Here is a 50,503-nt window from a genome sequence, read left to right as displayed (position 1 = left end):
ACCGTTTTCGGGTCTGTGAAGGGACCCTTCACAGACTCAGAGTCCGTGAAGGGTCCCTTCACAGACCTCTACACCGACTTTGCCGGAACCCTGGCCCCAGAGTCCGTGAAGGGACCCTTCACAGCCTTAAGAACCCCGCGTAAGGGAGAGCCCTGCTGCCCGGCCAGGGGTGGCGGGGGAGCAGGGCTCTCGGGTACGTCTGCGGTCAGGCGAGGCCGCCGGGGTGGTGCATCGCCCCGGCGGCCTGGATCACCTGGCTACCGGCGCGCCACCGGCGACGTTCGCCGGGGGTGCCTCGGGGGCGCGCAGCTTCTCGCCCTCGACGTCGATGTTCGGCAGGATCCGGTCCAGCCAGCGCGGGATCCACCAGGCCCGCTTGCCGAGCAGGGCCATGGTCGTCGGCATGATGATCATGCGCACCAGGAAGGCGTCGAACACGATCGCCGCGGCCATCGAGAAGCCCAGCAGTTTCAGGAACGTCTCCGAGGACAGCGTGAAGCCGGCGAACACCGAGACCATGATCAACGCGGCGGCGGTGATCACACGCGCCCCGGCGCCGTAGCCGGTCCGGATCGCGTCGATCGGGGAGGCTCCGTGGTGGTATTCCTCCCGCATCCGGCTCACCAGGAACACCTGGTAGTCCATGGCCAGCCCGAACACGATACCGATCAGGAAGATCGGCGCGAACACCATGATCGGGCCCTGGTCCTCCGGTTTGATCCAGCCCAGCCAGCCCTTCTGGAAGACCCCGACGGTGGCGCCGAAGGTCGCCGCGACCGAGAGCAGGAAGCCGAGCGAGGCGACCAGCGGGATGATCACCGACCGGAAGACGATCATCAGCAGGATGAACGCCAGGCCGACGACCACCAGCAGATAGATCGGCAGCTTGTTGGTGAGTGCGCTGGAGAAGTCCGCGTTGATCGCCGCCGAGCCGCCGACACCGACGTAGGCACCGGTCGCCTTGGTCACATCGGAGGCGGCCGACCGGATCTCGCCGAGCAGATCCCTGGTCTCCGGGGTGGAGGGGCCGTTCTGCGGGATGACCAGGAACTGCGCGGCGTCCTGCGCGGTGTTCGGGATCGGGCCCACCACGCCGTGCTCGGCGATGTGGCCGAGACCGCCGATCCGCTCCTGCACCTGCTTGGCCGCCGTGGCCATGCCGGTCGGGTCCTGCGCGCTCACCACGACGATCAGCGGTGAGGACTTCCCGGCGCCGAAGGCTTCCCGCTCGATCAGGTGCGCGGGCTTGTCCTGACTGGACGTGCCGTCCAGCCCGAGCTGGATCTGGGTCACCGGGATCGCCGCCACGATCAGCGCCGCCGCGGTGATGATCAGGTACGGCAGCGGGTGCTTGGTCAGCGCGACGCCCACCTTGTGCCCGATGGTCGGGCCCTTCGACCGCTCCGGCGTCCACAGCAGCGGGATCCGGGGCTTGAACACGATGCCCTTGAACAGGCCGAGCAGCGCCGGCAGCACGGTCAGCGAGACCAGCACGGCCATCACCACCGTGACGGAGGCGCCGAGACCCATCTGTCCCAGGAAGGTCAGTCCGGTCAGGTTGAGCGCGACGAGCGCGATCACCACGGTCGCGCCGGCGAACACCACGGCGGAGCCGGCGGTGCCGACCGCGACGCCCGCCGCATGGGCCCGGTCCTTGGTCCTGGTCACCTCCTGCCGATATCGGGAGATGACGAAGAGCGAGTAGTCGATGCCGACTGCGAGCCCGATCATCGTCGCCAGGCCGGTGGTCGAGGTGCCCAGGGTCAGGAATGCGGTGCCGATCGAGATGACCGAGGTGGACACGACGATGCCCATGATCGCCGCGCCGAGCGGCATCGCGGCGGCGAGCAGCCCGGCGAAGGTGATGATCATCACCAGGATCGCGACCGCGATACCGATCAGCTCGGAGGGCGGCTCGACGACCTTCGGGCTCACCGGACCGGCGCTCTCGACGGTCAGCCCGGCGTCGCGGCCGATCTTCTTGGCCTCGGTGACGGCGTTCACCGTCGCGTCGGTGACGCCGCTCTCGGCGCCGTGCATCTTGGCGTCCAGCGTGAACTTGATGATCGCCACGGTGCCGTTGTCGGTCATCGACTGGGCGGCGGCCGGCCCGGTGGTCGGGTCGATGATCTTGGCGCGCTCGGCCGGGACGAGCTGAGGGATCTCCTGCAGCTTCGCGACCATCTTCTCGACCGCGTCGTGGTGGGCGCCGGTGTCCAGGCGCTGACCGTCGTCAGCCTTCAGGATGATCTTCGCGGGCTGCCCCTCCGCGGCCTTGCCTTCGGGGAACTTTTCCGTGAGGGTGTTCTGCGCGGTGACCGACGGGCTGTCCGGCAGCTTGAAATCGTCCTTGAAGGGCTTCTCGATCTTGTCCCCGAGTGCGCCGAGCGCGATGATCGCGAGTATCCAGAGGGCCAGTACCGCCCACCATCGGCGATAGGAGAACTTTCCTATCTTATATAAGAATGACGCCATAGGTGTCCTCCGTGTTTCCCGGGCGCGCTCGTGGAGAGAGAATCGCCTTGTGCCTGTGAGATCCTGGTGGCACGATACCCCGAGGCGAGCTGCGGCTACGCCGGGCATACCCTTATCCAGTTTGTGGTGAGCTATGCCCTCACGGCACACCTCAATGGTTGACCGTGCCGCTGGGGCAGGCCATAGCTTAGCCACATGAATTCCCCGCTACCGCCGATTTCCGGAGAGTGTCACCCGGTCGTGGCACCCACTCCCGTTCGAGGAGGGCGCAGTACCGCCCCCGACCTGGCGCGCGGCCTGATGCTGGCGCTCATCGCGGTCGCGAACGTGCCGTATTTCATCCTGGGCCGGCCGCATGTGGCCGGAGCGCACGCCCAGAGCGACAACCCGGCCGATCTGGTCGCGCAGACGTTGACCATCGCCGGTGTGGACAGCCGTGTTTACCCGATGTTCGCCTTCCTGTTCGGCTACGGCATCGTCCAGCTCTACCGGCGCCAGCTCGCCTCCGGGGCCGAGCCCGCCACCGCGCGCAGGCTGCTGCGCCGGCGGCACTGGACCATGCTCCTCTTTGGACTCCTGCATGCGGCACTGCTGTGGCACGGCGACATCCTCGCCACCTATGCCCTCGCCGGGCTCGTGCTGGTATGGCTCTTCCTGAAGCGGAGCGATCGTTCTCTCAAGATCTGGGCCGGGGCGTTCCTCTCCGTGCCGGCGCTGCTGCTGGTGGCGTCCTTTGTGGGCGTCTCGATGGGCGACGGGTCCACTGTGGGCGGTTTCGGTTCGAGTGGACCGGTGGACACCAATGAGGCCGAGGGCTTCTTCAACGCCATGGGTGTCCGGCTCGAAGCCTGGGGCGTCTACACCATTCCGATCGCGCTGTTCACCATGATCATCCCGACCGCGATTCTGCTGGGCATGGTCGCCGCTCGTCGCCGGCTGCTCGACGAACCCGCCGATCATGTTCCGCTGTTGAAACGGATCGCGGTGATCGGACTCTCGATCGGCTGGGGAACCGGGCTGCTGATGGCTCTGCAGAATCTCGACATACTGGGTCTCGATCGTAAATTCGACCCGGTATTGGTGTCGCTGCACATGCTCGGCGGGGTTTTCGGCGGAATGGGTTACATCGCGGTTTTCGGGCTGATTTCCGTTCGCCTCGAGCGTCTCCGCGAATCGCCGCGGCCCGGTTCGTTCACCTGGGCGGTCCAGGCGCTCGGAAAACGATCACTGACCGGCTATCTGTGCCAATCGCTGATCTTTTCGCCGATTTTCGCCGCCTGGGGCCTCGGGCTGGGTGAACACCTGTCCAGCTGGTCCGCCGTACTGCTGGCAGTCTTCGCCTGGCTGGTCGGCCTGCTCATCGCCGCGAAGCTCGAAGGAGCCGGGCAACGCGGCCCGGCCGAATGGGCTCTGCGACGAGTCGCCTACCCGAAGTAGCCTGTCCCGGTGCCGGCGGGGCCGCACGGCCCCGCCGGCACCGGCCGAGAGAGAGGTTCCGTTCATGGCCCTGCCCAGGTACATCCCCGTAGAGGAAATGCTGGCCCTGCCCGCATTCAGCAGCCCGCAGGTCTCCCGTGACGGGACCCGCCTGGCCTATCTCGCCCCCGCCAACGGGTGTCTCAACCTCTGGATCCGCGGGATCGAGGAGGAGCACGCGGACGCCGTGTGCGTGACGCGGGAAAAGCGTAGTATCTCGACCTTCTCCTGGTGCTCGGACTCGCGTACGCTGCTCTATCGTCAGGACACCGACGGCAATGAGGACTGGCACTATTTCCGGGCCGGTCTCGACGACCCGGATGCCGAGCCGTTCGATCTCACGCCGCTGGCGCCGGGCTGCCGGGTGATCGCCGCCTCCGAGGACGGGGGAACGGTGCGCGCGGTGATGAACCCGCGCTATCTGTTCTTCGACGCCTTCGACATCGATCTGGCGACCGGGGAAACCACGCTGGTGCGGGAATCTTCGGACATTATGCGCAATTACACCGATATGGACGGCACGCGCGGGTTTCTCAGCGGGCAGGCCGCGGACGGCACGCTGGAGTACTACGCGGTCGACGACCAGGAGACCGGCGCGATGCGCCTGGTGCACACCGAGGACGGTCCGTCCTTCCCCACCGGCCAGTATCCGTTCCACGTCTCGGCCGACCAGCAGACGCTGATCCTGGCCTCGCACTGGGGCGATTCGGACGCGCTGCGGCTGATCAGCATCGACCACGCCACCGGCGAGAAGACGGTGCTCGCCGAGAAGCCGGGGCGCAGCGTGTGCTGCCTCGGCGTCTACGCGGACGACTTCGGCAAGCCGCCGTCGCTTTTCATCAGTCCGCGCACCTCGGAGATCATGGCGGTGCGCTTCGCCGGGGACCGGCCCGAGATGGTCCCGCTGACGCCGCACTTCGCCGAGGTCCACGCCGAGCTGATGAAGCTCGCCGACGGCGGTGAGCTGGGCTGGGTCACCTGTGACGACGACGAGCAGGTCTGGACGGCGACCTTCATCCACGACGACCGGTCCGGCCTGTCCTACCGCTACGACCACCGCACGCGGACCAGCGTGCTGCTGCACGATCCGGGCAGCGGCGAGGAGTTCGGGAAGACCCGGGCGATCAGCTTCACCGCTCGCGACGGTCTGCCGCTGCACGCCTTCCTCACCCTCCCGCCCGGAGTCGAACCGAAGGGCCTGCCGCTGATCGTCAAGGTCCACGGCGGCCCTTGGCTGCACGACTACTGGGGGTTCAACGGCGAGGTGCAGCTGCTGGCCAACCGCGGCTACGCGGTGCTGCAGGTGAACTACCGTGGTTCGACCGGCTATGGCAGCCGCCACATCAAGGCGGGTATCAAGGAGTACGGCCGCGGGATGAACGACGATCTCGTCGACGGGTGCGAATGGGCGGTCGGTGAGGGGATCGCCGATCCGGCGCGCCTGGGTATCTTCGGTACCTCACAAGGCGGGTACCTGACGCTGACCGCCCTGTGCAACACGCCGGACTACTTCGCGGCGGCGGTCGACGACGTGGGCTTCTCCAGCATCCCCGCCCTCCTGGGTGACCAGCCCGAGTGGGTCAAGCCGACCCAGATCAACAACTTCCTCGCCTACTGCGGCGACCCGGCCGACCCCGACGATCTCGCCGACATGCTGAGCCGCTCGCCGGCCACCATGATCGACCGGATAGAGACCCCGCTGCTGGTCATCGCCGGTGCGCAGGACCCGCGCGTGCAGCTCACCGAGCCTCAGGCGATCGTCGACGGGCTACGCGAGCGCGGCGTCGAAGTGGGCTACTTCGTCGCGGAGGACGAAGGGCACGGCTTCAAGAACCCCGTGAACATCAACCGGATGTGGCACCTCACCGAGGAGCACTTCGCGCAGCATCTCGGGGGGCGCCGAGGCTAGGCGAGCAGTTTCCGCAGTCCGGCGATGCCGCCGGCGTACACGTCCTCGGCGAACGTGCGATCGAGTTTCGCCACCTGGTCGGCGTCGGCGTCGTACTCGGCCCACCATTCGACGAAGGCTTCGCCGGTGTCGGTGATGGGGCAGACCCGGACTGTGGAAACGTATCGGCGGACTCCGAACGGGTTCGCCCCGTCGAACGCGTAGGTGAGGCTGCGGCCGGGGTCGTCCAGCGCGAGCAGCCGTTCGTCGAATGGGTCCCCGCCGGCGGCGAACGTCAGCCGCCGGACGGCCCCGACCTGCCCGTCGACACCTTCGACCAGTTCGGCGTGCCCGATCGCCGGGGCGAAGGCGGGCAGGTCGCCGAAGGCGCGGATCCGGGCCCAGACCTCGTCGGCGGAGGCGGCGACGATTCCACTGGCGTAGGGGCGAGGCATGGGCACTCCCAGCTGTCGGTCCGGTGATCGGTTGTGCAGCACAAGTGTTCTCGGCACAGGCGGGTCGCAACAGCGGCTCAACGGGGGATCAGCGAGACGGCTCGTCAGGCCAGTACTGCGTGCAGGAGCCGCGCCAGCTCGGCCGCGTCGGGTGGGCTGCCGTCGGCGATGTGCTGCACGAAGTAGCCGTCCACGGCCGCTGCCCAGGCGGCTGCGCGGGCGGGATCGGCGGTGTGGGTGCGGGCCGTGGCGGCGAGCAGGTCGAGCCAGAGGCGAGCGGACTCGCGAGTCTCCGGCTGTCGGCCGGCGCGCAGGTAAAGCTCGTAGCGGGCCTTGACGGCGGAGCTTTCTTCCTCGAACAGGCGTACCAGTTGCCGGGCGAAACCGGGGACGGTCGCGGTGCCGGGGGATTCCATCGTGGTGATGAGTTCGTCGGTGCCGCTGCGCAGGGTGGCGGCGAGCAGGTCGCCGGTGGAGGCGAAGTGGTGGGAGACCGCGCTGCCCGGCAGCCCGGCCTCGGTGGCGATGGACCGGTGGGTCACGCCGGTGACGCCGTCGCGGGCGATCACCCGCACGGTGGCGGCGATGAGCAGCGCGCGCCGGCGTGCTCCGCGTTGTGCCCGGCCGTCTTCAGGATTCATGCTGCACCATAAACGGTGACGACCCCGGCCACGATCAGCCCGAGCCCGATCAGGTGGGTGCGGCTGAGCCGGTCGCCGAAGAACACCACGCCGCCGAGCGCGGCGCAGGTGATCCCGGCGCCGCTCCAGATCCCGTAGCCCACCGCCAGCGGCAGGCCCGCCTGCAACGCGCGGGACATCAGCGCCACCGACACCCCGATCCCGGCGAGCGCGGCGACCACCCAGCCCCGGCGGCGCAGCCCGTCCGCCGCGCGGATGGCGGTGATCCCGGCGACCTGCGCCGCGACCGACGCGCTCAGCAGCAGCACCGTCACGACGCGGTCTCCGGCCGCTGCAGGGCGGCGACCCCGGCGGCGATCAGCAGGATCCCGCCGGCCTGGGCGAGCGACACCGGCTCCCCGAACACGAGCAGGCTCAGCAGGGTCGCCGCCGCCAGTCCGCAGCCGGTCAGGATCCCGTAGGCGACCCCGAGCGGCAGGCCCGTCCCGGCGATCCGGGAGAACAGCAGGATCGACACCACGTAGCCGGTCAGCACGCCCAGTGACGGCCAGGGCCGGGTGAACCCGTCGGAGAGCCGGAGGCACAGCGTGCCGCCCACCTCGGTGACCACCGCGCCGCCGAGGAACACCAGAGCGGTCATTCTTTCGGGGCGCATGTCCCCATAGTAGTGAAAGGACGGTGCCGGGCAAGGGGTCCGCGTCCGGCCGGCCGCTGTGCCGCTGTGCTCGGGACGCCTGCGCGCCGACGTCGTCACGCATCTCGAACTCTCGGATGTGACACTGATGCCCTCGACGGCGCGCGCCGGGAAGCTGCCGGGCTCGGCAGGGCCGCCTGGGGCAACCTCTCGCGGGGTGACCTTAAGTAATGATCGGACTCTTTTCGGTAACTTGACCACAGGATTGAATCCTCCTAGGATCGTAGAGGCGTCGGCGTACCCCGTCCAGCCGACCTCGAATCCGAGCCAGGGGAGTCCTATGAACACGCCACTGACGACCGATCTCGGCATCCTGCGCGCGGTCGGCAACACGCCGCTGGTCAGGCTGCGCGACAACGGATCCGGTGCGGGTGTCCTCGTGAAACTGGAGTACCTCAATCCGTCCGGGTCGGTGAAGGACCGGATGGCACTGGCGATCATCGAGGACGCGGAACAGCGCGGTGAGCTGAAGCCGGGGATGACCGTGGTCGAGTACACCGGGGGCAGCACCGGTCCCGCGCTCGCGCTCGCCTGCCGGGCGAAGGGTTACGCGCTGAAGCTGGTGACTTCGAGCTGTTTCACTCCGGAGCGGCTCGCGATGATGTCGGCCTTCGGGGCCGACCTCGAAGTGCTGCCGCGCAAGTCCCCGGACGGGATGATCCAGGAGGACGTCGCCGGCATGACCGCCCGGGTGGCCGAACTCGCCGCGCTGCCCGAGTACTTCTCCACCGACCAGTTCCACAACCAGGCCATGGTCGAAGGCTATCGCCGGACACTCGGCCAGGAGATCCTGGAGCAGACGGACGGTCGCCTGGCGGCGTTCTGCACCGGGGTCGGCACCGGGGGCACGCTGATGGGCGTGGCGCTGGCGATCAAGGAGAAGGTGCCCAGCTGCCAGGTGGTGGCGATGGAGCCCGCGAGTTCGCCCGCGCTCTCCCAGGGTGTGGTGGGACCGCACCAGCTGCAGGGTCTCTCCGGGGGCAAGTCTCCGCTGGTGGACCTGAGCGTGATCGACTCCGTGGAGACGGCCGGCGACGAGGAGGCCATAGCGACGGCCGCGTCGCTGGTCAAGACCGACGGCATTCTCGCCGGGATCACGACGGGGGCGAACGTCGTGGTGGCGCGGCGGCTCGCGGAGCGTCTGGGGCCTGACGACGTGGTCGTGACCATCGCGGTGGACAGCGGCATGAAGTACATGTCCACAGGCATCTTCGGGTAGCCGGCCGGATAGGGCACGCGCACGCGCGGCCGGCCTCCTCATGGGACTCCTCCGATGGGGACGCTCCAGAACTCTGTGCGGAACTCTGCCGCGACCCTGTCCGGTTGCCGGGCGGACCCGTACTGTCTCCTATTATCCTATGATATGAGGTATCGTAGGCTCATCCGGTCTCCAGGAGGACGCCGATGTCATCCCCGACGATCCCCGGCCATCAGGACTCCCGCAGGCCCGGCGCGGGGGCACTGCGCGGGACGCGCGTGCTGGACCTGAGCCGGGTGCTGGCCGGCCCGTTCGCCGGGCAGATGCTGGCCGACCACGGCGCCGCCGTCGTCAAGGTCGAATCGCCCGCCGGGGACCAGACCCGGAACTGGGGCCCGCCCTTTCTCCCGGACGGGGGCAGCGCCTACTTCGAGGGCCTCAACCGCAGCAAGTCGAACATCTGCCTCGACCTCAAGAACGAGCAGGCGCGCGCGGTGCTGCTGAAGCTCATCGCGGAGTCCGACGTGGTGATCGAGAACTTCCGGCACGGCACCATGGACGCCTGGGGCCTGGGTTACGAATCCGTGCTGGCCGAACGGTTTCCCCGGCTCGTGTACTGCCGGATCTCGGGGTTCGGCTCGACCGGCCCGATGGCGGGGCTGCCGGGTTACGACGCGGTGCTGCAGGCCTTCGGCGGCCTCATGAGCGTCAACGGCGAGCCCGAGCGTGACGCGCTGCGTGTCGGAGTGCCCATTGTGGACATCGTCGCGGCGAATCAGGCGTTCAGCGGGATTCTCCTGGCGCTGCACGAGGTCTCGGCTTCGGGGCGCGGGCAGTTGGTCGACGTCTCCTTGCTGGACGCGGTCGTCTCCCTGCTCCATCCGCACTCGGCCACCTGGCTGGCCAGCGGGGTGACGCCGGTGCGGATGGGCGCCGCCCACCCGGTCATCGCGCCGTACCAGCTGTTCGCCACCTCGAACGGCCCGCTGTTCATCGCGGCGACGGACAACCGGCAGTTCGCCCGGGTCGCCGAGGTGCTCGGCCGCCCCGAGCTGGCGGCCGACCCGCGGTTCGCCGCCAACAGCGACCGGGTCGCGAATCTGAAGGCTCTGCAAGAGGAAATGGGGCGGCTGCTCGCGGACCGGGACCGCGACGAGCTGGCCCGCGCGCTGCTGGCCGCGGGCATCCCCGCGAGTCCGCTCAACGACGTGGGCGCGGCGTTGCGGTCGGAGCAGGTTCGCGCTCGCGAGATGGTGGTCCGCAGCGGCGACTACACCGGGATCGGGGTGCCGATCAAGCTCGGGGTGAGCGGCTCGCTCGCGCCGCGCCCGCCGGCCGGGATCGGCGCGCACACCGAAGAGGTGCTCGGGGGCGCGGGCTACACCGGAGACCAGATTTCCCGCCTGCGTGAGGCCGGCGCCTTCGGAAAGGCGGACGCGCGATGACCCCGGCGGCCGACCTGGCGCAGGTGCGGGCGCGCGTCCGGGCGTTCACCGGCGAATGCCTGGCGGCGGGGGATTTCGTGCCCCGGTGTGACGCCTGGGTGAGTGGCTTCGACCTGGCCTTCAGCAAGGCATTGGGGGAGCAGGGATTGGTCGGCGTCACCTGGCCCGCCGAGTTCGGCGGTGCGGGGATGTCCAGCACGGCACGCCTGGTGATCACCGAAGAGCTGCTGCGGGTGGGGGCCCCGGTCGCCGCCCACTGGATCGGGGAACGGCAGATCGGTCCCAGCATTCTCCGGTTCGGTTCGCGCGAGCTGCAGGCGGAGTTCCTGCCCGCCATCATGGCCTCGGACGTCTCCTTCTGCCTCGGGATGAGCGAGACCGAGGCGGGTTCGGACCTCGCCGCCGTCCGGACCACGGCGCGACGGGACGGTTCCGGCTGGCGGATCACCGGCGCGAAGGTCTGGACCACCAACGCGCACCATGCCACGCACGCGTACGTGCTCGCCCGGACCAGCCGTGGCGAACTCAAGCACGAGGGATTGACGGAGTTCATCGTCGACCTGAAAGCGCCGGGCGTGACCGTGCGCCCGATCCTCGATCTGGCGGGGGAGCACCATTTCAACGAGATGCTCTTCGACGAGGTCGCGGTACCGGACCGGTGGGTGATCGGCGAGGTCGGCGAGGGCTGGGCGCAAGTGACCGGGCAGCTCTCGTTCGAGCGGGGCGGCAGTGAGCGGTTCCTCAGCACGTATCCGCTCCTCGCCGAGACCCTCGGGCACGCGCACCGCTGCGGCGACCGGGCGACCATCGAGCAGGTGGGCGCGCTCGCCGCTCGCGTGACCGCGTTGCGCAGCCTCGCGTGGGACATCGCCGTGTCCATCGACAACGGGGTCGCGCCCGTCGCCGACGCCGCGAAGCTGAAGTACCTCGGCCCGGCGTTCGAACGCGACGTCTTGACCACGGCGCGTTATGCCCTCGACGTGGGCGGGCCGAGTGACGACGGAACCCTGGAACGGCTGATCGCCGAAGCGCAGGTGGCCGTCCCCGGCATGTCGATCCGGGGTGGCGTGTCGGAAGTGCTGCTCACCCTCGTCGCACGTTCGGAGACCCGCTCGTGAAATGGAATGATGACGTCTACGACGTCGCCGACCAGGTTTTCGCCGAGCGGCGGGGCGCCACCGCCGAGACGCGGCGAGGCGACACCGCGCTGTGGCAAGTGCTGCTCGACCTCGGCTGGCCCTACGTCGCGATCGACGAGAACGCCGGTGGCGTCGGGGGGGACCTGACCGACCTGGCGGAGATCGTGCGTGCCGCGGGACGGCACAACGCACTCGTCCCGTTGGCCGAGACCTCGGTGGCGGCCTGGATCTTCGCGCACAGCGGCGGTTCCGCGGCCGATCTCGGTGCGGCGGCCGCGATCCTTGCTGGGGACAGCCTCACGTGGACCACCTCGGGCCGCGGGGTGGTGGTGAACGGCTCGGTCCAGCGCGTGGCGTGGGCGGGAGCCGTGCCCACGCTCTTGCTCGTCCGGGAGGATTCGGGCACCACCACCGTCGGCGTCGTCAGGCCTGCGGAGGCCGAAGGGTTGTCGACCGTCCTCGGGCGCACTCCGGCGGATGAACCGTGTGCGGATCTGCGGTTCGACTCGGTGCGCGTCGCGCAGGACGAACTGTTCGAAGTACCGCTGACCGCAGGCCGTATTTCCGACCGGGACGGCGTGCTGCGCGCGGCCGCGATTTTCGGCGCGGTGGAGCGGGCCGTCGAGCACTCCGCGCAGCATGTGGCCACGCGGCACCAGTTCGGCCGGCCTTTGGTGAAGCTGCAGGCCGTTCAGCATCTGCTGGCCTCGATCATCTGCGAGCGGGATCTGCTCGGCTCCGTGGTGCGGCTGGCCCTCGCGACGGGCGGTGCGCCAGGAGCCACGGCTTCGGCCGCTGCGACCGCGGGACGAGTCGCGCACCGGGTCGCGGCCGTGGCCCACCAGCTGCACGGGGCGATCGGAATCACCCGGGAACACGATCTGCACCTGTCGACCTCGCGCCTGACGACCTGGGCCGAGAGCCCGAGATCCCAGCGTTCCTGGGAATTGCGGCTCGGTGCACTCGCCGTCGCGCCGGACGACGAGGCCCTCTGGGAATTGACCACGAGCGGAAGCGAGCTGAGCACACCGTGAACGCCGGAGCGCACCTCACCTCGCTCGAAGACGGAACCCGGATTCTGACGTTGTCGAATCCTGCCAAGCGAAATGCGCTCGACCCGGCGATGTGCGCGGCCCTGGCCACCTCGATCGCCGCGGTCGCGAACGACCGGGAGGCACGCTCGCTGATCGTCACCGGGGAAGGCGACGCGTTCTGTGCCGGGGCCGACCTGCCGGCCATGTTCGGCGACCTCGATCGTCCGGTGCCCGAGATCAGAGCGAGCCTGCGTGAGGCCTACGCGAGCTTTCTGGGCATTCGGGCACTGTCCATTCCGGTCATCGCCGCGGTGACCGGTCCGGCGATCGGTGCCGGTCTCAACATCGCGCTCAGCTGCGACCTCGTCGTCGCGAGTCCTACCGCGACCTTCGGCGCCACCTTCGCCAGGATCGGGCTGCACCCCGGCGGAGGAGCGACCGCCTTCCTGGTGGAATCGCTGGGCAGGCAGCGGGCCACCCGGCTCCTCCTCGAAGGCGGCACGCTGAGCGCTCAGGACGCCTTGTCCTGGGGCCTCGTCGAATCCGTGACGGAAGACCCGCTGCGCGAGGCGCGGGCACTTGCCGCGAAGGTCGCCCTGCTCGAACCCGAGCTGGCGCGCAACATCAAGGAGGCCGTCCGGCTGGCCGCCCAGGGACCGCTCGAACCGGTGGTCTCGTTCGAATCCTGGGCACAGGCGGCCAGCGCCAAGGGGGAGCGGGTCGCGGCCGCGGTGGCGAAGTTTCGCAAGCGTGGAGCAGTATCGACCGACGGAAGGGAACGGACATGAGCAGGCTCGCGGGAAAAGTGGCCGTGATTTTCGGCTGTGCCACCGGAATCGGGCGCGCGACGGCGGAGGAGTTCGTCCGCCAGGGCGCCACCGTGTACGGCTCCGACATCGTGGCGGAGCCGGGTGAAATCGGCGAGGCCTACCATCACTCGGTTGTCGACGCGACGGACGAGTCGAGCGTGGCCGGGTTCGTCGAGAGTGTCATCGCCGCACAGGGGCGAGTCGACATCTGCTTCAACAATGTCGGTGCCGGCCTGCAGAAGAAGGTCAGCGAGACCTCGTTGGCGGAGTTCGACCATCTCGTACGCATGAACCTGCGCTCGGTGTTCCTCGGTACCCGGGCGGTCCTGCCGCATATGCTCGCCCAGCAGCGCGGAAGCATCGTCTCCACCTCGTCCAACGGCGGGCTGATGGGCCGTCCCAATGACCCGGTGTACAACGCGACCAAGCACGGTGTCGTGGGGCTGATGAAGTCCGTGGCGGTCGCACACGCGGCCCAGGGTGTACGGGCGAACGCGGTGAACCCCGGCCCGATCGACACCCCGATGCTGCGCGGGGTTCTGCCCGAGGGAGCGGAGCTGGAGGACCCCGAGATGATGCGCCGGATCGTGGCGAGCACGCCGGCCGCGCGCGTTGCCTCGGCCATGGAAGTGGCGAACGCGGTGCTCTTCCTCGCCAGCGACGAGTCGTCGTTCGTCAACGGGGTCGCGCTCGCGGTTGACGGCGCGAAGGCCGCGGGGGCGCTGCTGGCCGACCGGTATCGCCTGGACTTCGACCTCGGAGTGTCCTGAAACCGGCCGGCCGGAGCACGGTGACCATGCGGGCGACAGCGGGGAAACCGCGCTCGGCGCGGCGGGCCGGTCAGCTCGCGCGCCCTGGCTGTCGTTTCGGGTCTGTGAAGGGACCCTTCACGGACCCAGAGTCTGTGAAGGGACCCTTCACGGAACTCCGCAGTCTGCGCAGGGCCTCCACGCCGACTTTGCCGGCACCCGAGCGGCGGGCCGGTCAGCTCGCGCTGTCGTTGAGCTGGCGGTGCCACTCGATCATCGCGCGCTCGCCCTTGTCCAGGTACTCGGCCAGCAGTTCCGCCGCCGCGGCGAAATGACCCTGCTCCACGCGGGCGAGGATGGCGCGCCGGTCCTCCTGGAACTCCGAACGCATCTGCAGGGCCTCGCGCACCGACGAGATGGTCAGCCGCAGCTCGGCCATGAGCTGTTTCATGGTCACCGTGGCCCGCTCGCTGTGGCCGATCGAGATCAAGGCGCTGTGGAAGTCGGTGGTGGCCCGGCTCGACGCCGACCAGTCCCGATCCGCGATCGCATCGTCGCCGAGCTTGATGGCGTCGCGCAGGGCGCGGAGTGCCTCGGGGGGCACGGTCCGCGCGGTGCGCACCGTCCCCAGCTCCAGCAGCCGACGCATCGCGTAGAGATCCCGGATGTCGGCCTCGGTGATGCGCGCGACGAAGATGCCGCGATTGAGCTCCTGGTTTACCAGGCGTTCGTGCTCCAGCAGCTGAAGGGCTTCGCGGAGGGTGTTGGCCGAGACCCCGATCGACTGGCTCAGCTTCTCGACCCCGATCCGCGCGCCGGGCTGCAGTTCGCCGGCGGTGATCTGCTCGCGCAGCAGGTCGGCCGTGTGCTCCGGGGCGCTCTTGCGCCGGAGCACGGCGGGTGACTGCGAGGTGTTCCTGGGCGGCATCGCGGCAATCCTTTGCGTCCGGAAGATCCTTCAATTCTAGGCTAACTCAGCGCGCAGCGGTACGACCACGGGGTGGGATCACAGGCGGATACGGGAGTGGTTGACCGAGACTGTTGAATCATCCTAGAATCTGGAGATCGCAGAATGGGAGTCATGGCCGGAGGCCCTGACGTCACTCTTAGGAGCCGCATGATGGAGCAGGGTCCGGCAGGCGAACGGTGGATGCCCGAGGCTCTGCGGCCAGGTGGTGCCGCCGCGGCGCGGGGGGCCGCGCGATGAGCGGCCGGCTCGGGATCGGGGTCGACATCGGCGGCACGTTCACCGACATGGTCGTCCTGGACGACAGCGGCATCATCCACGTCGGCAAGGTGCTGACCACGCCGGACGAACCGGCGCGGGCGGTGGAGGAGGTGATCCGGCAGACGCTGGGCCGGGCGGGCATCGATCCCGGCGACGTGTCCGGCTTCGTGCACGGCACCACCCTCGTCACGAACGCGTTGATCGAACGCCGCGGCTCGCGGACGGCGCTGCTGTGCACCGCCGGTTTCCGCGACATCCTGGAGATGGCCCGCGAACACCGGTACGACCTTTACGACCTGATGCTCGAAATGCCCGACCCGCTGGTGCCGAGATGGCTCAGATTCGATGTGCCGGAACGGATCCTGGCCGACGGGTCGGTGCTGCGGGAGCTGGACACGGCCTACGTCGAGCAGCTGGTGACCGAGCTTCTCGACCACGGCGTCGAGGCGGTCGCGATCGCTTTCCTGCACAGCTACCGGAATCCGCGGCACGAACAGCAAGCGCGCCGGATCATCGAACGGATCGCGCCGCACCTGCGCGTCTCCCTCTCCAGCGAGGTCGTCCCGGAGATCCGGGAGTATGAGCGCACTTCGACCACCGTGGCCAACGCCTACGTCCAACGGCTGGTCAAGCGCTACCTCGACGACCTGAAGGAGCGTTCCGCGGCGATCGGGCTCCCTCGTCCGCCGCACATCATGCTCTCCAACGGGGGGGTGGCCACGCTCGACACCGCCGGCGAGTTCCCGGTCCGCATGCTGGAGTCCGGGCCGGCCGGGGGCGCGCTGGCCGCGGCGGCGTTCGGGAAGGCCAGCGGTACGCCGGACCTGATGGCCTTCGACATGGGCGGGACGACCGCGAAGCTGTGCATGATCGAGAACGGCGCGCCGATGGTCGCGCACGACTTCGAGGTCGACCGGATCTACCGGATGAAGCCCGGTTCCGGGATCCCGGTGCGGATCCCGGTGATCGACATGATCGAGATCGGGGTGGGCGGGGGTTCCATCGCGAGGATCGACGCGCTGGGACTGCTCACGGTCGGTCCCGATTCCGCCGGATCCGTGCCGGGGCCGGTGTCGTACGGGCGAGGCGGCACCGAGCCGACGGTGACCGACGCCGACCTGTTGCTCGGCTACCTGGATCCCGCGTATTTCCTGGGCGGCGAAATGGAACTGGACCTCGAAGGCGCTCGTTCGGCCATCCGGAAGCGCATCGCCGACCCGCTGGGCGTGTCGGCCGAGGAGGCCGCGTACGGCATCCACGACAGTGTGAACACCAGCATGGCCAACGCTGCCCGCGTGCACGCCATCGAACAGGGCAAGGACCCGGTGGGGCAACCACTGTTCACGTCGGGCGGTGCCGGTCCGGTCCACGGCGCGGGCGTGGCCCGGGCACTGGGTGCGACCACCGTGATCTGTCCCGCCGGTGCTGGGGTCATCAGCGCTGCCGGGTTCCACACCGCGCCCTTGGCCTTCGATTTCGTGCGCTCCACGCACGCCGCGCTGGACACCATCGACGGGCAGGCGATGCGGCGGGAGTTCGCGGCGATGGAAGCGGACGGCGAGCGGATTCTGCGCGATTCCGGTCTGCGCGGTGACGAGATCTTCCATCGGCATGCGGCCGAGGTCCGTTATGTGGGGCAGGGCTTCGAAATCCTGGTGCCGATCTCCCCGGACTCGGCGGACTGGCGCGTGGAGCTGAAGGAGAACTACCTGCGGCAGTACGAGCTGCTCTACCGGCGCCAAGGTCCGGACGTCCCGCTCGAAGTCCTGAGCTGGCGGGTCGTGTCCAGCGGACCGGCGCCGGATCAGTCGCTGCGCCGGCCGCAGAACGCGGGCAGCCAGCCGAAGGAAGCCCGCAAAGGCACCCGGCCGGCGTACTTTCCCGCGTTGGGCGGGTACCACCCGACGCCGGTCTACGACCGGTATGCGCTCCGGCCCGGAACGCGGGTGGACGGCCCGGCGATCGTCGAGGAACGGGAGTCGACGCTGGTCGTGCCGCCCGAATCGGAATGCGTCGTCGAGGACGACGGGACCCTGATCCTCCGGCTGCTTTCCCCCGCCTCTTCCACGTCCCAGGACGGAGCACCCCGATGAACCCCGCCAAGGCCCTGGATCCCTTCGTCGTCGGCGCGGTGTCGAGCCGGCTCTCCTCCGTGCTGCAGGAGCAGCAGACCGCGTTGGTCAGCACGGCGTTCAGCTCGATCGTCCGGGAATCACTCGACCTCGCCTGTGCGGTGTTCGACTCGAAGGGCGACATGATCGGCCAGTCGGTCGGGGGCACGCCCGGCCACATCAACGCGATGGCGACCGGCATGCACCACTTCGTGTCGGCCTATCCGCCGGAGACGCTCGAACCCGGCGACGTGCTGTTCACCAATGACCCGTGGATGACTGCCGGCCAGATCAACGACATCTCCGTCGCCACGCCGGTGTTTCGCGACGGCGTGCTGGTCGCGTGGTTCGCGACCTGCTGCCACGCGCCCGACATCGGCGGACGGGTGCTTTCGGCGCAGGCTTCGGAGGTTTTCGAGGAGGGGCTGGCGATCCCGATCATGAAGCTCTTCCGCGCCGGGCGGCCCAACGCCGACATGATCCGCGTGATCCGCCAGAACGTGCGGACGCCGGACGAGACGATCGGCGACCTGTACGCGCAGGCGTCCGCGAACGCCGTCGGCGCGGACAGCCTGCTGCGGCTCATGGACGAGTACGACCTGTCCGGCATCGACGACATCGCGGCCGAGATCATGTCCAGGTCCGAAGTCGCGCTCCGGCAGGCGATTCGCGCGGTGCCGGACGGCGTCTACCGCGCGGAGATCGAGTGCGACGGATTCGACGGCGAAGGTCTTACGCTCGCACTCGCCCTCACGGTGGCCGACGGTGAGGTCCATCTGGATTTCTCCGGGTCCTCTCCGGAAAGCAAGAGCGGCGTGAACGTGGTCCTCAACTACACGATGGCGTACTCGTCGTTCGCCATCAAGGCGGCCATCGCGCCGGATGTGCCGCACAACGCGGGCTCGTTCCGCCCGGTGTCGATCGAAGCGCCGGAGGGCAGCATCCTGCACTGCCGGCGTCCGGCGCCGGTGGCCTCACGGCACTCCGTCGGGCACTATCTGCCCAGCCTGATCTTCCGGGCGCTCGCCCAGGTCGTCCCGGACCGGGTCATGGCCGAAAGCGCGGACGCCGTGTGGATGACGGTGTTCCGCGGGAAACGGTCGAGTGCCGGGCCGTTCCTCTTCTCCCACTTCCTCTCCGGCGGCGCCGGCGCACGCTCGGGCAAGGACGGCCTGTCCACCACGTCGTTTCCGAGCGGCCTGCGGGCGGTGCCGACCGAGGTGTTCGAGAACCTGACGCCGATGGTCCAGCTGCGCCGGGAGCTGCGCACGGACTCGGGCGGCGCCGGTGAATTCCGCGGCGGCCTCGGCCAGGTCACGACCTTTCGCAGCAGGGACGTGGACAGCCTGCTGGTCAACGCGAACATCGAGCGCACCCGGTTCGCGGCGCGGGGAGCCTTGGGCGGCCGTCCCGGACTTCCGGGGTTCTTCGGGGAGGACACGGGACGATCGCTGAAACCCAAGCAGGCGCTGACCGTCGACCCCGCCGTGCCGCTGGAATTCCGTCCACCGGGGGGCGGCGGCTTCGGTGATCCTCGCGCGCGCCTCGCGTCGGCGGTTCTGGCGGATGTCGCCGGCGGCTATGTGAGCCGGGAGGCCGCGCTGTCGGAGTACGGCGTCGTCGTCGAATTCCGGGGCGATCCGAACGCGATCGTCCGGCCGCCCGAAGCGTTCGTGCTCGATGAGGACGCGACGAGGGAGGCCCGGTCGTCATGACCACACCGACCCGCACCTGGGCATCAGAGCACGTCGAGTCGATGATGTCGGCCAGCCGCCGCGAAGCAGGGGTCATGGCTTCGGGACAGTCGATCAATCTGGCCGTGGGTGAGCCGGATCTGGCGCCTCCCGCGGAGGTCGTCGAGAGCCTCAAGCAGGCTCTCGACGCCGGCCACACGCACTACGTCGATCTGGCCGGCGACGAAGAACTCAGAACGGCGATCGCCGCGCTCGAATCCGCGAACTGGGGGCGGGAAGTGCGCCCGTCCGCCGTGCAGGTGACGGCCGGCGCCACGGCCGGGATCGCGGCGACGATCCTGGGCACCACCTCGGTCGGGGACCGGGTGGTCATGCCGGACCCGACCTACAGCCTGTACGCCGACGTCGTCCGGCTTGCCGGCGGGATTCCGGTGCCGGTCGCGTGCCTCCCCAGCCTGCATCTCGACCTGGAGGCCCTCGCTCCGGCGCTCAAGGGGGCACGGTCGTTCGTGTACTGCAGCCCCGTCAATCCCACCGGCGTCGTCTACCACCGGGAAGAACTCGAAGGAGTCGCCCGGCTGCTGGACCCGGGCACGATCGTCATCGACGACGGCGCGTACAGCTCCCTGGTCTACCAGCCACATCGGTATGTTCCGGCGGCCGTGATCCCCGGGCTGGCCGAGCGCACGGTGTATTGCCAGACCTTCTCGAAGAAGTTCGCGATGACCGGCTTCCGTGTCGGGTATCTCGTTGCTCCGGAGGAGTTGCTCCCGCCGATCGCCGCCGTTCATCGGACGTTCAACGGATCCGTCAACGCCGCGGTGCAGAAGAGCGCGATCACGGCGCTCGCGATGGGGCCGTCCTTCGCCGACTTCGCCCTGCGGACCTACCGGCGGCGGCTCGACATCGTCCAGGAGCTGATGAAGTCCACTCCCGTGCTCGAAGCAGTTCCGCCCGAGGGCGCCTTCTATCTTTTCCCGAAGATCCTGACCGGGCATTCGTCGTCCGACACGGCTCGGCACCTGGCCAGGCACGGCGTGCGCGTCCGGTCCGGCGCGGAGTTCGGCGCCGGGGGAGAGGGCCACCTGCGCATCTCCTACGCCGCGTCCGAGGAATCCCTCGAAGCCGGTTTCGGCCGGATCAAAGCCGCGATGAATCTGCTCGGTTAGCAGATACCGGGAACCGTGTTCGGCAACGCATCGAGAAAGGACCAGGGATGAGCAAGGTGGAGCAGATCAATCCGGAATCGTTCGGTGTCAGCGGGCTGCTGTATTCCCAGGCGACGGTGGCCAACGGCTTCGTCTTCCTCGCCGGGCAGGGCGCGGTCGACGAGAACTACCAGGTCATCGCGCCCGGGGACGCCTACCTGCAGGGCAAGAAGATCATCGAGCGGATCCGCGTCATCCTGGCCGAGGTCGGCGCGGGGCTGGAGCACATCGTGTCGGCGACGGTGTTCTTCGCCAGTCTCGACGATGCCGCCGGGTTCAACCGGGCGTGGGTCGAGGAGTTCGGCGACCATCGGCCGGCCCGCGCGGCGCTGGTCAGCCAGATGGTCCTGGACGGATTGGTCGCGGAGGTCATCGCGACCGCGGTCCTTCCTTGAGCGGGCCGATGCTGTTCCAGGATGCGATGTCGGCGGCGCTGGCCGAGCACGGCATCGACACGATCTTCGGTCTGGTCGGCGACGGGAATCTGTTCGTGATGGACAGTTTCCGGCGGCTGCCGGGGACGACCTACGTCGGGGTGGCGAACGAGGCGAGCGCGGTCGAAGCGGCCTCGGGCTACGCCAATGTCACCGGGCGGCTCGGTGTCGCGACGGTCACGCACGGCCCGGCTCTGACGAACACCGTCACCCCGCTCGTCGACGCGGTCAAAGCCAGGCTTCCTCTGCTCCTGCTCGCCGGCGACACCCGGCCGGACGATCACCTGCACGCGCAGAATGTTCCCCAGCGTGAAGTGGTGGCAGCAGCCGGGGCTGGTTTCGAGCCGGTCCGCGCGCCTTCGACGGCGGCCGTCGACCTCGCCACCGCGATCCAGCGGGCGTACGCCGAACTGCGGCCGATCGTGGTGAACATGCCCGCGCATTTTCAGTGGTCCGAGACCGAGTATCTCCGCGCACCCTCGCGTCTGGTCGACGGCAAGGGCATCCGGCCCGCGGAGGACGCGGTCGAGGCCGCGCTGGGCGTCATCGCCGATGCGAACCGTCCCCTGGTGCTGGCCGGTCGCGGCGCGATCGACCCGGCGGCCCGTGCCGCGGTGCTGCGGTTCGCGGCGCGGATCGGGGCACCGGTGGGGACGACTCTCAAAGCGCGGGACCTGTTCCGCGGCGAACAGCACAACCTCGGCATCGTCGGGACGCTCGCGCACGAAGTCGCGCAATCGACGGTCGCGGCGGCGGATTGCGTCATCGCGTTCGGCGCGAGTCTCAACCGCTACACCACCGTCAACGGGTCCCTCGCCGAAAAGCGGCGGGTGGTGCAGGTGGATGACGACCGCCGAAGTCTCGGGCGGTATGTCGCCCCGGACGCCGGCGTGCTCGGTGACGCCGCGTGGACCGCCGATGCTTTCGTGAGACTGCTGGACGAGGCCGAGATCAAGGCGACCAGGTTCGCCTCGCCCGAGCTGGCGGCCGAGCTCGCGCGCCCGATCGAAGCCCCGGATCGCAGCGACGGCGGGTATATAGACATCCGCACGGCCCTCCGCCGGGTGGAAGAAACCGTCGCCGCGGACCGCACTGTGGTGACCGACAGCGGGCGCTTCGTCTACCACGCGTGGCCCGCCATCAGCGTCCAGAATCCGCGCCACTTCGTGCACACCGCCAACTACGGCTCGATCGGCCTGGGCATGGGCACGGCGATCGGCGCGGCCGTCGGCAGACCGGATCACCCGACGCTGCTGGTGACCGGCGACGGCGGGTTCATGCTGGGCGGCCTGAACGAGTTCAGCACGGCCGTCCGGCATCGCCTCGACCTGATCGTCCTGCTGCTCAACGACGGTTCGTTCGGTGCCGAGCACATCCAGCTGGTCCGGCGCGATCTCGACCCCGGGCTGTCGCTGTTCGACTGGCCCGATTTCGGGCCGGTGGCCGAGGCGCTCGGCGGTCGCGGCCACACCGTCCGCACGCCGGCGGAACTGGACGCGGCCCTGCATCGGCTGCCCGATCGTGATCGTCCGGTGCTGATCGACGTCCACATCGATCCGAACCTGGTGTCGTAACCGGCTTTCCGGCGATCCCGGCCGCTGCGGCCGGGTACGCGTTGACAGATTCTACGATTATAGGTATCTTCAAGAATCTCGTTATCCGGGCACAGTGTCCCAGGAGCGCGGCAGCGGAGTGATCCTCCCGGGCCGGCGCGGCCCGGCCCGGATTCCGACGGAACGAGGACGTGACCATGACGACCTTCCCGGCCATGGACCCCGAACTCGCGGCTGCGGCCGCCGGGTTCCCTGACCTCGACATCTCCGGCGCCGCCGGCCTCCGGGCCGCTCGCGAGGCCGTCGAAGAGGGGAGCGCCGCGGCGATCGCGGGCTTTTCCTACGACGGCGTCGACGTCGAGGTCGTGGCGGCCCCTGGGCTGGGTGACGCTCCGGTCGTGCCCATCCGCCTGCTAAGGCCGGTGGGCACGCCGGGTCCACTACCCGTGCTGCTCGCCTTGCACGGTGGTGGCTTCGTACTGGGTAAAGCGCAGGATTACGAGTATTTCTGCCTGGACGTCGTGCGCGAACTGGGAATCGCCGTGGCCAATGTGGAGTATCGGCTGGCCCCGGAGACCCCGTTCCCCGGTCCGCTCGACGACTGTTACGCGGCCCTGGAATACGTCCACGCGCGCAGCGAGGAGCTGGGCATCGACCGCACCCGGATCGCCGTCGGCGGATCGAGTGCCGGCGGTGGGCTCGCCGCGGGCACCGTGCTCCGGGCGCGTGACGAGGGGGGAGTCCCGATCGCGTTCCAGTTCCTGGTCAGCCCCGCGCTCGACGACCGCGGCGATACCCCTTCGGCCCGCCGGTTCGCCGATGGCCCGATCGTGACCCGCCGCTTCAGCGAACTCGTCTGGCAGAAGTACCTCGGCCCCGGCTATACCGGCCCGGGTGACACGCGGGTCTCGCCCTACGCCGCGCCGGCCCGCGCCACCGACCTGAGCGGCCTGCCGCCGACCTACCTCGTCGCCATGGAGCTGGATCCGTTGCGTGACGACAACATCCAGTACGCGCTCCGGCTCCTGCAGGCGGAGGTCAGCGTCGAGCTGCATGCCCATCCCGGGACCTTCCACGGGTCCACGGAGCTGGTCGCCTCCGCCCGCAGCAGCATCCGGGCGACCCGGGGGATGCTCGATGCCCTGCGTCGAGGCCTGCGGATCGATACGGAGGCACCGTGATTCGCCGTGCGGGCGGTGCCCGCGCCCTTTTCAGCCCGGAAAGCCCACCCCGGAAGAATGGATCGATCGGTCATGGCTATTGATCTCGGACGGCGCACATTCCGCGCCGCGGTATCGACGACGCCCCGGCGGGTGGCCGCGCTGGCGCTCGTTTCCCTTCTGGCCGCGTCATGTTCGGCCACCTCCGGCTCCGGTCCCAGCGGTCCCGGCGGCGAACCCGTCACCGGGGGGACCCTGAAAGTGGGCGTGACGAGTGACATCTCGTCGCTGAACCCCTACGACGGCGCCGGCGAGTCGACCAGCCTGGTCCTGGCCCAGCTCAACGCCGGACTGTTCAAGCGGTTCAACGACAAGGTCACGCCGGCCATCGCCGAGGGACTGGCCCCCTCGGCCGACGGGAAGTCGGTGACGATCACGCTCCGCAAAGGCCTGAAGTTCTCCGACGGGAAGCCGATCACGCCGCAGGACGTGGTGTTCTCGCTCGAACAGGCCAAGCAGGGCGGCGTGGTCGGGTCGCTCTACAAGGAGACGATCACCGCGGAGAAGGCGCAGGGCGCCGATCAGGTCGTGCTCGACCTCGTTCGCCCGACCATCAATCTCGACGCGTTGCTGTCCTACACCCAAGCCGCCATCATCCCCGACGGCTTTGGTGGGGTCGGCAAGGACGAGTTCTACCGGAACCCCGTGGGGGCGGGCCCGTTCTCGTTCACCGGGCGCCGGCCGGGCACCTCGGTCTCGCTGACCAAGAACAAGAACTTCTGGGACGGCAAGAAGCCCTACGTCGATGCAATCGACTTCCAGGTGTTCAACAGCGTCAACGCGCTGACTTCGGCATTCCAGGCCGGGACCGTCCAGGCTGTCCCGTTCGCTCCGCGGGAATCTGTCCCCAGCTTCGCCGGGGCGAACGTCGTGCACACCGCCGCCGCTTCGACGGAGCTGGTCTTCGTCAACGGCCGCACGGGTCCCCTGAAGAGCCTTCAGGTCCGTCAGGCCATCTCGGCTGCGATCGATCGCAAGGCCATCGTGAAGCAGCTCGGCAGCACCGCCGACAAGCCGACCGAAACGTACCTCCCGGTGACCGTCCTGGGTCAGGCCCACCCGGCGCCGGTCGGCGACCAGGATCTCGCGAAAGCCAAGCAGCTGCTGGCCGGCACTCCCTACAGCAGCGGCGCTTCGATCGAACTGATCTACCCCACCGGCGACGCGACGCTCGCCATGACCGTGCAGGCGATCCAGGAAGACCTCGCGAACGCCGGGATCAAGCTGAACGCGAAGGCACTCGACCTGGGTGCCTGGGTCCAGCGTCTGCTGGCCGGGAACTACGAGCTGGCCTACCAGAGCATCAGCGCCGCGGGCAGCACTGCTGAAGCGCCCTTGGCGTTCTACGTGACCTCCAATGCCATCGGCGGCGGCTGGTCCACCCAGGTGGCCAAGGACACCCTCCAGCAGTACCAGGCGGCCAAGGACGCGGCGGGTCAGGCGCAGGCGCTCGACACGTTCCAGAACTGGATCGGCTCCGAACTACCGGAGATCCCGACGGTTTCGGTGAGCCCGGCGCTGGTTCTGTCCACAAAGGTCGGTGGATTCCAGGGCATGCCTACGGTGACGCAGCAGTCCCTGCCGATGGAAGAGCTGTGGCTGGCCAAATGAGCGACGCCGGTGCCGGTCGCGATTGACCGGCACCGGCTGCACGGCCACCCGGTATCCCCCTCCGTCGAGGAATCACGGCCCAGAGAAAAGGAGCCCCTGATGGTGCTCGGTGTGGTGAGACGGCTGGCCAGCGTGGTGATCCTCCTGTTCGGCGTGCTGGCCGTCGTGTTCCTGCTGGGGCAGAGCGCGCCCGGGGATCCCGGTCGTCAGCTCCTCGGCCTCGACGCGCCGCAGAGCGCCGTCGACGCCATGAACCACAAGCTGGGCCTGGATCGCTCGTTGTGGAGCCAGTTCTGGTCCTACGTCGGCAATGTCCTCCACGGTGACCTCGGCCGGTCCTACAGCAGTTCCGAACCGGTGATCGGGCTGATCTGGGACCGGTTCGGCGCCACCGCCTGGTTGCTGGTCGCGGGACTGGCGCTGTCGCTGGCCCTTTCCGTCACCCTCGCGACGCTCGCGGCCCGCTACCGCGGGACCTGGGTCGACACCGCGGTCCGGCTGTTCACCGTGACTTCCATTGCCATGCCTGCTTTTTGGAGCGGTCTGCTGCTCGTGCTCGTCGTCGCGCTCCCCACCGGCTGGTTCCCCGTGGGCGGTTTCGGGGACACGACGGTCGAGCACTTCCGCAGCATCGTGCTCCCGGCGGTCACGCTGGCGATCGCCACCGCGCCCATCCAGGTGCGGGTGCTGCGCTCGAACCTGATCGAGTCGCTGGGCTCGGGTTATGTCGAAGCGGCGGCCTCCCGCGGCGTCTCTCGGCACCGGCTCTTGACGCGGCATGCGTTGCCCAACGCCGCCGTCCCGGCGATCGCGGTGGTCTCGATCCAGGCGGGTTACCTACTGTTCGGCTCGGTGATCGTCGAGAACACCTTCCAGCTGCCGGGCCTGGGGTCCGGATTGGTCACGGCAATCACCCAGCGCGATTACCCGATGATCAACGGCATCACCCTGCTGTTCGCGGTCCTGGTGGTCTCGTTCAGCCTGATCGGCGACGCGTTGTCGGCGATCGTCGATCCGCGAGTGAGGGCCTCATGAGCGATATGACCGCCAATCTGCCGGGCTCGGTGACGGCACCCGCCACCAAGACGACGGGCAGCCGGCTCGGTTTCCGGATCGGGCTCACGATCGTGGGCGTCGCGATCGTGGTGGCCATCGTCGGCCCGTATCTCGTGCCGCACGACCCCTATCAGCAGGATTTGGTGAACCGCCTGGCCGCTCCTTCGGGAGAGCACTGGCTGGGCACCGACGCGCTCGGGCGGGACGTGTTCTCGCGTCTGGTCGCCGCCACGCGGGTCGACCTCGGAGTCGGCATCCTCGGAGCGCTGTTCCCGTTCCTGCTCGGCACCCTCCTGGGCTGCGTCGCGGCGTACTTCGGCTCGATCTGGGACGCCATCGTCATGCGGCTGACCGATCTGGTGCTCGCTTTTCCCGTCTACGTCCTCATCATCACGCTCATCGCGGTCGGCGGGTCGGGGACCAGGACGCTGCTCATCGCCTTCACCGCGGTGGGCTGGGTCGGGTACGCGCGCCTCGTGCGGTCGGTCGTGCTGCGGGTCAAGAACGAGGACTACATCTCGGCCGCCCGGCTGGGCGGCGTCTCGCACGGCCGGATCATGGTGCGTCACCTGCTGCCCAACGTCCTGCGCAGCTCGCTGACCCTGCTCGTCACGGACGTCATGTTCGTGCTGCTGGGCCTGGCGTCCTTCTCCTACCTCGGGCTGGGCATCCAGCCGCCCACGCCCGACTGGGGGGCGATGATCGCCGACGCCCAGCCGTACATGCAGCAGCAGTGGTGGCTCATCGCCGCGCCGGGGGCCATGGTCGCCCTGGTCGGTTCGGGTCTGATGCTGATCGGAGAACGTCTCGATGACCGCACTCACTGAGGCCCCCGTCGCCGTCGAGGTCGACGGGCTCACGCTGTCGGGCCCGTCCGGTCCGCTCGTCACCGGCGTCGCGCTCGACGTGAAGGCCGGCGAGTGCCTCGGCCTCGTCGGCGAGTCGGGCTCGGGCAAGACCTTGACCGTCCGGGCCATCGCGGGACTGCTGCCGCGCGGCATCTCGCGGGACGCGGGGCGCGTCGACACCGCGGACGCGCGGGTCGGGATGGTCTTCCAGGACCCGATGCGGTCGCTCAATCCGACGTTCACCATCCGCCGCACGATGCGCGAGCCGCTGGTCCAGCACCACGCGCTGTCCCGCCGGGCCGCCGACAGCCGTGCTCTCGAGCTGCTGAACGACGTCGGGATCACGGACGCGCGGCGCGTGGCGGACAGCTATCCGCATCAGCTTTCCGGAGGGTTGCGGCAGCGGGTGCTGATCGCGGCGGCGCTGGCCTGCGATCCCCGGGTGCTGCTGTGCGACGAGCCCACGACAGCGCTGGACGTGACCACGCAGGCGACGATCCTCGACCTTCTGCAGCGGTTGCGGGAGGAACGAGAGCTGGCGATGCTCTTCGTCTCGCACGATCTCGCCGTCATCTCCCAGGTCTCCGATCGCGTCGCGGTGATGTACGCCGGCCAGATCGTGGAGGCCGGGCCGACGAGCGAGATCCTGCGTGCCCCGCGCCACGCCTACACCGCCGGGCTGCTGCGGTCGAGCCCGTCCGCCGGTGACCCGGATGAGCCGCTGTTCGCGATCGGGGGCACCGCTCCGCAGCGGATCGGTGACCTCACCGGCTGTCGCTTCGCGTCCCGATGTCCTTGGGCGGCAACGGAATGCACGGCCGGTCCGGTCGAGTTCACCCGCCTCGGCGAACGGCAGTCCGTCCGCTGTGTTCGTCCCGCCGATGTCGCGGCGAGTCTTTCGCTGCCGGCCGAGAGCGGCGGCTGGCCGCGCGTCACGGAGGACCTCGATGGCGATTCTTGAGATCGACGACGTCACCGTGACCTACGGTGCGACCCGGCGCCTGACCCGGCGGATGGGCACCTCGCACGTGGCCGTCGACCACGTGAGCCTGCAGGTGGAACGCGGGCAGATCGTGGGCGTGGTCGGCGAGTCCGGGTCGGGAAAGTCCAGCCTTGCCAAGGCGGTGGTCGGTCTCGTCGCTCCGACGTCCGGCGAGATCCGGCTCGGCGGCCAGGCGCTCCCGGCCCGGCGTCCGCGTGCGGTGCGGCGGCGGATGCAGATGGTGTTCCAGGATCCGTCCTCGGCCCTGAATCCCGCCCTGACCGTCGGGAAGGCCATCGTTGAACTGCTGGAGATCGACGGGCTGGGCCGCTCGGCGGCGCGGAGCCGGGCCGTCGACCTGATCGAGATGGTGGGCCTGCCGCCGAGCATGCTCGACGTCCGGCCGGGAGCATTGTCCGGCGGTCAGCGCCAGCGTGCCAGCATCGCGCGGGCACTCGCGACGAATCCCGAGGTGATCGTCGCCGACGAGCCGACGTCCGCGCTCGACGTGTCGGTGCAGGCGACCGTGCTCAATCTGCTGCGGGAGTTCACCGGATCACTCGGGCTCGCGGTCCTGTTCATCACCCATGACCTCGGTGTGGTCCGGCGGTTGTGCGACGAGGTCGCGGTCATGCAGAAGGGACGCGTCGTCGAGCGAGGACGGACCGCCTCGGTCTTCGACGCCGCGACCGATCCATACACCCGGCAGCTCCTGGCCTCGATCCCGGCGATCGGCTAACGCCCCCTGATCGGTATGACCAGTTTTGCCGGAAAGTCCACCCCACCTGCGAGTAATCCCGCAAATATCGCCACTAAGGCGATCAAGCCGGGAAATTGGTATGACAAGTCTGTTGACTGGTGTGACCCGGGTCATCCATACTTCGTCCCCAACGACGAGGTGTGACCGCAGTGCGGTCCTCGGAACCCGGAGGTGGACGTGGCACGCAAAGTGCTCATCGCGTGGGGAGTGGCGGCTGCGCTGCTTCTGGCCGGATGCGGGGGACAGGGGGCGGCGAGCGGCCAGAAGATCAAGGTCGGGCTGGTGACCCAGGCCTGGGACAACCCGGCGATCAAGGACATGTCCAACGCGGCCGAAGCCGCGGCCACCGCGAAGGGCAACATCGAGTTGCTCTCCCAGGACAGCCGCGACATGCAGGACATGGTCACCAAGCTGCAGGCGATGATCGGCCGCGGCGTCAAGGCGCTCGGCATCGAGCCCTGGGACAAGCAGCAGATCATGCCGATCCTGAACCAGGCGAAGGCGGCGAACATCCCGGTCTTCATCCTGCAGTCGGAGATCGACGGTGCGCACGGCAAGGGCCTGGTCGTCACCTCGATCATCGGGGACGAGACGGCGGGCGGCACGGTCGCCGGCACCTGGCTCGGTCAGCAGCTCAAAGGCCCGGCGAAGGTCGCGGTGCTCGAAGGCGCCCCGGCCGACACGCCCGGCATCGAGCGTGCGAACGGGTTCGTGCAAGGCCTGAGCGCGGCCAACCCGAGCGCGGCCGTCGTCGCCCGGCAGCCGGCGGATTGGGCGCGGGACAAGGCTTTGCGGGTGACGACCGACATCCTGACCGCGCATCCCGACGTGCACGCGGTGTTCGCCGACAACGACGAGATGGCCTTCGGGGCGATCTCGGCACTCGAAGCCCGCAACCTCAAGGGAAAGGTGCCCGTCGTCGGCTACAACGGCACGTGCATCGGGCTCCGGGCCACCTATCAGGGCACCTTCGCCGCCGACGGGATCCTCTTCCTGGACCACGTCGGTGCGGAGTTCGTGAACTCCGTCGTCGCCCGGCTCGACGGGAAGAACGTGCCCGAGAAGGTCGAGCCGCCGATCACCCTGCTCACCACCGCTGGGCTCAAGCAGATCGCGGACGGGGCGAAATCGGTCGACGTGAACGGAAAGCCGTTCGCCGTCGACGCGGCGCTGGCCAAGCGCGTGAACGACGCGGTGGCCGGCCGGTGCTGACCATCCGACGGGAGGTGTCCCGATGATCCCCGCCACCGGACAGGCGAGCCGGAAAGTGCTTGCCGCGCACCAGGTCGCCAAGACCTACGGCGGCGTCTACGCCCTGCGCGACGCCGACTTCACCGTCCACTCCGGACAGGTCCACGCGCTGCTCGGCGAGAACGGCGCGGGCAAGTCCACGCTGGTGAAGATCCTCACCGGGGTGCACTCACCCGACCACGGGAAGGTGCTGATCGACGGCGAGCCGGTCGCCTTCCACTCGCCGCTGCACGCCGAGCGCCTGGGTATCCACGCGATTCACCAGCATCTGGCGCTGGTCCGGGGGCTGAGCATCGTCGACAACTTCCTCCTCGGCCGAACCCACGCGGGCGATCGGGCGGGGCGCTTCGGCTTCCTCGACCGGCGCGAGGCCGCCAAGGTCGCCGAAGAGGCGGCCGCCGCGGTTGGGTTGCACGTCGATCCGTTCACGAGGGTCTCCGAGTTGTCCTTGCCGCAGGCACAACTCGTCCAGATCGCGCGGGCGCTGACCGCCGAGGCGAAGGTGCTCGTCCTGGACGAGCCGACCGCCGCGCTGACGCCGGCCGACCGTGACAACCTGTTCGAGCGGCTCGACCGGCTTCGCCGCGACGGCGTCGGGCTGGTCTACATCAGCCACCGGCTCGACGAGATCACCGCGCTCTGCGACCGCGCGACCATCCTGCGGGACGGCCGGATCGTCCGGGAAATGGCCAAGGACGAGCTGACCGTCGACGCCATGATCGAGGCGATGCTGGATCGGCCGGTCCGGCAGCTGTACCCGCCGCGCGCGGACGGGCCGTCCGGTTCGCCGGTGCTGCGGGTCGAGAAGCTGACGGTCCCGGGGCAGCCGCCGGTCGGGTTCACTGTCAACGGCGGTGAGGTACTCGGCCTGACCGGTCTGGTGGACGCCGGGATGGTTCCGGTGGCCGAAGCGGTGTGCGGCAGCCGCCGGGCGGAGTCGGGCGTGGTGTTCGTGGACGGGTCCGAGGCCTTGCCCCGCACCGCGTTGGAGGGCATGCGGCACGGCATCGCGCTCGTTCCGGCGGACCGGTCCCAAGCGCTGGTCGCCGGTCTGAGCATCGCCGAGAATCTGGCGCTGACCTCGTCGAGCCGGGCGCAGCTCGCCTCTCGCACCCGGCGCCGGTTCCGCTGGCTGTCGCGCCGCCGGACCAGGGCCGACGCGGCGGGGGTGATCGATCGCTTCGCGGTCGACCCGCGCCGCCCGGAGCTGGCCACCGGTTCGCTCAGCGGCGGGAATCAGCAGAAGATCGTACTCGCCAAGGCGGTTTCACTGTCACCTCGCGTGCTGGTACTGATCGAGCCGACGGCCGGCGTCGACGTGGGGAGCCGGGCACAGATCTACCGGCTGCTGCGCGAGATCGCCGCGCAGGGCGTCGCGGTGCTGCTGGTGAGTTCGGACATGCAGGAGGTCTGCGGCCTGAGCGACCGGGTGTGCGTGTTCCGCGCGGGCGCGATCGTCGCGGAGATCCCCGGCCCGACCACCGAGCGGGACATCATGGGGCAGGCGACCCGGCCGCTGGCGGGTGTGCAGTGAGCGAAGGCGACTCCCCGGACGGGTCGCGCCCGGCCGCCGCGAGCCGTCGCCGCCCGCCGCTCCCGGCGTCGCCGCGGCCGCTTCTCGGTATGCTTCGCCCCATGGCAGGCCCACTCAACGGTGTTCGCGATCATGTCGTGTCGATGATCGTCACGGGCGAACTGCGTCCCGGGGCCGCGCTGCCCGCCGAACGGGAGCTCGCGATCCGCCTCGGGGTCTCCCGCCCGCTGGTGCGCGAGGCCCTGCGGAGTCTCGAAGCGGTGAACATCGTCGAGTCCCGCCGCGGCGCCGGAACCTACGTCACGGAGCTGAGCCCGGAGCTGCTGCTCGCCCCGCTGAGCCACGCGTTCCGGCTCATCCACGGTTCGTACCTCGACCTGTTCCAGGTGCGGCGTTTCCTGGAACCCGCCGCCGCAGCGGAAGCGGCCGGCTCGGTCGAGGAAGAGCACCTCGCCGAAATGGACGAGCTGCTCGCGGCACTCGACGAACTCGACGAGGACACGTTCCCGGAGAACGACCTGGCGTTCCACGAATGGATCGTCCGGCAGACCGGCAACCCGCTGCTGCTCAGCATCATCCGCGGCATCCGGGACCTGGAGTTCACCGTGCTCGAAGTGACCGCGGCGAGCGCACGGAACCGGGAACAGTCGCAGATCGAGCACCGCGCGATCGGCAAGGCGATCCGGGAAGGCGACCCCGAACGCGCCAAGGCGGCGATGCTGCTGCACCTCGCCCGGGTCGAGGATCAGCTGCGCAGTTCCGGCGCCGGGGTTCCGGAGCTGGCCGAAGAAGCGCCCTGAGCTGTCCGGGGGTTCGGATCTCGTCCGGCGGTCGCCGGACTTCAGGGACTGGTTGTACGAGACGGCACGCGGAGTAGCCGCCGCGGAGAACGCAGGTAACAAGGCCAGACGGCCGCCACCTTGGGTGTGGTCGCTTCGCGAGGTAAGCAAGCGTTGGAGAAGCTACCCGTTCGGAAACGGCAAAATTACCTGGGCCGAACCCTTGCCCATGTACCCAATGACCGGGCGCAACCTGCCAATTCGGCCGCCGACGCCGACACCTCATCCCCGCGAGTCGCCGGATGGTCGACCGTCATTGGATCTTCTCCGTCGAGTCAGAGGCGGCCTGGAGAACTTATAGCCTCCCACTCCGGCCGCTCCTCGCGGAGCGCCGCGCACCCAGCCCCTTCCCGCAAACCGGCTGGGTGCGCACTTTCCACTTCAAGCTTCCGACTCGAAAGAAGGTGACACTCTTATGAATGGCGATCAGGTCGACTCGCAACACGGTTCTCATAGTGATGATATGTCCGGGAATTCTGAACAAGACAAGCTGGCGGCCGCGAAGGAACGGATGGCCGAGACCGGTGCATCGATCGCCGAGACCGCCGCGAAGCTCCGTGCGGCGATCGACGCGGGAACGGTTCCACCGAAGGCCACGACGCAGTTTGCCGCGATGCTGGAGGAAATCGCCGCACAGATGCGGCCGGAATCGCCAGATAACACAGATTGAGAACAAGCGTTCAGGTTCGCGATCATGCGGCCTGAGTAGTTCTACCTATCGCGCATGAGTAGACGTGCCCGGGATGCCCGGGTAGGTCCCCGTGACTGTGACCTGAGCCGTTGAATCTCCGGCGTCCCCTCCCGTAGTGTCACCAAGTGACTACGGGAGGGGACACGATGGGATTCCGGACGGTGCCGGACGCCTTACGCGCGGCGGGGAAGGTCGCTGGTGACACGACGGGCGAACTACGCGGAGCGGACTGCGGTGAACCGGTCGGCGGACTGTCGGCCGCCTTGCCCGGCGGAAATGCGGCAGGCGCGGCGTCATCGTTCAGCAACTCGTGGCAGACGTCCTTCAAGACCTGGTGCACTGACGCGGGCCAGTACGGCGCAGACCTGGCCAAGGCCGCCGACGCCTACCAAGCTGGAGACCACGCTGCCGCTAACACCGCGTCCGACGCGGGCAACCTCCGGAGGCCCCGCTGATGGTCAGCGTCTCCGACGTGAAGCGGTGGAACATCGGGCAATTGGACGAGATCTTCCGCACGGTGCAGCAGCGGCTTCAGGTCCTCACTCACTCGGGCGATGACTACGGCAAGGTGTTCCCGGTCGAGGGCTGGGCTGGACCGGCCGCCGACAACGCCGGATCGACACACCAGGGCCTGATGTTCCGGATCGACAAGATGGCGGCCGGAGCGAGCATCGTCGGCAAGTCCATCGGGCAAGCCGCCGACGCGATCAGCGGTGTTCAGCACGCCATCGCCAACGCCGAAGAACTCGCCCGCAAATACGGCTACCAGATTGCCGGCAACGGCACGGTCAATGACCTCTACCCCGACGGCAAAGCACCCGCAGAGCTGCATCCGGAAGACCGCGCCCGTGCCCGGACCGAGGTCGGCGACGCCATCACCCAAGCCCTGCGCACAGCCGACGACATCGACAACGACCTTGCCTCGGTCCTCAAGCGCGCGGAAGCCGGCGACTTCGGTACCGGCGACGAAACCACCGTCACTGCCGCAGCCGCAGACGGCGCCCTAGATCCCGGCCTCACCCTGTCGGAGCCACCGAAGGACGGCACACCCAGCCAAAACGCCGGCTGGTGGAACTCCCTCTCACCCGCCGGACAAGCCATCCTCCTGCGCGACCACCCGGACTGGCTCGGCAACCTTGACGGACTCCCAGGCGCTGTCCGCTCCCAGGCGAACATCGCCCGGATGCCCGCCGAACGAGCCGACCTCCAACGCCAACTCGCGACCGCTCAGAGCTACATCGATCAGATCAAGGGAATGCCGTACCCACCACCAGGATTGATGTCCAACGCAATCGGCGAGTGGCAAAAAATAGAAGCGAAACTCAATTCGCTGGACTCGATCGACGCGACAATGGCAAAAGGTGATCGCCAACTGCTGACGTTGGATACGTCGGGCGAACGAGTCAAGGCGACAATAGCAGTTGGCAACGTCGACACCGCTGAACATGTCGCGGTTTTCACGCCTGGCTTCACATCCACCGTGGACGGAAGCCTCAAGGGCTACGACAATGACATGCAGAATCTTCTTCAGCACAGCGAGAACATTTCTAATCGTTTCGGCGACGGCGGAAGCGTTGCTGCCGTAACTTGGATCGGCTACGAGGCGCCTCAAACCTCAGACGTACTCAATCCTGACTTGTCGGTAGGCAATGACAACTTGGCGAAAATCGGAGCCCACAAGCTCGATGGATTCCTCAATGGGATCGGTGCGTCCCATGATATCCAGAACCAGTCACTGCATTTGACCGCCCTTGGTCACTCATACGGCAGCCTCACCACCGGGATTGCCTTGCAACAGTCAACGCCAGTGCACGATGCCGTCGTATTCGGGTCTCCCGGTCTTGACATGCAGACGCCGAGTGATCTCAAGGTGCCGCAAGGTCACGTCTACTCAGAATGGTCCGATCAGGACCCAGTGCCACGCCTGGACATCGCTCACAATTTCGGAACGTCGCCTTATCAGGCGATCTCCGGTGGTTCGGTTGCCGGTATTGAACAACTGTCGACCGGCGATGCATCCGGAGCGGATGGGCGCACGCTTCATGCGACTCACGAGCATGGACAGTATCTGGACAACAACTCGACCAGCCAATACAACATGGCAAACGTCGTTGCCGGACGGCCGGACCTCACGGTGCGACATGTACAGCCGTGGGAAGTGCCGTCACCGCCGCCGACGCCGGGGCAGCCAGTTCCTGCGCCACCCGGCCGCGACCCGCAACCGCCGCCCAGATAGCGAGGATCCACTTCATCAATGAAGCGCACATACTGCCTGATTGCCGCCGTCTGCATGACGTTGGTGGTGAGCGCCTGCGGCCCAGATGTACCCCCGGAGACCACTGTGAGTCAGAAAACCGAGCAGTTCAACGAGTTAATGAAACGTCCCGACCTTGACCAGGCGGTAGCTCGTTACGAGGATCTTTACAGCAAGGTGCGCGACCAAGTTACAGCTATCGTGCCAACACTGAAATGGCAGCAAGCGAATCCGTCGACAGCGGCATCCTGTGGCAACGACTCCACGGCCGTTAATGCCAACTTGAGGAAAGACGATGCCGAAGTCAAGGGGCTTGCAAACTGGATGGCCAAAGGAAATCTGCCCGATGCTCAATGGGAGCAGGTGGTTTCGGCCGTTGGTCGTATTGCGCAAGACTACGGATTTGGCGGCGGCGAGGTCGTGGTAAACCGGCCAAGTAATCACGAAGTAGTTTTTCGTGACGTCTTCAATGCTGAATTGAACTTTGGCACCGCAGTGAACACGACGCTACTTTTGCGTACGGGATGCCACCTGACCGCAGAGGCCAAGACCCGTGGCATCCCCGCGCCGGTGCCAACTTATTGATCGTGTTGATCGTGCCTTATTTTCCTTGCCAGAACGTTGAAAGCGGACCCGCCGTCGGTACGATGGCGCGTCCGCTTCACGCGAAGCCCTTGGGTGACATGTGAACCGTTGAGTGTCACGAATGGCCCGTTGTCAAGGGGACAACGTATGCAAGAATGGGATACGCGTCACTATTGACAGATTCTTCTTGACCTTTCCGGGTTGAACGTTGCAACCGGATCTTCCTAGCTTGTGATCGCCGTCACGGGCCTGCGTGAGTGGGTTGGTGCTGGTGGTTGTGCGTTGGGCGCTACTTCGGTGACCGGCCGTGGCGATCCTCCTTGATCGGGGACGCATGGAGTCGAGGTGTCACCGGTAGCGCGTGGTGCCAGGTTGACCGGACTTGATGCGGTACGCCCACCGTGGCTAGGCCGCCGCCGGTCGAGGGACCGAGCCCCCGGATTCCGGGGTGCCGCCTCGCGAGCCCCGTTCGGGGCTGTGCAACCGCTGCGCTGCCGCCGAGGCCGCCCGGCTGCTCCAGGAATACGGCATACCGCCGCGTGGCGACCTCGCGACGACGGCCGACGTTGAACAGAAGCTCGCGGCGCGCATGGTGCGGGAAGGCCGCAAGCACTTGGATGTGTCCCTGAACAACCGGCCGTGCAAGGGTCCATACGGCTGTGACACGTTGGTGCCGATTATCCTGCCCGAGGGCTGCACGATGACCGTGCACGCCCCGAACTACCGCAAGACGTTCACCGGAGGAGCCAAGCCGTGGTCACGCTAGAAGTCTGGTACAACCAGGAGCCGGACAACGACTATTCCGAGGGTGATCCGGCCATCGTCATCGAGACGCCGGAGGAACTCGACGCGCTCATTGCACGGGTGCAAGCCGACACCAAAGACGTTGCGGTGCCGTCAATGGTGGAGTGTTCCGTGGTCGGTGACCCACAGCGCGGCGTGTTCGACATGGGCATCGGGCAGGCAACGGGATTTGTCATGTTCATGACATCGGAACCTGCGCAGACACACAGCGACGGCAACTCCGGTGAATACGTTGTCTACGACTACATGGCGCACGTGCGGGAAATACCGGCCAGTTACGAAGTGCCGATGGACGAGGTGCGACGAGTCGCACGCGAATTCCTGGCAACAGGAACCGTCCCCACAGGCTTGACCCCTAAAACCGATACCAAGTAGCGCCGAGTCGGGAACCTGACCGCAGGCTGTGAAGGCCACCTTCACAGCCCCAGAGGCCAGGGTGTCGGCAAAGTCGGTGTAGAGGTCCGTGAAGGGACCCTTCACGGACTCTGAGTCTGTGAAGGGTCCCTTCACAGACCCGAAACCGGTCCGGCGCACGCCACGAGCTGGTCGCACACACCTCCGATCGCCCACCGCCGGGCCCCCGACCAACTTTGCCGGGGCCCTGGCCCCAGAGTCCGTGAAGGGTCCCTTCACAGCCCGAGTCCACCGAACCCGCGCTAGTCGACAGCGACTCCCGCGGCGCGTAATGCGCGCTCGACGAGATGCGCGCCCATGTCCCGCTTCTCCGCAGTAACCGTGCCGACGGCGTCGAAGTCGTTGCCGACCGCGCCGTTGAAAACCCCGCGGGACAGCCGTCCGGTCGACGCGGTGAGGAGCGTTTCGAGGCTGGGCAACCGGAACGGCCGATCTGCCACGCCGAAAGAGACGGCGCGGCCGTGCTCCTCGCTGCCGTCGGCCGGGAGCGTCAGTGCGGCGCCGGCTTCCGCGAAGTCGCCGTGCCGGGGTGCGAATTCCTCGAAGCCCCAGCGTCCGCCGGCGTTCGGGACCTCGAAGTCCAGGTGGGTGAGGATCTCGTCGTCCTCGACGGTCGTGCTGAGGTAGCCGAGGAAAAAATCGCCGGCCTGCTCGACGCGTTCGCCGCGGGTGGACTTCAGGGTGATCCGGGCGTCCGCGAGCAGCATCGTCGCCGCCATTTCGGCGGACGGGTCGGCGTGTGCCACGCTGCCGCCGATCGTGCCCCGCGAACGGATCTGGACGTGGCCCACCCAGCTTGCCGCCGTGGCCAGCAGCGGCCAGGCGGCCCGGACCTCCGGCGCCCGTGCGAGCCGGCCCGTGGTGGTCATGGCGCCCAGGCGGAAACCCCGGCCGGTGATCGTCTGCTCGGCCAGCTCCGTGATGTTGCCGAGGTCGACCAGGACGGGCGGGCGGACCAGGCGGTAGTTCAGCATCGGCAGCAGGCTCTGGCCCCCGGCGAGCACCTTGCCGCCCTCTTCGGCGCACTCCGCGAGGTCGTCGAGCGCGCGCCCGAGAGTGGCCGGTGCGCGGTACAGGAACGACGAGGGCTTCATAGCCCCCAACTCTACGCTTTGGACTGACCAGTGTCACGACATCGAGCCGATTTGACGGCGTGTTGGCCAGTTTTGGCCGTGAGATCAAAAAATCGGTAAGGCCAATTCCTTGACGGCGGGGCGTCGGCGTGGTGTTATTCGGGCCACCCCGGCTGTGCATCCCCTCGGAAGGAGGAGCTGGTGAGTGCTACTCGACTGCCCCCGGCGCGGACCGCGGAGCCGGTCCCGGCGCCGGCTCGCAAGCGCCGTCCCGTCTGGTCCCGCGTCCTCGCGTCGCCGATCGCTGGAACCTCGGTGGCGCTGATCGCGGTGTGCGGGGTCCTGGCCGCCATCGCGCCCGATTTCGCCACTGTCGGGAACGTGCTGAACATCCTGCTCGCCGCCTCGACCCTGACCGTCCTGGCCTGTGGCCTGACCGTGGCGCTGATCGCCGGCGAGATCGACCTCTCGGTCGGCTCGGTCGAAGCGCTGACGGGGTCGGTGGCCGCGGTCATGATCGTCACCTACGGCATCCCGTGGCCGCTGGCGATCGTCGGCGGGATCGCCGTCGGTGCCGCGGCCGGATTCGTGAACGGCCTCTTCCTCACGAGGTTCGCGGTGCCCTCCTTCGTCGCTTCGCTGGCGATGCTGAGCATCGCCAGCGGCGCGGCCAATCTGCTGACCAACGGCACCTCGGTGTTCGGCCTCGGCAGCCAGTTCGGCTTCCTCGGCACCGGAAAGGTGTTCGGCATCCCGGTGCCGGTCCTCATCGCCGCGGTCGTGGCGCTGGTGCTGGCGGTGACGCTGCGCCGGACCAGTTTCGGGCTGGACGTCTACGCCGTCGGCGGAAACCGGGAGGCGGCAAGGCTTTCCGGGGTCAGCATCGCGAGCATCAAGATCAAGGTGCTGGTGCTCAGCGGCGCGCTGGCCGGTCTGGCCGGGCTCATCATCGCCGCCCGGCTCGATTCCGGTTCGGGCACCGTCGGCACCCAGGACCTGATGGCGGCGATCGCGGCCGTGGTCATCGGCGGGACCTCGCTCAACGGGGGAGTCGGCAGCATCGGCGGCTCCGTCGTCGGCGCGCTGCTCATCGCCACCATCCAGAACGGCCTGGTGCTGATGAACATCACCGCGTTCTGGCAGCAGGTCGCGATCGGCTCGCTGATCCTCATCGCCGCTCTGCTGGAGCGGCTGTCCCGGCTCACCATCGGAGGCAAGCCAGCATGACCACGCACCAGGAGTACGACCTCGTCATCCGGGGCGGCATCGTCGTCAACGCCGACACGATGGCCGCCGGTGACGTCGCCGTCCGCGGCGGCAAGGTCGTCCAAGTGGGAACCGTCGAAGGCGCCGGCGCCGACGAGGTCGACGCCACCGGCTGCCTGGTGGTGCCGGGCGCCATCGACGTGCACACCCACTTCCACCACTACGTGGGCTACGTGGGCTCGCACAACGCCGACGACTACGACTCCGGCACCCGCGCCGCCGCCGCGGGCGGGATCACCACCATCATCAACTACGCCTTCCAGGAGGAAGGCGAAACGCTGATGGCCGCCATCGAACGCGACCTCGAACTGGCGAAGACGACGGCGAACATCGACTACGGGCTGCACGTCGTGGTCACCGACGACGCGGAGAAGGCCGTCGCCGAGTTCCCCCAGGTGGTCGACGCCGGGGTGACCAGTGTCAAGGTTTTCGGTGCCGTGTCAGGGTTTCAGCTGCCGGACGCGGGAATTCTCGAAGTGCTCCGGGCGGCCCGTGACGCCGGCATGATCGTCAACGTGCACGCCGAGGACGGGGTGCTCATCGACTTCCTCACGCGCGCGTTCGAGCAGCGCGGGGACCTGGGCGTCGAGTTCCTGCCCCAGGCGAGGCCGCCGCAGGCGGAAACGATCGCCACGCGCAAGATCGCCGAATATGCCGCGCTGCTCGAAGCGCCGGTGTACTTCGTGCACCTGAGCACCGAGGGAGCGCTCGAAGCGGTCCGCGACGCCCGCAAGAAGTTCGGCCGGATCTTCGTCGAGACGCGCCCGGTGTACCTGTTCCTGGAGCAGAGCGTTTACCAGTTGCCGGACAAGGAGGGCAACAAATACGTGTGCCTCCCGCCGATCCGGTCCACCACCGATTCCGAGGCGCTGTGGAAAGGCTTGCAGGGCGGCGAGATCCAGACGTATGCGACCGACCATGCGCCGTGGAAGGCGGAGCAGAAGCTCGCCGACGCGCCGTTCTGGCGGATTCCCGCGGGCGTCTCGAACCTTCAGACCAGCGTGCCGATGCTGTTCTCGGAGGGCGTGCGGACGGGCAAGCTCGACGCTCGCCAGTTCGTGGCGCTCACGTCCACCAATCCGGCCAAGCTCTTCGGCATGCATCCGGCCAAGGGCGTGCTCGCGCCGGGCGCGGACGCCGACATCGCGGTGATCGATCCGGAGGACGTCCGGCGGCTCACGGTCGACGAAATGCATTCCAACGCCGACTACGACCCGTACGAAGGGTACGAGTGCCATGGCTGGCCGCGATTCGTCTTCTCCCGTGGGGTCCTGGTCGCCGAGCGCGGCAACGCCCGGCACAATCCGGGGCGCGGCAAGTACATTCGCCGGGGAGCCGGCAACTACGATGTCTGAGCCTCCCTCCGGCGACATCACCGTGGGGGTAGTCCAAACGCCTGCCGGTGGCATCGGACCCGCGGCGGTCCTCGATCTGGGGCGCACCCTCGGGCGGCACGATCTGCTCGTCTTTCCCGAAATGGCGAACACGCCGTACTTCCCGCTGGCCGGAGTCGATCCCCGGAACCGGCCCGGACCACAGGCCCTGCCGCTGGAGGAGGTCGTCGATCCTTTTCGGACACTCGCCGGGAGACTGGACAGCAACCTGGTCGTCGGCGTGTGCTTCACCGATGGCCGGCGGGTGCACAACGCCGCCGTCGTGCTCGACCGGGATGGCCGGATCGTCGAGGGGAGAGGCGTCACCAGTGGCGAATACCATGCTGTCTACGAGAAAACCCACCTCTGCACGGTGCGTGGCTACGGATCGACGTTCGTTGAGGACGAGCATTTCGAAGCCGGGCCCGAGCTGCTGACCTGGGACCTCGATTTCGGCCGCATCGGCGTGCTCGTCTGTTACGACCGGCATTTTCCTGGCGCGTGGGCGACGCTCACCGCCAATTCGGCCGACATCGTCGCCGTCCCCACCGCGTCGCCGCAGGGGACTGAACCGACCTTCGCCGCCGAGATGCAGGCCATGGCGCTCCAGCAGAGCGCCATCGTGGCGGTCGCGAACCGGCACGGCCGGGAAGTCCTCGGCGACAGCGACGTGACGTACCTGGGCCAGTCCATGGTCATCGGGCCGGACGGGCGGATCGCCCGGATCGCCGACGCCGGATCGGTCACCACGGCGACGGGGGCCTTCGCGAAGACCGCGGTCGCGACCACGGCCCGCGCCATGGGCATCCGCGGCGCGCAACGACCGGACCTCTACACCTACCGCCTGACGAGCTGAGCGAGGAAGAACCACGAACATGACCACGACCCGAGTCGCCGACATCATCGGTCAGATCCTCGCGGACCAGGGGATCGACACCTTCTTCATGCTCACCGGTGGCGATCCCGCCCTGTGGACCGCGTTCCAGCGGCGCGGCATCCGGATGATCCCGTGCCGCAGCGAGCAAGGCGCCGTGTACATGGCCGACGGCTACGCCCGGATCACCGGACGGCCGACGTTCGTCTACGGCCAGCACGGCCCCGGGTCCGCGAACGTCGCCGCGGCGCTGGCCGACGCGTACTGGGCGATGAGCCCCGTCGTCTCCCTCACCAGCTCCGTGCCCGCTGCCACCCGCGACCGGCACGAGTACCAGCTGCTCGATCAGCTCGCGCTGCACCAGCCGGTGACCCACTGGGCGGGCGAGGCTCGCCAGGGCGATCACGTGCGGCGGATGCTCCTGCGCGCGATGCACGAGGCGGTTTCGGCGCCCGGACCGGCGCACCTCGATGTGCCCAGGGACGTGATCGCCGAGACGACCGAGCCCGAGGCGGCTGCCGCGGCGCCGGCCACCCGGCTGGCCGCGCCGATGTACCGGCCGCTTCCGTCCGCGGAGGTGCTCGGTTCGATGATCGACGCGCTGACCTCCGCCCGGCGGCTGGTCATCCTGGCCGGGTCCGGCGCACGCGTTTCCGGTGTCGGCGAGGAAATCGCCCAGCTCGCCGAGCTGCTCCAGGCACCGGTGGTGACTTCGATCGGCGGCAAGGGCAGCATCGCCGACAGCCATCGGCTCGGCGCCGGCGTCGTCGGCCGGTACGCGGCACCGATCTCCAACCGGATCGCCCGCGAGGCCGATCAGGTGCTCGTGCTCGGCAGCCGCACCGGCTCGGTGACCAGCGACTCCTTCACGCTGTTCGAGGACGTCCCGCTGATCAGGGTCGACACCGCGACCGGTTCCCTCGATCCGGCGGCCGGGCTCAACGTGCTCGGCGACGTCAAGGCCACGGTCGCCGCGCTGATCGAAGCGCTCTCCGCCGACACGGCACGCGCCACGGCCGCGCGTGACCGCGCCTGGCTGGCCGAGTGCGTCGACGAAATCGCGAACTGGCGGGCGCATGCCCTGGACACGGCGGACACCAGCACCGAGCACATGCACCCTCGCGAGGTCGTCTCGATGATCGCGGACGCCTTGGACGGTGAGGACATCGTCGTCGCCGACACCGGGTACATGGCCGCGTGGGCAGGCGTGCTCTACCCGCAGCGGAGCACGGGCGCGACCTTCCTCCGCGCCGCCGGGTCACTCGGCTGGGCCATTCCGGGCGCGCTCGGCGCGCAACTCGCCGCGCCGGATCGGCGGGTCGTGTGCATCACCGGCGACGGAGGCGCCGGCTACAACCTCGCCGAGCTGGAGACGGCCGCGCGCGTGGGCATTCCCGCCACGATCGTGGTGATGAACAACGGGACCCTCGCCTTCGAGTACCACCTGCAGAAGTACGTCGAGGGCAACATCATCCCGGAGATCAACGACTTCGGGGACGCGAGCTACGCCGACGCCGCGATCGCGCTCGGGGCACGCGGCGTCACCGTCCGGACCGCGGCCGAGCTGGCGAAGGCGCTGAGCGAGGCCGGTGGTGCGCCGACGCTGATCGACGCCCGGATCGATCCGGAAGCGATCGCCCCCGTGACCTCTTACGCTGCGAGTATGCCGATGCCGACCGGAGCATGAGCAGGAAAGGCGGGCAGCCGGAATGAGAATCACCGTCGAGGTCAACGGCCGCACCCGGGAGTCCGATGTGGAGCCGCGGACGCTGCTTTGTGACTATCTCCGGCACGAGCTGGGGCTCACGGGCACGCATGTCGGCTGCGAGCACGGTGTGTGCGGCGCGTGCACCGTGCTCGTCGACGGTGAGGCCGTCCGCTCGTGTCTCACTCTCGCGGTGCAGATGTCCGGCCGGTCGGTGCGGACCGTGGAGGATCTGGCGCCGGAGGGGGCGGAATTGACCGAGATCCAGCAGGCGTTCCGGAAACATCACGCCCTGCAATGCGGATTCTGCACGCCGGGGATTCTCATGTCGCTGACCGCCGAGCGGAACCGTCCCGCTCCGTCGCGGGAGGACGCGCTGGACAGTGTGCGCGGGCACATCTGCCGGTGCACCGGATATCGCGGCATCAAGCGGGTCGTCGAGGAGATCTTCGCCGAGTCCGACGGGGAGAACCCGAGATGACGGGAAAGGCGACCGGCACACCGGTGGAGCGGGTGGAGGACGAACGTCTTCTGCGTGGTCTCGGCGCCTACGTCGACGATTTGGTCACGCCGGAGACCCTGCACGCCTACTTCGTGCGTTCGGTGCACGCCAACGCCCGGATCACCGCGATCGACGTCGAACAGGCCAAGCGGCTCAACGGCGTCCGTGCCGTGTGGACCGGGCATGATCTCGGCGACCTCAACGGCCCGCTGCCCCTGCTCGCCCCGCACCCGGACCTCATCGCGCCGCGGACGCAGCTGCCACTGGCCGTGGATCGGGTGCGGTATGTCGGCGAGGCGATTGTCATGATCGTGGCCGACAGCCGGTACCGGGCCGAGGACGCGGCGGAGCTGGTCGAGATCGACTACGAGCCGCTCCCTGCCGTCGTCGAGTTCTCCGACACCGGCCGGGGGAGGGTGCACGACGATGTCGCCGACAACGTCGCAGCGGTGGTTCACCAGTCTCGCGGCGATGTCGAAAACGGGCTGGCCGCCGCACCGCACCAGCTCACGCTCGACCTGGAGATCGAGCGCAGCGGCGGTATGCCCATGGAGGGCAGGGGAGTGCACGCCACGTGGGATCGGCGCACGGGCCGCCTGCACGTGTCCGACTCGACCCAGTCGCACGTGGCCATCCGGCAGGGACTCAGCCGGATTCTCGACCTGCCGCTGGACCGGCTCGAAGTCGTCGCCCCGGACGTCGGCGGCGGTTTCGGCACCAAGATCATGCTGTTCTACCCCGAGGAGGTGCTCGTCCCGCTCGCGGCCATGCGCCTCGAAGCGGCCGTGGCCTGGACCGAGGACCGGTACGAGCACTTCATCAGCGCCAATCAGGAACGCGGCCAGGTGCACCAGGCCACCGTGGGCTACGACGCCGACGGCCGGCTGCTGGCGGTGCGAACCGCGTTCGTCCACGACACCGGCGCCTACATCCCGTACGGGATCGCGGTGCCTGCCGTGACCGGGACGCACCTGCCCGGCCAGTATCACGTGCCGGACTACGCATTCACCGGCCGCGTGATCTACACCAACAAGCCGCCGGTCAGCCCGTATCGCGGCGCCGGTCGCCCGCAGGGTGTGTTCGTGATGGAACGGCTCATCGGCGCGGTGGCGAAGTCGCTGGGTCTGGAGCCCAGCGAAGTGCGTCGGCGCAATTTCGTCCCCGAAGACGCTTTTCCTTACGACACCGGTCTCGATCTGCACGACGGAAGCCGCGCGATCTACGACAGCGGCCGCTACGCCAAGGGTTTCCAGCTCGCGATGCAGCACGCGGACCTGCCCGCTTTCCGTGCCCGGCAAAAGGAGCGCCGGGACGAGGGACGATTCACCGGTATCGGTTCGGCCACCTACGTCGAAGGGACCGGTGTGGGCCCGTACGAAGGCTGCACCGCGGCGCTCAACCCGAACGGCAGGATCGTCGTCGAAGTTTCCGTACCTTCGCAAGGACAAGGGCACGCGACCACGTTCGCGCAGGTGGCGGCCGACGTCCTCGGCTGCGATCCGGCGGATGTCGTCGTCCGGGCGACCTCGGGCGGCGCCGGTGCGGTGGGGCACGGAACGTTCGGCAGCCGCGCCGCCGTGATGGCCGGTAACGCAGTCGCCGCGGCGGCCACCACCCTGCGTCGGCAAATCCTTGAAACCGCAGCGGAATTCTTCGAATGCGCCGTCGAAGACCTGACCATCGACCACGGGCTCGTCCGGGTCGCGGGCACCGGTGCGGGCCTGTCCCTGGCGGAACTCGCCACCGGTGCCAACCCGATCCGGTATCCGGCCGGACCTGCGGCACCGGGTCCGCGGGCCGGGGGTGACGCGCCGCCGATCGTCTTGTCTGCGACCGAGTACTTCCGCCGGCGGCAGTGGGTGTTCGGCTCCGGCGCGCACGTCGCCGAGGTGGAGGTCGACCCCGCCACGGGCAAGACGACCCTGCTCAACTACGTCGTGGTGCACGACTGCGGCCGGGTCCTGAACCCGCTCGTCGTCGACGGGCAGATCCTGGGCGGGCTCGTGCAGGGCATCGGGGGCGCGCTGCTGGAGCTGTTCACCTTCGACGACACCGGCCAGCCCACCACGACCAGCTACCTCAACTTCCGGCTGCCCACCATCGACGACCTGCCCCCGCTCGTGCTGGACGAGCTGCAGACCCCCTCGCCATGGAATCCGCTCGGGATCAAGGGCACCGGGGAGGCGGGCATCATCCCCGTCGCCGCCGCGATCGCCGAAGCGATCGAAGACGCGCTCGAACCCCTCGGGGTGTCCGTGCACCGCATGCCGATGACCTCGCAGCGCGTGCGGCACCTGATTGCCACATCCACCCCGCTACCCAAGGAATCGTGACCGTGGAACTCTTGCACGAGTTTGCCATCGCCGCGCCCCCGGACGCCGTTTTCGGCTTCCTGCTCGATGCGCCGAGTGTCGTCACCTGCGTCCCCGGCGTCACCATCGACCGGATCGTGGACGAATCGACGTTCGAAGGAAGCCTCAAGGTCAAAGTCGGCCCGGTGACGGTGCGCTACCGGGGAAACGGCGCCATCACCGCCGTCGACAAGGACAAACGGGCGGCCACGATCCGGGCCGAGGGCGAGGAACAAGGCGCGGCCGGCACCGTGGCGGCCACCATGGAGATGTCGGTGGCCGAGGCCGAGGGCCAGTCCCGCGTCACCATCCACACGGATCTCGCGATCGCCGGGCGGGTCGCCACGATGGGCCGCGGAGTGCTCCAGCAGGTGAGCAATCAGCTGGTCGGCCAGGCGGCCCGGCAGATCGAGAGCAGGATTCTCGGCTCCGCACCGGAAACCTCTGCCGATGTGCGGACACCGGCCGCCGCCCCGGCGGCCGGAAAGACCGAACTCGCGGTCGGCGCCCTGGTCAAGGGGATGATTTTGGGCTGGCTGCGCAAGGCACTCGTCGTGGTGCTGTTCGGTATCGAGCGGCTCGCCGCCCGCACCCGCGAAAGGATCAAGGGATGAGCACCACCGCGACGCACTGGATCGACGGAGCGCGCTACGACGGTGACGGCCCGGACGAGCTGCCGATCCTGAACCCGGCCAGCGGAACCTCCACCGGCCGGCTACGCCTCGCCGCCAGCGCGGACGTCGAAGCCGTGGTTTCCGCGGCGGTGGCGGCTTTTCCGGCCTGGCGGGACACGTCGCTCGCGAGGCGCACTTCGGTGCTGTTCGCCTTCCGCGAGTTGCTCAACAAGCGTAAGGACCAGGTCGCGGAGATCATCACGCGCGAGCACGGCAAGGTGCTCAGCGATGCGCTGGGCGAGGTCGCGCGGGGTCAGGAGGTCGTCGAATTCGCTTGTGGGGCACCACATCTGCTCAAGGGCAGTGCCACGGTCAATGCGAGCACCCGGGTCGACGTGCAGTCCATCCGGCAGCCGGTCGGACCGGTCGCGGTCATCGCGCCTTTCAACTTTCCCGCCATGGTCCCGATGTGGTTCGTCCCGCTGGCGCTGGCGGCCGGGAACTCCGTCATCCTCAAGCCCAGTGAGAAGGCGCCGAGCGCGTCGTTGTGGATGGCCGAACTCTGGAAGGAGGCCGAGCTGCCCGACGGCGTCTTCAACGTCCTGCAGGGCGACAAGCTCGCGGTGGACGGCCTGCTCGACCACCCGGCGATCCGGGCCGTCTCGTTCGTCGGATCGACTCCGGTCGCGCGCTATGTCTACGAGCGAGGAACGGCCGCGGGTAAGCGTGTGCAGGCCTTGGGCGGGGCGAAGAACCACATGGTCGTCCTGCCCGATGCCGATCTCGATTCGGCGGCAGACGCGGCGATCGGCGCCGGCTTCGGCTCTGCGGGGCAGCGCTGTATGGCGGTCAGCGTGGTGGTCACCGTGGGCGACATCGCCGACGAGTTCACCGCCAAACTCAAGCAACGGATGGCGAAACTCGTTGTCGGAGAAGGCACTTCCGACAGCGATATGGGGCCGGTGATCTCCGCCGAAAGCCGCGACCGTGCGACCGGCTACATCGAGGCCGGGCTGGCGCAAGGGGCGAGCCTCGAAGTCGACGGACGCACGGTGTCCCCGAAAGGCGATCCGGGCGGCTATTGGCTCGGTCCCACACTGTTCGATCACGTCACCCCGGAGATGACGATCTATCAGGACGAGATCTTCGCGCCGGTACTGGCGATCGTGCGCGTGGACACGTACGAGGAGGCCGTGCGGATCATCAATGACAATCCCTACGGAAACGGCGTCGCCGTCTTCACGAACAACGGCGGAGCCGCGCGGAGATTCCAGACCGAGATCGAGGTCGGCATGGTCGGGGTGAACGTGCCGATCCCGGTCCCGATGGCCTACTACTCCTTCGGCGGCTGGAAGGCCTCGCTCTTCGGCGACACCCACGCCCACGGAATGGACGGGATCCACTTCTTCACCCGGCAGAAGACGGTGACCGCCCGCTGGCTGGACCCGTCCGAGCAGCACGGCGTGGATCTCGGATTCCCGCGCGCACAGTGAAACCGATGCCCGGGTGATGCCGCCGGCATCAGCACGCCGGCGGCATCACCCCCACCGCGACCGCCTCAGCGGGCCGCGGCGAGGTCCAGGGCGATGTCGGTGATCAGGTTCGTGACTTTCGGTTGATGCGCGGGTGGGCAGGCTCAGCAGGTCTTGCGTACGTATTCGGCGTTGCCCAGCGGAGCGACGCCGTGGTCGCGGCGGACGATGCTCAGCCGCCCGCCGCCCTCGGCACAAGCCTTCGCGAGTCCGTCGTCGGTGTACTCGATGACGATCACGTGGTCACCGAACGCCGACACGTACTCGGCGCAGTCGCCTTGTTCGCCGCATTCCTCCACGACGGCGAAATCCAGGCCGTTCGCGGCGTGGCGGGGAGCGAGTTCCGAGGTGTTCTTCTGTGCCACCGCGAGCCCCTTGCCGTGCGCGTGGGCGGACAGCAGCCGGACGAACTCCTGCGCCTCGGCGTCGGTGAGCAGGCCCTCCGAGCGGAGGAAGCTGTCGTAGTTGTCCGGCTCGACCGCCTGGAATCCCTTGTCGGCGCATTGGTCGATCCAGCCGTACACCTTGGCCGCGATGCGCTCCCGCTTTTCCGGCGTCCGCAGGTCCAGCAGGGTCTCGTGCCAGTCGTTGTCCACGACGAGTTTCCCGTCGCCGGCGCGCAGCAGCAGGTCGGCGTCCCATTCGGCGTCCGCGCCGGGCTGCGCCTGGAACGCGTTCACGTAGCAGATGTTGTAGAGGCCCGCGGCCGGCGCGGCACCGTGGTCACGGCTCACCACGGTGACCCCTTCCGGCGGCGGATAGGCGCCACCCAGCTGGTAATCGACCGGCGCGCCGGTCGGGGGCGCGTTCACCGGCCGAGGGGCGGCCGATCCGGTGCTCGGCGCGGCGGCAGGAGTGTCCGAGGTGTCCGGACCGGGCGTCGAGCACGCGCTCGCACCGAACAGCAGAGCGGCCGCGAGCGCGCAGCCGAGGAAACGACCCATGAATCTCATCCGTTCTTTCCGTGATCACGCCTGCTGGTGCAGAAGACGGTGCGGCACTGTGAGATCACGGGGGATCGGCGTATCCCCGGTGATCGCGTCGAACACCGCGAGCAAGTCTACAGTGGACTGAACGTCGTGCACGCGGAGGATCTGGTCCGGCAGGTGCCGCAGCGCCGCGATGGCGCCGAGCGTGCCCGCTGTGCGGTCCACGGGGGAGCGCTGGGTCAACGCGCCGACGAAGTCCTTGCGGGACAACGCAAGTAGGAGCGGCTTGCCGAATTCGGCGAAGCGCCGGGCATTGCGCAGCAGCTCGATCGTCTGCGCCGGGGTCTTGGTGAAGTCCGGGCCGGGGTCGATGATGATCGCGTCCTCGGGCAGGCCCAGGCGCACCGCCAGCTCACACTGCCGATCGAGGTACCGCATCGTCTCCATGGTCACGTCTTGGTACCGATCCGGGTCCTGGAGCTTGTGCAGCGGAGGAGCGCTGGTGTGCATGATCACCAGCGCGGCTTCGTGCCGCGCGCAGAGTTCGGCGATCCGCTGGTTCCGCAGGCCGGAGACGTCGTTGATGAGGTGCGCCCCCGCGTCGAGCACCGCTTCGGCCACGTCGTCCTTGAAGGTGTCGACCGAGATCAGCACGCCCGGCAGCGAGCGGGCGATCTCCCGCACGACCGGGCGCACGGCCGCGATCTCGGCCTCGGCCGGAACCGGCGCCCGGCCGGTGATGCCCGACTGCGCCCCGACGTCGATGATCGCCGCGCCCTCGGCGGCGAACCGCGCCGCCCGGTCGAGCAGCTTGTCCAGGTCCCGCGGGCCGGGGTCGGAGAAGGAGTCGGTGTTGGCGTTGAGGATCGCCATGACGAGCGGCCGATCGGTCCGGACCTGCCGCCCCTTCACCCGAAGCTCGCCCACTCGAGTACCTCCTGCCGGATCGCCGATGCGGAGATCAGCTTATCGCCTGGGGGTTTCGGGACTTTCCGCCGTCACCGCGAAGCTGCCGGGCTGTGAAGGGACCCTTCACAGCCCGAGAGTCCAGGGTGTCGGCAAAGTTGGTCGGGGACCCGGCGGTGGGCGATGCGGAGGTGTGTGTGCGACCACCTCGTGGCGTGCGCCGGACCGGTTTCGGGTCTGTGAAGGGACCCTTCACGGACTCTGAGTCTGTGAAGGGTCCCTTCACAGATCGGAAGAG

General features: G+C 68.5%; 45 protein-coding genes. 36 read left to right on the top strand and 9 right to left on the bottom strand.

The annotated features are described in order from the left end of the window. Positions 1–249: 249 nt before the first annotated feature. Positions 250–2,475: an MMPL family transporter gene (locus D5S19_RS21645; RefSeq protein WP_158605597.1), complete on the bottom strand. Its 2,226-nt coding sequence runs from the start codon at positions 2,473–2,475 to the stop codon at positions 250–252. Positions 2,476–2,715: 240 nt separating this feature from the next. Between D5S19_RS21645 and D5S19_RS21640 the strand changes: the two genes are divergently transcribed. Together D5S19_RS21640 and D5S19_RS21635 are read left to right on the top strand one after the other, a co-directional pair. Next, entirely contained in the window at positions 2,716–3,912 is a 1,197-nt protein-coding gene (locus D5S19_RS21640; RefSeq protein WP_158605596.1) for a DUF418 domain-containing protein, read from the top strand. A gap of 64 nt (positions 3,913–3,976) precedes the next feature. Then, positions 3,977–5,860, top strand: a complete 1,884-nt coding sequence (locus D5S19_RS21635; protein WP_120025191.1) for a S9 family peptidase — start codon at positions 3,977–3,979, stop codon at positions 5,858–5,860. On the opposite strand, the gene D5S19_RS21630 is transcribed toward D5S19_RS21635, so the two are convergent. The 4 genes from D5S19_RS21630 to D5S19_RS32075 all read right to left on the bottom strand — a co-directional run bounded on the left by D5S19_RS21630 (position 5,857) and on the right by D5S19_RS32075 (position 7,590). Next, entirely contained in the window at positions 5,857–6,294 is a 438-nt protein-coding gene (locus D5S19_RS21630; RefSeq protein WP_120025190.1) for an SRPBCC family protein, read from the bottom strand. The two genes, D5S19_RS21635 and D5S19_RS21630, sit on opposite strands and share 4 nt — an antisense overlap. A 104-nt stretch (positions 6,295–6,398) precedes the next feature. Then, positions 6,399–6,935 carry a TetR/AcrR family transcriptional regulator gene (locus tag D5S19_RS21625; RefSeq protein ID WP_120025189.1) on the bottom strand — a complete coding sequence of 179 codons (537 nt, stop codon included), beginning with the start codon at positions 6,933–6,935 and terminating at the stop codon, positions 6,399–6,401. Beyond that, on the bottom strand, positions 6,932–7,249 hold the full coding sequence (locus D5S19_RS32080) for a DMT family transporter (RefSeq protein WP_158605595.1): 318 nt from the start codon (positions 7,247–7,249) through the stop codon (positions 6,932–6,934). Before D5S19_RS32080 ends, D5S19_RS21625 begins: the two co-directional genes overlap by 4 nt. After that, complete coding sequence (locus D5S19_RS32075) at positions 7,246–7,590, bottom strand: DMT family transporter (RefSeq protein ID WP_158605594.1); 345 nt, start codon at positions 7,588–7,590, stop codon at positions 7,246–7,248. Before D5S19_RS32075 ends, D5S19_RS32080 begins: the two co-directional genes overlap by 4 nt. A 319-nt stretch (positions 7,591–7,909) precedes the next feature. On the opposite strand from D5S19_RS32075, the gene D5S19_RS21610 reads away from it, so the two are divergent. The 6 genes from D5S19_RS21610 to D5S19_RS21585 all read left to right on the top strand — a co-directional run bounded on the left by D5S19_RS21610 (position 7,910) and on the right by D5S19_RS21585 (position 14,024). Then, positions 7,910–8,848 carry a PLP-dependent cysteine synthase family protein gene (locus tag D5S19_RS21610; RefSeq protein WP_158605593.1) on the top strand — a complete coding sequence of 313 codons (939 nt, stop codon included), beginning with the start codon at positions 7,910–7,912 and terminating at the stop codon, positions 8,846–8,848. A gap of 185 nt (positions 8,849–9,033) precedes the next feature. After that, positions 9,034–10,272: a CaiB/BaiF CoA transferase family protein gene (locus D5S19_RS21605; protein WP_120025186.1), complete on the top strand. Its 1,239-nt coding sequence runs from the start codon at positions 9,034–9,036 to the stop codon at positions 10,270–10,272. Next, positions 10,269–11,390 (top strand): acyl-CoA dehydrogenase family protein, encoded by a 1,122-nt coding sequence (locus tag D5S19_RS21600; protein WP_120025185.1) that lies wholly within the window; start codon positions 10,269–10,271, stop codon positions 11,388–11,390. The genes D5S19_RS21605 and D5S19_RS21600 overlap by 4 nt, the downstream gene beginning before the upstream one ends. After that, entirely contained in the window at positions 11,387–12,445 is a 1,059-nt protein-coding gene (locus D5S19_RS21595) for an acyl-CoA dehydrogenase family protein (protein WP_120025184.1), read from the top strand. Before D5S19_RS21600 ends, D5S19_RS21595 begins: the two co-directional genes overlap by 4 nt. Then, on the top strand, positions 12,442–13,233 hold the full coding sequence (locus D5S19_RS21590; RefSeq protein WP_199730617.1) for an enoyl-CoA hydratase-related protein: 792 nt from the start codon (positions 12,442–12,444) through the stop codon (positions 13,231–13,233). Before D5S19_RS21595 ends, D5S19_RS21590 begins: the two co-directional genes overlap by 4 nt. Then, positions 13,230–14,024: an SDR family NAD(P)-dependent oxidoreductase gene (locus D5S19_RS21585; protein ID WP_120025183.1), complete on the top strand. Its 795-nt coding sequence runs from the start codon at positions 13,230–13,232 to the stop codon at positions 14,022–14,024. Before D5S19_RS21590 ends, D5S19_RS21585 begins: the two co-directional genes overlap by 4 nt. Positions 14,025–14,238: 214 nt before the next feature. Here the strand turns inward: D5S19_RS21585 and D5S19_RS21580 are convergent, their stop codons facing one another. Continuing rightward, positions 14,239–14,931 (bottom strand): GntR family transcriptional regulator, encoded by a 693-nt coding sequence (locus D5S19_RS21580; protein ID WP_120025182.1) that lies wholly within the window; start codon positions 14,929–14,931, stop codon positions 14,239–14,241. A gap of 275 nt (positions 14,932–15,206) precedes the next feature. Here D5S19_RS21580 and D5S19_RS21575 point away from each other — a divergent pair, with 275 nt between their 5' ends. From D5S19_RS21575 to D5S19_RS21480, 20 genes are all read left to right on the top strand, one after another. Further along, positions 15,207–17,324, top strand: coding sequence for a hydantoinase/oxoprolinase family protein (locus D5S19_RS21575; protein ID WP_120025181.1), 2,118 nt, complete (start codon positions 15,207–15,209; stop codon positions 17,322–17,324). Then, entirely contained in the window at positions 17,321–19,057 is a 1,737-nt protein-coding gene (locus D5S19_RS21570) for a hydantoinase B/oxoprolinase family protein (RefSeq protein WP_120025180.1), read from the top strand. The genes D5S19_RS21575 and D5S19_RS21570 overlap by 4 nt, the downstream gene beginning before the upstream one ends. Then, complete coding sequence (locus D5S19_RS21565) at positions 19,054–20,205, top strand: pyridoxal phosphate-dependent aminotransferase (RefSeq protein WP_120025179.1); 1,152 nt, start codon at positions 19,054–19,056, stop codon at positions 20,203–20,205. Before D5S19_RS21570 ends, D5S19_RS21565 begins: the two co-directional genes overlap by 4 nt. A gap of 47 nt (positions 20,206–20,252) precedes the next feature. Continuing rightward, positions 20,253–20,639 carry a RidA family protein gene (locus D5S19_RS21560; protein ID WP_120025178.1) on the top strand — a complete coding sequence of 129 codons (387 nt, stop codon included), beginning with the start codon at positions 20,253–20,255 and terminating at the stop codon, positions 20,637–20,639. Positions 20,640–20,647: 8 nt separating this feature from the next. Next, positions 20,648–22,252 (top strand): thiamine pyrophosphate-binding protein, encoded by a 1,605-nt coding sequence (locus D5S19_RS21555; RefSeq protein WP_120025177.1) that lies wholly within the window; start codon positions 20,648–20,650, stop codon positions 22,250–22,252. 176 nt (positions 22,253–22,428) lie between these two features. Then, a complete protein-coding gene (locus tag D5S19_RS21550) occupies positions 22,429–23,412 on the top strand; it encodes an alpha/beta hydrolase (protein WP_120025176.1) in 984 nt (327 codons plus the stop codon). A gap of 72 nt (positions 23,413–23,484) precedes the next feature. Further along, positions 23,485–25,062 (top strand): ABC transporter substrate-binding protein, encoded by a 1,578-nt coding sequence (locus tag D5S19_RS21545; protein WP_158605592.1) that lies wholly within the window; start codon positions 23,485–23,487, stop codon positions 25,060–25,062. A 99-nt stretch (positions 25,063–25,161) separates the two neighbouring features. Beyond that, positions 25,162–26,097 carry an ABC transporter permease gene (locus tag D5S19_RS21540; protein ID WP_120025174.1) on the top strand — a complete coding sequence of 312 codons (936 nt, stop codon included), beginning with the start codon at positions 25,162–25,164 and terminating at the stop codon, positions 26,095–26,097. Next, positions 26,094–26,945, top strand: coding sequence for an ABC transporter permease (locus D5S19_RS21535; protein WP_120025173.1), 852 nt, complete (start codon positions 26,094–26,096; stop codon positions 26,943–26,945). Before D5S19_RS21540 ends, D5S19_RS21535 begins: the two co-directional genes overlap by 4 nt. Beyond that, entirely contained in the window at positions 26,929–27,927 is a 999-nt protein-coding gene (locus D5S19_RS21530) for an ABC transporter ATP-binding protein (protein WP_120025172.1), read from the top strand. Before D5S19_RS21535 ends, D5S19_RS21530 begins: the two co-directional genes overlap by 17 nt. Then, positions 27,914–28,687, top strand: a complete 774-nt coding sequence (locus D5S19_RS21525; RefSeq protein ID WP_158605591.1) for an ABC transporter ATP-binding protein — start codon at positions 27,914–27,916, stop codon at positions 28,685–28,687. Before D5S19_RS21530 ends, D5S19_RS21525 begins: the two co-directional genes overlap by 14 nt. Before the next feature lie 198 nt (positions 28,688–28,885). Beyond that, the gene (locus D5S19_RS21520; RefSeq protein ID WP_158605590.1) at positions 28,886–29,920 is read left to right on the top strand and encodes a sugar ABC transporter substrate-binding protein; all 1,035 of its coding nucleotides are present in this window, start codon (positions 28,886–28,888) and stop codon (positions 29,918–29,920) included. Positions 29,921–29,942: 22 nt separating this feature from the next. Beyond that, positions 29,943–31,493, top strand: a complete 1,551-nt coding sequence (locus D5S19_RS21515) for a sugar ABC transporter ATP-binding protein (RefSeq protein ID WP_120025169.1) — start codon at positions 29,943–29,945, stop codon at positions 31,491–31,493. 101 nt (positions 31,494–31,594) lie between these two features. After that, positions 31,595–32,293, top strand: a complete 699-nt coding sequence (locus tag D5S19_RS21510) for a FadR/GntR family transcriptional regulator (protein ID WP_158605589.1) — start codon at positions 31,595–31,597, stop codon at positions 32,291–32,293. Between the two features lie 454 nt (positions 32,294–32,747). Next, on the top strand, positions 32,748–33,002 hold the full coding sequence (locus D5S19_RS21505) for a hypothetical protein (protein ID WP_147397481.1): 255 nt from the start codon (positions 32,748–32,750) through the stop codon (positions 33,000–33,002). Between the two features lie 167 nt (positions 33,003–33,169). Next, positions 33,170–33,478, top strand: a complete 309-nt coding sequence (locus tag D5S19_RS21500; RefSeq protein WP_120025166.1) for a hypothetical protein — start codon at positions 33,170–33,172, stop codon at positions 33,476–33,478. Further along, positions 33,478–35,259: an alpha/beta hydrolase gene (locus D5S19_RS21495; RefSeq protein ID WP_120025165.1), complete on the top strand. Its 1,782-nt coding sequence runs from the start codon at positions 33,478–33,480 to the stop codon at positions 35,257–35,259. Before D5S19_RS21500 ends, D5S19_RS21495 begins: the two co-directional genes overlap by 1 nt. Positions 35,260–35,277: 18 nt before the next feature. Further along, a complete protein-coding gene (locus tag D5S19_RS21490) occupies positions 35,278–35,862 on the top strand; it encodes an LppA family lipoprotein (RefSeq protein WP_120025164.1) in 585 nt (194 codons plus the stop codon). Positions 35,863–36,310: 448 nt separating this feature from the next. Beyond that, the gene (locus D5S19_RS21485) at positions 36,311–36,628 is read left to right on the top strand and encodes a DddA-like double-stranded DNA deaminase toxin (RefSeq protein WP_120025163.1); all 318 of its coding nucleotides are present in this window, start codon (positions 36,311–36,313) and stop codon (positions 36,626–36,628) included. Continuing rightward, positions 36,616–37,041 carry an Imm1 family immunity protein gene (locus D5S19_RS21480; protein ID WP_158605588.1) on the top strand — a complete coding sequence of 142 codons (426 nt, stop codon included), beginning with the start codon at positions 36,616–36,618 and terminating at the stop codon, positions 37,039–37,041. The genes D5S19_RS21485 and D5S19_RS21480 overlap by 13 nt, the downstream gene beginning before the upstream one ends. Positions 37,042–37,322: 281 nt before the next feature. Here the strand turns inward: D5S19_RS21480 and D5S19_RS21475 are convergent, their stop codons facing one another. Then, a complete protein-coding gene (locus D5S19_RS21475) occupies positions 37,323–38,174 on the bottom strand; it encodes an FAD binding domain-containing protein (protein ID WP_120025161.1) in 852 nt (283 codons plus the stop codon). A gap of 180 nt (positions 38,175–38,354) precedes the next feature. On the opposite strand from D5S19_RS21475, the gene D5S19_RS21470 reads away from it, so the two are divergent. From D5S19_RS21470 to D5S19_RS21435, 8 genes are read left to right on the top strand one after another with little or no spacing between them, the layout of a single operon-like run. Then, positions 38,355–39,380: an ABC transporter permease gene (locus D5S19_RS21470; RefSeq protein ID WP_158605587.1), complete on the top strand. Its 1,026-nt coding sequence runs from the start codon at positions 38,355–38,357 to the stop codon at positions 39,378–39,380. Further along, on the top strand, positions 39,377–40,774 hold the full coding sequence (gene hydA, locus D5S19_RS21465; RefSeq protein ID WP_120025159.1) for a dihydropyrimidinase: 1,398 nt from the start codon (positions 39,377–39,379) through the stop codon (positions 40,772–40,774). The genes D5S19_RS21470 and hydA overlap by 4 nt, the downstream gene beginning before the upstream one ends. Further along, the gene (locus tag D5S19_RS21460; RefSeq protein WP_158605586.1) at positions 40,767–41,648 is read left to right on the top strand and encodes a carbon-nitrogen hydrolase family protein; all 882 of its coding nucleotides are present in this window, start codon (positions 40,767–40,769) and stop codon (positions 41,646–41,648) included. Before hydA ends, D5S19_RS21460 begins: the two co-directional genes overlap by 8 nt. Before the next feature lie 19 nt (positions 41,649–41,667). Next, positions 41,668–43,353, top strand: coding sequence for a thiamine pyrophosphate-binding protein (locus D5S19_RS21455; protein WP_120025157.1), 1,686 nt, complete (start codon positions 41,668–41,670; stop codon positions 43,351–43,353). A 22-nt stretch (positions 43,354–43,375) separates the two neighbouring features. Further along, positions 43,376–43,852 (top strand): (2Fe-2S)-binding protein, encoded by a 477-nt coding sequence (locus tag D5S19_RS21450; RefSeq protein WP_120025156.1) that lies wholly within the window; start codon positions 43,376–43,378, stop codon positions 43,850–43,852. Continuing rightward, positions 43,849–46,206 (top strand): xanthine dehydrogenase family protein molybdopterin-binding subunit, encoded by a 2,358-nt coding sequence (locus D5S19_RS21445; RefSeq protein ID WP_120025155.1) that lies wholly within the window; start codon positions 43,849–43,851, stop codon positions 46,204–46,206. Before D5S19_RS21450 ends, D5S19_RS21445 begins: the two co-directional genes overlap by 4 nt. Next, the gene (locus tag D5S19_RS21440) at positions 46,203–46,838 is read left to right on the top strand and encodes an SRPBCC family protein (RefSeq protein WP_158605585.1); all 636 of its coding nucleotides are present in this window, start codon (positions 46,203–46,205) and stop codon (positions 46,836–46,838) included. The genes D5S19_RS21445 and D5S19_RS21440 overlap by 4 nt, the downstream gene beginning before the upstream one ends. Next, entirely contained in the window at positions 46,835–48,331 is a 1,497-nt protein-coding gene (locus tag D5S19_RS21435; RefSeq protein WP_120025153.1) for a CoA-acylating methylmalonate-semialdehyde dehydrogenase, read from the top strand. Before D5S19_RS21440 ends, D5S19_RS21435 begins: the two co-directional genes overlap by 4 nt. A 143-nt stretch (positions 48,332–48,474) precedes the next feature. On the opposite strand, the gene D5S19_RS21430 is transcribed toward D5S19_RS21435, so the two are convergent. Together D5S19_RS21430 and folP are read right to left on the bottom strand one after the other, a co-directional pair. After that, positions 48,475–49,323: an endo alpha-1,4 polygalactosaminidase gene (locus D5S19_RS21430; RefSeq protein WP_233574073.1), complete on the bottom strand. Its 849-nt coding sequence runs from the start codon at positions 49,321–49,323 to the stop codon at positions 48,475–48,477. A gap of 15 nt (positions 49,324–49,338) precedes the next feature. Next, positions 49,339–50,226: a dihydropteroate synthase gene (gene folP / locus D5S19_RS21425; RefSeq protein ID WP_158605584.1), complete on the bottom strand. Its 888-nt coding sequence runs from the start codon at positions 50,224–50,226 to the stop codon at positions 49,339–49,341. Positions 50,227–50,503 lie beyond the last annotated feature (277 nt).

Source organism: Amycolatopsis panacis, assembly GCF_003600245.1.
GTDB classification, from domain to species: domain Bacteria; phylum Actinomycetota; class Actinomycetes; order Mycobacteriales; family Pseudonocardiaceae; genus Amycolatopsis; species Amycolatopsis sulphurea.
Note: the sequence above shows the minus strand (reverse complement) of the source record. Positions and strands in the feature narration are given on the sequence as shown.

Coding starts and splice junctions, on each gene's coding strand:
- D5S19_RS21645 (WP_158605597.1), bottom strand. CDS start 2,475: ATGGCGTCATTCTTATATAAGATAGGAAAGTTCTCCTATCGCCGATGG.
- D5S19_RS21635 (WP_120025191.1), top strand. CDS start 3,977: ATGGCCCTGCCCAGGTACATCCCCGTAGAGGAAATGCTGGCCCTGCCC.
- D5S19_RS21630 (WP_120025190.1), bottom strand. CDS start 6,294: ATGCCTCGCCCCTACGCCAGTGGAATCGTCGCCGCCTCCGCCGACGAG.
- D5S19_RS21625 (WP_120025189.1), bottom strand. CDS start 6,935: ATGAATCCTGAAGACGGCCGGGCACAACGCGGAGCACGCCGGCGCGCG.
- D5S19_RS32075 (WP_158605594.1), bottom strand. CDS start 7,590: ATGCGCCCCGAAAGAATGACCGCTCTGGTGTTCCTCGGCGGCGCGGTG.
- D5S19_RS21610 (WP_158605593.1), top strand. CDS start 7,910: ATGAACACGCCACTGACGACCGATCTCGGCATCCTGCGCGCGGTCGGC.
- D5S19_RS21605 (WP_120025186.1), top strand. CDS start 9,034: ATGTCATCCCCGACGATCCCCGGCCATCAGGACTCCCGCAGGCCCGGC.
- D5S19_RS21600 (WP_120025185.1), top strand. CDS start 10,269: ATGACCCCGGCGGCCGACCTGGCGCAGGTGCGGGCGCGCGTCCGGGCG.
- D5S19_RS21585 (WP_120025183.1), top strand. CDS start 13,230: ATGAGCAGGCTCGCGGGAAAAGTGGCCGTGATTTTCGGCTGTGCCACC.
- D5S19_RS21580 (WP_120025182.1), bottom strand. CDS start 14,931: ATGCCGCCCAGGAACACCTCGCAGTCACCCGCCGTGCTCCGGCGCAAG.
- D5S19_RS21575 (WP_120025181.1), top strand. CDS start 15,207: ATGAGCGGCCGGCTCGGGATCGGGGTCGACATCGGCGGCACGTTCACC.
- D5S19_RS21570 (WP_120025180.1), top strand. CDS start 17,321: ATGAACCCCGCCAAGGCCCTGGATCCCTTCGTCGTCGGCGCGGTGTCG.
- D5S19_RS21565 (WP_120025179.1), top strand. CDS start 19,054: ATGACCACACCGACCCGCACCTGGGCATCAGAGCACGTCGAGTCGATG.
- D5S19_RS21560 (WP_120025178.1), top strand. CDS start 20,253: ATGAGCAAGGTGGAGCAGATCAATCCGGAATCGTTCGGTGTCAGCGGG.
- D5S19_RS21555 (WP_120025177.1), top strand. CDS start 20,648: ATGCTGTTCCAGGATGCGATGTCGGCGGCGCTGGCCGAGCACGGCATC.
- D5S19_RS21550 (WP_120025176.1), top strand. CDS start 22,429: ATGACGACCTTCCCGGCCATGGACCCCGAACTCGCGGCTGCGGCCGCC.
- D5S19_RS21545 (WP_158605592.1), top strand. CDS start 23,485: ATGGCTATTGATCTCGGACGGCGCACATTCCGCGCCGCGGTATCGACG.
- D5S19_RS21540 (WP_120025174.1), top strand. CDS start 25,162: ATGGTGCTCGGTGTGGTGAGACGGCTGGCCAGCGTGGTGATCCTCCTG.
- D5S19_RS21535 (WP_120025173.1), top strand. CDS start 26,094: ATGAGCGATATGACCGCCAATCTGCCGGGCTCGGTGACGGCACCCGCC.
- D5S19_RS21530 (WP_120025172.1), top strand. CDS start 26,929: ATGACCGCACTCACTGAGGCCCCCGTCGCCGTCGAGGTCGACGGGCTC.
- D5S19_RS21525 (WP_158605591.1), top strand. CDS start 27,914: ATGGCGATTCTTGAGATCGACGACGTCACCGTGACCTACGGTGCGACC.
- D5S19_RS21515 (WP_120025169.1), top strand. CDS start 29,943: ATGATCCCCGCCACCGGACAGGCGAGCCGGAAAGTGCTTGCCGCGCAC.
- D5S19_RS21510 (WP_158605589.1), top strand. CDS start 31,595: ATGGCAGGCCCACTCAACGGTGTTCGCGATCATGTCGTGTCGATGATC.
- D5S19_RS21505 (WP_147397481.1), top strand. CDS start 32,748: ATGAATGGCGATCAGGTCGACTCGCAACACGGTTCTCATAGTGATGAT.
- D5S19_RS21500 (WP_120025166.1), top strand. CDS start 33,170: ATGGGATTCCGGACGGTGCCGGACGCCTTACGCGCGGCGGGGAAGGTC.
- D5S19_RS21495 (WP_120025165.1), top strand. CDS start 33,478: ATGGTCAGCGTCTCCGACGTGAAGCGGTGGAACATCGGGCAATTGGAC.
- D5S19_RS21490 (WP_120025164.1), top strand. CDS start 35,278: ATGAAGCGCACATACTGCCTGATTGCCGCCGTCTGCATGACGTTGGTG.
- D5S19_RS21475 (WP_120025161.1), bottom strand. CDS start 38,174: ATGAAGCCCTCGTCGTTCCTGTACCGCGCACCGGCCACTCTCGGGCGC.
- hydA (WP_120025159.1), top strand. CDS start 39,377: ATGACCACGCACCAGGAGTACGACCTCGTCATCCGGGGCGGCATCGTC.
- D5S19_RS21460 (WP_158605586.1), top strand. CDS start 40,767: ATGTCTGAGCCTCCCTCCGGCGACATCACCGTGGGGGTAGTCCAAACG.
- D5S19_RS21455 (WP_120025157.1), top strand. CDS start 41,668: ATGACCACGACCCGAGTCGCCGACATCATCGGTCAGATCCTCGCGGAC.
- D5S19_RS21450 (WP_120025156.1), top strand. CDS start 43,376: ATGAGAATCACCGTCGAGGTCAACGGCCGCACCCGGGAGTCCGATGTG.
- D5S19_RS21445 (WP_120025155.1), top strand. CDS start 43,849: ATGACGGGAAAGGCGACCGGCACACCGGTGGAGCGGGTGGAGGACGAA.
- D5S19_RS21435 (WP_120025153.1), top strand. CDS start 46,835: ATGAGCACCACCGCGACGCACTGGATCGACGGAGCGCGCTACGACGGT.
- D5S19_RS21430 (WP_233574073.1), bottom strand. CDS start 49,323: ATGAGATTCATGGGTCGTTTCCTCGGCTGCGCGCTCGCGGCCGCTCTG.